Raw genomic sequence first — 57,671 nt, 5'->3', positions numbered from 1 at the left:
GCGCCCGACCGATTGCTCGTTGACCTCGCCGAACGGCTCTATTCGCTGGGGTTGACCGTCGTTCCCAATGTCGGCCCCGAGGGCGGTTTGCGAATTCCACTCGCCATCGGTCACCCCGACCTGCCCGACGAGCTGCTCGTCGCCGTCATGACGGACAACGACGCCTATGTCAGCGAGCGCTCGATGCGTCGACGCGATCGCCACTGGGCTGACCGACTGCGTGAGTACGGCTGGGTCACCCATATGGTCTTTTCGACCGCGGTGTTCATGGACCCCCAGGGCGAGGCCCAGCGCATCCTCGAGAAAGTCCTCGACATCGTCGAGCGTCGTACCCGTCCGGTCACGCCCGTTCCCGAGGTGCCCGAGCACATCAGCGACAGCGAATTCGGTCTCGACCAAACCGTGGCAGATGCCCCGCGCCCGGGTCGCCCGCACATTGCCCGCGGGCTGCCGCTGGCGGCCTATTCGGACGACCAGCTCGACGACCTGTTGGCGTGGATTCGCGGCGACGGTGTTGAGCGTGACGAGAGCGAGGAGGTTGCCGAGCTGGCGGCAGAGCTGGGGCTGACCCGGCGTGGCAGCCAGATCGATGCGATCTTGAGAAACGTCGTGCGTCGTGGCTGAGGATACGCCGGCTCCTCTTCGCCGCCACCGGGCCGCGGTTTATATCTCCGAGCGCGACCGGGCGGCGTTAGCGGCGGGCACATGTCCCTCGTGGGAAGAACCCGCCGACGTGCGCGAACGCCCCGAGGAAGCGTCGGCGTCGGGTCCGAACGACCGACGCCTCCTCGACGACGTGCCGCCCCACTACTGAGCGTTCGCGCGTGGCGGTCTCGCGGGCCTTATACGTTGCGTGAGGCGAGCAGATCGCGGATGTCTTGGAGCAGCGCGGTCTGGGGGTCGACGGTCTTTTCCTCGGCCGCGGCATCTTCGTCAGCCTTGCGCTTGGCGGCGAGAACGCTCAGCGCGTTGAGCTTATTCATCGGCACGACGATGAGGAAGTAGATGGCTGCCGCAACGAGGAGGAAGTTAACAACAGCCGTGATGATCGCGCCCGGCTGGACAGTAGCTGCACCGACGTGGAATTGCAGGACGTGATCGAAATTCGGTTGGCCGACGATACCGGCGATGAGCGGGTTAATGAATTTGTCGACGATGGTTTTGATGACGGTTGTGAAGGCCGCACCGATGACGATGCCGACCGCCATGTCGACGGCGTTGCCTCGGGTGATGAATTCACGGAATCCACCGATGATGCCGGTTTTCTTCTCAGCCATTGTTCTCCTTAGGTGTCGTGGTCGCCAGCGTCGATTCCTCCGCGTGCAGCGCGGGTGCGCTAGCAATGAGCAGAGGTGAGGCGCTGGCATGAGCGAGGACCACCGTAGCAACCTCCGGGGCAACGGCAATATCCGCCTGGGCCTCGGCGTCGCGCAGCATCGAGGATTCCCCCTCACGAACAGCCAGAATTCGTACGTCGGCGGCGAGGAGACGGGCCTGCGCGTGCTCGTCATCGGGTGGAGCGTAGAGGGATACGCGCGCGCCCGGGCGTGCCAGCGGCACCGACAGTTCGTTGAGCCCAATCGTGAGCGCGACGCGGCCGTGCGGGTCGGCATCGAGGGCATCTGGGCCGCGGGTGAGTCCGGCGCTGAGCACCGTTCCCTTCGGCAGCGACGCCAACGCGACGCGCCCACGTGCACGCTGTGCGGTGAGGGCGCGATCGGGAACGGCGGCGCGGGGCACACGCGTTGTTTCGATCATCGACGCCTCGATGACATCCCCGACGCCAATATCGCGACTCGTGCGGGCAACCTCAACGGTGATGTAGTGGGGAGCGGCGGCGTGGACAAGGGCGCTCACCGCCGCGGCGATACACACTCCGGCAATGACGAAGCGGACCCGCCACAACAGATAACGCACATCCATGCCGTCAGGATCGCCGCCGCGGCCGGAGGGGGAGGTGTGTCGGTGCGAGCATGCCGACCATCTACGGGGTTATCGCGGCGTGGGGACAGCCAAACCTTCCGGCGTGATCCACGCGTCGACGCGACGATCGAAGGCCTCACAGGGGAGCGCATCGACGACGTCATTGCCCCACACGAGTGCGACGACGAACGCCTGGGGCATGGCCATCAGCGCGCGGTCGTACCAGCCGCCTCCCTGACCGAGCCGGACCCCGCGTCGATCGACGGCCAGCGCCGGCAGGATGCACAGGTCAATTGCGGCGACCTCAGCCTCGCTTGCCCGCGGCAGCTCCGGGCCCACACGCGCCACAGCGCGCTCATCGCACCCCACGGGAGCGGACCACCAGGGCAGTGGAGGCCGACACCAGGCGATAGCGCCCGAGCAACCCGGGCGCGGAACCCACGGCCGTAGCGGGGCGAGGGCACGGTTGAGCGCGCCCGTGGGCATCTCGGTCCCGTACGACAGGTAGGTCGCGATCCTTCTCGCCGCCAGCTGGTCTGCGAGGGAGCACACGTGGGAGGCAACAGCGGTGTCGGAGTGCGCATATTCAGCAGGCGTCAGATCGGCCGCTGCCCTGCGCGCGCGCACCGCGCGACGACGCGCGGCCTTCGCTGCCGCAACATCGGAAGGTGACGACGACATGGGGCCAGTGTCCCACGCGCTCGCTGGCGCCGATGTGTCGGGTATCCTGAGGCCGGTTGACGTGGGTGCCAGGCTGCGGAAGGAGACCATATGCGCACGGTTGCCGAACATCTCAATCTCTGTCTGGAACAGGTCGCGCCGCTCGCGCCCCTCGACGTGCTTCTGCCCGACACCGTCGGCTGCGTGCTGGCCGAAGATGTCGTCGCCCCCTTCGATCGCCCTGTCGTCGACCAGGCGACGTGCGACGGCTACGCGGTGCGCTCCCACGACATCGTTGGCGCCCGTCCCACGGAGGCCGCCACTCTCGAGGTACTCGGCGAGCTGCGCGCAGGCGACACCTCCCCGGCCTCCCTGATCCCCGGAGCCGCAATGCGGATCGCCTCGGGCGCACCCATCCCGGCCGGAGCCGACACCGTCGTCGCCCTGGAAACGACCGACCAGGACATGCGCCGCGTCTCCATTCACGGCGAGGTCCCCGTCGGCTCGAACATCCTGCGCCGCGGCCAAGACGTCAGCCAGGGCACGGAAATTCTCACCTCGGGCATGCGCATCGATGCGCGCCAGGTCGCCCTCCTCGCCGGAGTCGGTCGCCTGCGCGTGCGCGTGCACCCCAAGCCCCGCGTCGTCGTCGTCTCCATCGGCGACGAACTCGTCGAACCCGGCCAAGCCGGCGGGATCGGCACCGTCTTCGACGCCAACGGCCACGCGCTCGCCTGCGCCGTCGCCGACGCCGGCGCCCAGACGTTCCGCGTCGCGGCTGTCCCCGACGAACACGACACGCTGCGCCGCGTCCTCCACGATCAGCTCGTGCGCGCCGACGTTCTCGTCACCACCGGTGGGCTGTCCTACGGGGCGGGGGACACCGTCAAGGAGGTCCTCTCGCCGCTGGGCACCGTTCGCTTCGACAACGTCGCCATGACCCCGGGCAAGCAATTCGGCATCGGCACCGTCGAGGGCGTGCCCATCTTCTGCCTCCCCGGCGATCCCGTCGCGGCTCAGATCGGCTACGAGATCTTCGTTCGACCCGCCCTGCGCAAGATGGCGGGCTGGACCGACTACTACCGCCCCGCCATCATGGCGAAGGTCGACCGCGGATGGGAATCGCCGGCCGGGCGACGCGAATTCGTTCGCGTCCGCGTCACGGGAACCCCCGACGCCGGCTACGACGCCGTTCTCACCGGCGACCACGATCGACTCCTCCTGTCCGCGCTCGCGCGCGCGAACGCGCTCGCGGTGGTCCCCGAAGACGTCACTCACGTCAACGCCGGCGACGAGTTCTACTGCATGGTCCTCGATTGAGCACGCGCATCGGCGACTGGTGGTGGCAGACCACCCATCCTCCCCTCGAGGCGCGTGAAGAGAACGTCGTTGGGCGCGGCCTCATCCGCTCTGGCGCGGACACGATCAGCACCGTCAGCATTCGTGAGATGCGCGGCGAGGACTTCGCCACCGTCGAGCGGGTGCGTCTCGATAACCGCCGCTGGCTGGCGCCGTGGGATGCGACCGTCGCGCCCGGCTATCCCACGACGGTGCCGAGCATGAGCGAATACGCGCGCTATGCGCGCGGCCTCGTGCGGCGGCAGTTGTTGCTGCCGCTTGCCGTGTGCGTCGATGATGAACAGATCGGCCAGATCACAATTTTCGATATCGTTCGCGGCGCGTGCCACTCGGGGGCGATTGGGTATTGGGTGAGTGAGTCTGTTGCCCGTCGTGGCATCATGACGCTCGCCTTATCGATGGCGTTGGACGTCGCATTTGTCGATCTCGGTTTGCATCGTGTCGAAATCAATATCTGTCCGTCGAATGCCCCCTCGTTGGGGCTGGCGCGCAAGCTGGGAATGCGCCACGAGGGCGTGCGTCGACGCTACATTCACATCGGGTCGCACTGGGCAGACCACGTCTCTTTTGCCCTCACGGCCGAAGATATTCCCGAGGGCGGTTTTGTGCACGCACTGACGCGTGGGCGATAAGCATGAGGAATGCGGGGCGTATGTGGCTTCTGTGACTTTCTCATGCGGTGAGTAAGTGTGGTAAAAGACAACACACCGATTCTCCTCGCGCGTACGTGTTCTTGCGTCGCTTAGCCTGGGTGACGTGAACTTTCTGGGCCTCGTTGTTGCTGCATGTGGCCTGTTGGGCGCTGTCGTGGTTTTTCCCTGTTTTCTCATCGAGAAACTTCGGCAAAGCGAGGTTCGGGCGGCGAGCCGGGTTCCCGGTCGCGAGCACGTGCTGGATACATCCGGCCTGATGCACCGAGGAGTTCACGCGACGGGCGGTGGGGTGATCCACCAGGGGCGAAAAGGACGAACGATGGGTCAAGGAACACAGCAGGGACGCCTGGCGGCGTTGGCTGACGAGCGCGCTCGTTACGCCGCCTCGATTACTCGGCGAGCGGCAGCCGCGAAGCGGCGCCTCGCGCTGGCGGTGGCGCTGACGGTCGCCGCCGCGGTGCTGGCCGTGTTGGCCGCGACGAGCGTCCTCGCGTGGGGCTGGGTCGCAGTCCCGCTCGCCGCGCTCGTCGCCACCCTCGTGCTCGGCGCGCGAGCGACAAAGGTCGGCCGAGATAACGACGCCATCATGGAGGCGCGCATTGAGCGCCTGCGTCACGAGGCGCGCACGGGTGAGCGTGCCCAGCGTGACTCGCGGGCCTCGCGCGACCTTGGCCACGCGGCTCTGGACTCCGCCAGGGGAGCGTTGAAGGGCCGCCGCGCCGATGACGCTGAGGCGGTATCAGCGGCTGGCGAGGGTCAGGTCATCCAGCTGACGCCGATGAACCAGGACGCTCCGAGCCGCGACGCCGAGGACAACCGCGAGGTCGCCGCGACGGCTGGGCCGGCGCCGCGGGCGAAGGTTGCTCACGTCGACGCCGCGAGCGACGACGAGTCCGTCGCTGTTTCTGTGCCGCGCGCGAAGGCGAGCGAGTCAGTCACCGATCCCTTCTCGAAGCCGCTGACTCCCATGCCTCTGCCACGCGTGATGACCCCGATGCGCCCGATGATCCAGTCCTCTGACATCGACACGAAGGAACTGCTGCGCCAGCAGCGCAGCGAGGTCGCCGCCCGGATCCCGTTTAGGCCCACGCGTCCGGTCACGCCCGAGGGCGTGCCGATGACGTCCGCTGAAGTCGCGGCTGGTGGGCGAGTCCAGTTCAGCGTCGACGACATCATCACGCGTCGCTGCGTCGGGGACTGAGAATCCACATAGGAACGTCATGCGGGCGACCCCGGCCGGGGTCGCCCGCGTCGTATGTGTGCGCGCAGCGAAGATGGATAGAAAAACCGCCCCTCACACGGAGGGGCGGTACCTGTACGCCACCGGGGACTCGAACCCCGAACCCACTGATTAAGAGTCAGTTGCTCTGCCAGTTGAGCTAGTGGCGCAAACAAGCAACGATCGAAGATCGTCGTACGCCACCGGGGACTCGAACCCCGAACCCACTGATTAAGAGTCAGTTGCTCTGCCAGTTGAGCTAGTGGCGCCTTGCGAACGCACACTCACTGTAGTGGCATCGCCCGCGGTGCGGCAAATCGCTCGGCCCTAGTGCGCTGGAAGTCACAGGCGGGGCCGTGGCGGGCGCGTGCTCGCGACGGCCGCTAAAGTGAGGATCGATCTGTCACATCAGCGCGCGGAGGAGCCGTATGACGACCCACGTTGACCCCCTAGCACCGAGCGAGCGGGAGCTAGCTGGCGGGATTCGCCGCGCTAGTGCGCTCGGCCTCGTCGCCTTGTCCCTCATCGGGACGATCGCCTCGGCGCTGCTGCTGCGCACCGGCGTCTTTTATGCCTCCCACCCGGACGCGAGCCTCGCGTGTGACGTCAATCCGCTGATCGGATGCTCGTCCTCGTTGCAGGCTCCGGAGGGGCACCTCTTCGGGGTGCCCAACGCGCTGGTGGGGACGATCGGATTCGCCCTGTTCCTCGGCATCGCCATCGTGCTCGCCTGCGGGCGGCGCGTTCCGCGGCTGCTGTGGGGGCTCATCGGGCTTGGATGCCTGGCCGGGTGCGTGTGGATCGTGTGGTTCCTCTACCTGTCAGTGACCACCTTCCGCTCGCTGTGCCCGTATTGCCTCGTCGTGTGGGTGGTGACGATCCCCCTGACCTGCATCGTGTGGTCGCATCTGGCGCGCACCCGCCGAGCCGGTTCGCCCGAGGGAATGCGGCGGATTCTGTTGCAGGCGCGGTGGCTCATCGTCATCGTCGTCTACGCGGCGATCATCGCGACGGTCGCCGTCGGTCTGGCCGACAAGGTGGCGTTGGTGCTGTGAGCGCGTCGGCGCGCGCGTGGGACTCGGCCGTCACCCAGGACTACGTCAAGCACATCTATTCGGCGACGGAGTGGGGCGGCAAGCCGATATCGGTGACGGGGTTGGCTGCCCGCGTGGGGGTGACGGCGTCGACGGCGTCGGAGACCGTGCGGCGCCTCGCCGACGCCGGCCTGGTCGAGCACACCCCCTACCGTGGTGTCGAGTTGACCGCGGCTGGGCAGGAACGCGCACTCGTCATGATTCGCCGCCACCGTGTCGTCGAAACCTACCTGCATGCGCGGTTGGGCTACGACTGGGACGAGGTGCATGAGGAGGCTGAAGCGCTCGAGCATGCGGTGAGTGATCGCCTCATCGAGCGCATGGATGCCGAACTCGGCCATCCGGCCACCGATCCCCACGGCGATCCCATTCCCTCGGCTGGTGGTGCGGTTGATTACCCGGCGTATGTCGACCTGACCAAGCTGGGGCAGGGGCGCTCGTCCGTCGTATTGCGGATCTCCGATCACGAGCCCGCGCTGTTGAGGTTCTTCGAGGAGCACGGCGTCCGCCCGGGCATCACTGTGTGCATCGCCGAGGAGCGCGAGTATGCCGGGACCATCGTCGTCGAGGTGGGCGACGGGGGTGTGGACAGTCTCGAGCTGGCACCGCAGGCCGCCCAGGCGGTGTGGGTGCGCGCCTAGGCACCGGGTGCCGCCTCGCAGACGTGGTCGGTCTCGCCGGCGGCGCGCAGCGCGGCGCGGATCCGCTCGCACGCCTCGGCGATGTCCTCCGGATCGCCGGGCGTAGCGCCGTCGAGGCGCAGCTGCGACTGGTCGCGCAACGGGATGAGGTGGATGTGCAGGTGGGGGACGTCGAAGCCGGCGACGATCTGGCCGACGCGAGCACCGCCGCACGCCTCCAGCTGCGCGCGCGAAATGATCTGGGCAACGCGGGCCATGTGGGCGACCGTCTCGGGCGGAGCCTGCCAGTAGGATTCCACCGGCTCGCGCGGAACGAGGAGGAGGTGGCCTGGCTGCACGGGTTCGATGGTCGCGAATGCCACGCAGGTCTCGTCAGCCCACACGAAGGTGCCAGGAATGCTGCCGTTGATGATCTGGGTAAAAACCGTCTCCATGGCTCCACTCTAAGGTGCCGGCCCCGTCGGGGAGGCGTCGTAGGTGTGCCTGGGTAAACGAAGGGTGAGAACCGATGGGCGAGGGCGACCTCAATAATCTGGAGTCACTCAGAAAACTTGATTTATTCCAGAAAAGGAGTAGTGTTGAGGGCATCAGTCGGGAAACCGAGACGCGTGAGAAAGGAATAGACATGGCTAAGGTCACCGTGGAACAGGCTCTGCAGCAGGCGGTCGTCGACCTCATCGAGCTGTCCCTGCGCGGCAAGCAGATGCACTGGAACATTCAGGGCGATAACTTCCGTTCGCTCCACCTCCACCTCGACGAGATCATTGACCAGGTCCGCCTCGACGGTGACGAGGCCGCTGAGCGCCTCATCACGATCGGCACGGCCCCCGACGGGCGCGCCGAGACGGTCGCGAAGACGACGACGCTTCAGCCCGTGGCCGAAGGCATCCTGTCGACCGACAAGGTCTACCAGCAGATGGAGGCCGACCTCCTGAGCGTCTCCGAGACGATCAAGGCCACCCTTGACGCCGTTGACGAGGCCGATCCGTTGACCGGCGACCTCCTCATCGGCATCTGCCGCAACCTCGAGAAGCAGGCGTGGATGCTGCGCGCTCAGGGCAAGTAAGCCACACGCACGATCGGGGCAGGGCCGGGCGGACCGGTTCCTGCCCCGAGGTGTATGTGCGCTAATGTGAGGCTGGCCGACAGGAGCATCACACACGAGGGGAATGTCGCATGACCGAGGGCGCAATCGACCAGACGGCGCATCGCTACACGGCCGAACTGGCCGGGCGCATCGAGCAGGCGTGGCAGGCTCGATGGAGCGATGAGGGGTCCTTCCATGCGGACAATCCAACCGGCACCCTTGCCGGCCCCCTGGCCGAGCACCCGCCGTTCTTCCTCCTTGACATGTTCCCCTATCCCTCGGGCAAGGGACTGCACGTCGGCCACCCGCTCGGCTACATCGCGACCGACGTCGTCGCCCGCTACAACCGCATGCAGGGTAAGAACGTCCTGTACACGATGGGGTTCGACGCGTTTGGCCTGCCGGCCGAGCAGTACGCCGTTCAAACCGGCCAGCATCCGGCCATCACGACGCGCGACAACATCGCGAACATCAAGTCTCAGCTGGCTCGCCTGGGTCTCTCTCACGACCTGCGTCGCTCGTTCGCGACGACCGATCCCGACTACGTCAAGTGGACGCAGTGGATCTTCCTACAGATTTTCAACTCGTGGTACGACCCCGAGGCTCCACACGCCGACGGTTCGACCGGGACGGCTCGTCCCATCAGTGAGCTCGTCGAGGAGTTCGCCCGGGGCACGCGCCCCACGCCCGACGGCCGCGCCTGGGCCGATCTCGACGAGCGCGAGCGCGCCCGCATCCTCGACGGGTACCGTCTGGCCTACGTCAGCGAGGCACCCGTCAACTGGTGCCCGGGTCTGGGCACGGTCCTCGCTGACGAAGAGGTGACCAACGAGGGGCGTTCCGAACGCGGAAACTACCCCGTGTTCAAGACCAAGCTGCGCCAGTGGATGATGCGGATGACGGCCTATGCCGACCGCCTGGCCGAAGACCTCGACCTCGTCGATTGGCCCGACAAGGTCCGCACGATGCAACGCAACTGGATCGGCAAGTCCCACGGCGCGACCGTGCGTTTCGGCGTTCCCGCCGGCGATGGTCGCGAGGCGAGCGACCTTGAGGTCTACACGACCCGACCCGACACCCTGTTCGGCGCGACGTTCATGGTCATTGCGCCCGAACACCCGCTGGTGGGTGCCCCCGACGCGGCCGGTACCGACCTGCGTGTGCCCGCGGCGTGGCCGGAGGGAACGCGTGAGGCGTGGACCGGCGGATACGCGTCCCCGGCCGAGGCCGTCGATGCCTACCGCGCCCAGGCGCGAGCGAAGACCGAGAAGGAACGCAGCGAGGACAGCACCGAGAAGACCGGCGTCTTCACCGGCATCTACGCGACGAATCCGGTCAACGGCCGTCCGACGCCGATTTTCGTCGCCGACTACGTCCTCATGGGATACGGCACCGGCGCGATCATGGCGGTGCCCGCTCATGACGACCGCGACTGGGCATTTGCCAAGCGCTTTGACCTCGACATCATCACGACGATCTCGCCCGGTGACGAGTGGGACGGCGAGACCGCGTGGACCGGCGATGGCGTCATCGAGAACTCGGCGAACGACGAGATTTCGCTGAACGGCCTGGGCAAGACCGACGCGATCGCCGCGATGACAACGTGGCTCGAACAGCGCGGGCTGGGCGAGGCGACGACGACCTATCGTCTGCGCGATTGGCTGTTCTCGCGCCAGCGCTTCTGGGGCGAGCCGTTCCCCGTCGTCCACGGCGAAGACGGGCGCGTTCACGCGCTGCCCGAGTCGATGCTGCCCATTGAGCTGCCCGAGCTCGACGATTTCACGCCGCGCACGTTCGATCCCGATGATGCGCACTCGCAGCCGGCCTCGCCGCTCACGCGCGCCGAGGACTGGGTGAGGGTCGAGCTCGACCTGGGCGAGGGCCTGCAAACCTATTATCGCGACACGAACACCATGCCGAACTGGGCGGGTTCGTGCTACTACGAGATCCGCTACCTCGATCCCGCCGACGATGCCCGGCTGGTCGCCGACGAGACCGAGCGCTACTGGATGGGGCCGCGCGAGGGCAAGCCCGGCGGCGGCGCCGACCTGTACGTCGGTGGCGTCGAGCACGCGGTCCTCCACCTGCTCTATGCCCGGTTCTGGCAGAAGGTCCTCTACGACCTCGGTATCGTCTCGGCGAAGGAACCGTTCCACCACCTGTTTAACCAGGGAATGATCGAGGCCTACGCCTACGTCGATTCGCGCGGCCAGTACGTTCCCGCCGACGAGGTCGAGGGCGACGAGACCGACGGGTTCACGTGGCAGGGCCAACCCGTCGAGCGTCAGTACGGCAAGATGGGCAAGTCGCTGAAGAACATCGTCACCCCCGACGACATGTGCGCGACCTACGGGGCCGACACGTTCCGCCTCTACGAGATGTCGATGGGTCCCCTCGACATGTCGCGGCCGTGGGAGACGCGCGCCGTCGTCGGCTCGTATCGCTTCTGCCAGCGGCTGTGGCGCAACGTCATCGACGAGGCGACGGGCGAGGTCACGGTCGTCGATGACGCGCCCTCGCGCGAGACGGCGAAGCTCGTTGCCCGCACGATTGCCGACGTCACCGAGGAATACAACAACCTGCGCATCAACACGGCCATCGCGAAGATGATTGTCTTGAACAATCACCTCGTGTCGCTGCCGAAGGTGCCGCGCGCGGCGATCGAGCCGCTCATCCTCATGGTCGCCCCCATCGCCCCTCACATCGCCGAGGAGCTGTGGGCGCGCCTGGGACACGAGGGCACGCTCGTGCACACCCCGTTCCCCGAGGTCGTCGACCCGACCCTGTTGGAGGACGACACCGTCACGTGTGTCGTCCAGATCAACGGCAAGGTCAAGTACCGCATCGAGGTTTCGCCCTCGATCGACGCCGAGGAGCTGCAGGCCCAGGCCCTGGCTGCCCCGCCGGTTGTGCGCGCGCTGGACGGTCGCGATCCGCTGAAGACCATCGTGCGGGCGCCTAAGCTGGTGAACGTCGTGGTGCCGAAGGAGAAGTAAGCGGACGAGGAGGTCCTCATGGCGGCGAAAACATGGGAGCTGCGATCCGGAGACGATCGCGCGGTCATATCGGCATCCGGTGCCGTCGCGCTGTCGTGGGTTGTCGCGCGCGACGACGGCGAGTGCGAACTCCTTGACGGATATCGCGACTCGACCGAGCACGCGGAGCTGCACGGATATCGCAACGCCGTGCTCGCCCCGTGGTCGAACCGAATCCGCGATGCGCGATTCGGCTTCGGGGGCCGCGACGTCGATCTCGGGCCCGACGAGGCCGGTGTGCGCGAAGCCCTCCACGGTCTCGTGTGCGGCAACGACTTTGTCGAACTCGTTGCCGAGGAGGACCGGGTCGTTCTGGCTAGCCAGATTGCGGCGGGGGAGTACCCGTGGAGCCTCCAGGTCCACGTTGAGTACCGGCTTGTCGGTGTCGGTGCCCACCGCCTCGATATGGAGATGCGCGTGGCCAATACCGGCCACGAGGAGGCACCCGTGACGCTGGGATGGCACCCCTACCTGCGTCATCTCGGCCCCAAGGAGCTCGGCAGCATCCGCGTGCCCGCGGCGACGATCGTGCGCAACGACGCCGCCAACGTCCCCCTGCCCGCCGATGCGGCGTTCGTCTCTGCCCGCGACGCGATTGGAGCGGACGGGCGCGTGTGCGACACAGAGACCAGGGCCTCGATCATCGGCGGCGATATCATCCTGGCGGCTCCTGCCGGACTCGATCACGCGTTCACCGACCTGCATCGCGACGGCGACGGGTGGGCGCGCGCCGAGGTCACCCACGGCGACGGCTCACGAGTCCTCGTCGAGTTCGCGCCCGAGCAGCTCGGGCGCGGGGTCGGTGTGTTTCACGTCTTCACCGGCGAGGTTGTCCCCGAGCGCGCCGGCGAATCCGTGGCCGTCGAGCCGTGCCTGATGATGACCGACGCGTTCAATCGTGACGAATGCGCCGACGTCATCGGCCTGGCACCCGGAGCCGTTCGGACGCTGCGGGCCGGACTCGTCTTCAGCGAGACGGCGAGCTAGCCCCACCGCGGGAGGCGGGCGAGCGCTGTCCCCATCACCCAAGAATTTCCCCGCCAGCCGGGACGAACCGGAGCGCTGATCGGTCCGGGGGCGCGGGTCCCTATTGTCGGGCGCATGAGTGCGCATCGATCGCGAGCGGCCCGGCTGGGTCGATTCATTCGGCAGGGGTGGGAGGACCGGCGAGCGAGTACGCCCGGCGGCGACGCTGAGTCGCAGCGGTGGCGCTGGACGCCTGCGCCGTGGTCGGTCGCCGTCCTCCTCGCGGCCCTCGTCGTCGTTGCCATCGCCGCGGGACTGGCCCATTCGACAACCCCGGTCTCCTCGCCGAGGACTGCCCCGACAGTGGCACGCTCCCCAAGCCCTGCCAGCGTATCCACGCCTGCTGGCACTCCGGGGGCTGCCACGGACGTCCTCGTCGTTCACGTCGTCGGGCACGTACGCACGCCCGGCCTCGTCAAGCTGCCCGACGGGGCGCGTGTCGCCGACGCTGTGGCGAGCGCGGGCGGGCCGACCGAGAGCGCGGATCTGTCCCAGATCAACCTCGCGCGCCCGCTCACCGACGGCGAGCAGCTGCGGGTCGCTGGGATCGGGGAGGAACCACTGGCGCCCGATCAACCAGGCGCCCCGGCGGGAGCGGCCAGCGCGGGCGAGGGCGGGGCGGTCAATCTCAACACGGCCGATCTCGCCGCCTTGGAGACGCTACCGGGGATCGGCCCCGCCCTGGCGCAGCGCATCATCGACCATCGCGAGGAAAACGGCAGATTCACCAGCGTTGATGACCTGACCCAGGTCAGCGGCATCGGGACGAAGACTCTCGACCGGTTGCGCGACAAGGTGTGCGTGTGAGCCGCATCGTCGACGCCCGGCTCGTGCCCGCCGCCGCGGCGATGTGGCTGGGCACGCTTGCCGGCCTAGCCAGAGCACCTGCATGGCTCGCCCTCGCCGGCGTCGTCACCGCGGGCGGCATCGGTGCCATCCGCCGCGCGGGAAGCAGTCGGTGGCTCGTGGTCCTCGCCCTCGGCGCATTCGCCGTGGGCATCTGCATCGGCAGCGCACAGCTTCACAGGGAACATGTCGATCCGCTGGCCCGGGCGCTGGCACGTGAGACCTCGTCCGTGACGGCGACGCTGACGGGCACGGTGGTCCAGCCCTGGCGCGAGGTCTCCGGCGGCTCCTACATGGTGACTCTCGACGCTGACACTGCCACCGTTACCGACTGGGGCACCCACCCGACTCGGGTTCGCGTGCGCCTGTTCACCCGCACTCCCGCCGGCACCCTGACGATGGGGCAGCGCATCCGCGTCGCAGCGCGGCTCACTGAGGTACGTCGCGGGCAGGCGACTGGGCGAGCGCTCTCGGCCCCACGGGTCCTCGCCACTCCCACGGGTGCGAGATGGCGAGGTGATATCCACGCGGCCGCAATCGAGGCGTGGGGCGCGACTCGCCAACCCGAACGCGGTCTCGGACTGGGGATGACCCTGGGAATGACCGATCGCATCGACGCCGGCCTCAACGCGGCGATGGCGCGGGCCAGTCTGTCCCACCTGACTGCCGTCTCCGGTCTCCACCTCGCCCACGTCGCCGGCCTCGCGCTTGCCCTCACCGCGCCGCTACCTCGACGTTCGCGCGCCCTCGCGGCTGCCCTCCTCATCGGCGGTTATATCGGACTCGTCGCCCCCACCGGCTCGGTGATTCGCGCGACCGCCATGACAGTGCTGTCACTGGGCGGCCTAGTCCTCAAACGGCCCCACGCGGGTGTGCCCGCGCTCGCGGCCGCGACCCTCGTCATCCTCGGCTGTTGCCCGCGTCTGGCCACCGACATCGGCTTCGCCCTCTCGGTCGTCGCGACGGCATCGATTCTGCTCGCATCGCGAGCGGTGAGCTCCTGGCTCGTCGATCACGGCCTGGGCCCGGCTCTCGCGCAGGCGCTCGCCGTGCCCGCGTGCGCGCAACTCGCGTGCACACCGTTGCTCGTGCTGTTGCGTCCGCAGCTGCCGCTGCTGGCGGTCGTGGCCAACGTCGTCGCCGCGCCGTTCGTTGCCCCGGTGATGCTCGCCGGCCTCGGCGTCGTCGCGTTCGCACCGTGGTGGCCGCAGGCGGGGCGCTGCCTGGCGTGGTGCGCCCAGTGGCCGCTGCGTCCGATCGCGTGGGTCGCCACGCACGTGAGCATCGACCTGCCGTGGGCGAGCGGCGCAGCCGGGGCGTTGCTCGCGCTCGGGGCGTGCGTGTGCGGCGGTTACCTGTGGTGGCAGACCGACCCCGTGGCGCAGGTGCGCCTCACCGTGCGGCGCTGGCGTTTGCTTCGCGGGCAGTGGCGCGCAGGTGAAAAGTGAGGGCGGTTAGTGGCAGTCTTGAGCCATGGCGAGAAAGACCGCGCTCCCCGGCGTCCCGTGGGACCAGGCACGCCTGGCGCCTATCGTCCTCATTCGCAGCAGCGAGGACCTGCTGGCGGATCGGGCCGTGGCGGCGTTGCGTGCCCAGGCGCGCGAAGAGGATCCGGCGGTCGAGATCACCCGGATCGATGCCGCATCGTATGCGGCCGGGCAGCTGTCGGTGTACGCATCTCCGTCGCTGTTCGGCGAGCGGCGTCTCATCGAGATTGCCCAGCTGGAGAGCATGAACGATCATTTGCTCGCCGACCTCCTCGACTACATTCCTGACCCGGTCCCCGACGTGTGGGTGGTTCTTCGCCACAATGGCGGGCAGCGGGGCAAGCGCGTGCTCGACGCGTTGTCCGCCGCGCGCGTCGCCCAGGTTGCGTGCCCGGAAGTGAAGTGGCCGCGCGACAAGATCGCCCTGCTCATGGCCGATGCCAAACGCGCGCGGCGCCGGCTCGCCCCCGAGGCAGCGAGCGCGCTCGTCGATGCCCTGGGATCGGACGTGTCGTCGATGGCGGCGGCGCTCAACCAGCTGCTCGCCGATACTGAGGGCACGATCGGCATCGAGGATGTTCGCCGCTACCACGGGGGACGCGTCGAGGCGACGGGGTTTGAGGTCGCCGACGCGGCGGTGACCGGGCGCGCAGCGGAGGCGCTGACGTTGACGCGTCACGCCGTGCAAACGGGCGCGGCGCCTCAGCTCATCATCGCCGCCCTCGCTATCCGGCTACGCACGCTGGCGAAAGTCGCCGGGGCCGCGCCCGCCAGCGATGCACGTGCGCTGGGGATGTCGCCGACTCAGCTGCGCAAGGCACGCGAACAGGTTCGCGGCTGGAGCGAAGAGGGACTCGCCCGGGCGATCACCGCGGTCGCGGCGGGTGACGAAGATACCAAAGGGGCGTCGCGCGATCCTGCGTTCGCGCTCGAACGGACGGTGCGCCGCGTCGTCCAGGCCCACGGACGGAGAGGACCCGCATGGCGCTAGATCCCACTGTCAAAAGAATCGGCACGCGATTGCTGCGGGCGCTGTCGTCACAGGCGCAGCGTGCTCTGCGCGACGCGACGCGCGAGCAGCGGAAGCGACCGGCATCGCGGCCGGCTTCGTCGCAGCCGCGAACGCGCGTGCTCGATACCTCCCGCGGGCTGCCGCCCTTCACCTACGCGCCTGAGCGCGACGGTGACGCCGATCCCGGCGAGGTGTGTTGGGCGTGGGTTCCCTACGAGGAGGACCCCTCGCAGGGCAAGGATCGTCCGGTCCTGGTGCTTGCTCGCTACAACCGGCAGCTCATCGTCGCCCAGATGACGTCGAAGGATCACGTTCACCGCGGTGCGCCCGAGCGTGACCGCGCGGGGCGCGTGTGGATGGATATCGGCACGGGGGAATGGGACCGCCAGCGCCGCCCCTCCGAGGTCCGGCTCGACCGCCTGCTCATCGTCGATCCCTCCGCCATTCGTCGCGAGGGGGCGAGCCTGGATCGCACCATGTTCGACTCCGTCGTGCGGCGCCTGCACGAGATCCACGACGCGTAAGCAGTCTCACGGTAGCCGCCTCGATGAGGCCGTGCCTCACCTGCTAGTGTGGTCGCGGGTGTGTTGGCCGGTCGGGTCTGGCGCACCCAGTTACGGCCTACCACGGGGTGCCCCACGCCCTAGTCCCGGTTGTAGCGATCCCCTCTACCGACCAAGTTAGTTACGCACAGAGAGTTGACTAGTGGCAAACATTAAGTCTCAGAAGAAGCGCATCAAGACCAACGAGAAGCGCCGTCAGCGCAACCGTTCGGTCAAGTCCGAGCTGCGCACGTTCGTCCGCAAGACGCGTGAAGCCATTGAGGGTGGCGACAAGCAGCTGGCTGAAGATGCTCTGCGCGTTGTCAGCCGCAAGCTCGACAAGGCGGTGTCGAAGGGCATCATTCACCGCAACCAGGCGGCCAATCGCAAGTCGAAGCTGGCCCACCAGGTGAACAAGATGGACTAGGCGTTTCCGCGTCACTCACAACCGCCTCGGGTTTCCGGGGCGGTTGTGTTCATTCGGGAACGCGTGCGCAGGGAGACATATGAGCGAGTCAGAGCGCGCATCGGTGCGCATCGACCGGTGGGTGTGGGCTGTTCGCTGCTACAAGACGCGATCGGCAGCGACGAGCGCGTGTCGCGCCGGTCACGTCGCGATCAATTCCCAGGTCGTCAAAGCCGCGGCGCCGGTGCGGGTGGGCGACCGAGTGCGGGTGCGCATCGGCGGGTTCGACCGTGACCTCGAGGTGACGAAGCTCCTCGACAAGCGCGTCAGCGCTCCGCTCGCCCGCGAGGCCTACGTTGACCACACGCCGCCGAGGCTTCCGCGCATCGCCGTGCCGGCACCGATCGTGCGCGACAAGGGCGCGGGACGTCCGACGAAGAAGGAACGCAGGGAACTCGACCGCCTCATGGGACGCAACCCCAATTCTGGGCGCCGCGATTCCTAGCGCGGCCGTTGCCTGACACCGCCGCGACGCTGAGGGTGGCGGGGCATGTGAGACACTGAGGGCGCGTGTAATGAAAGGGACATACTCAGTGAGTGAGCAGACTCCAGGACTTACGATCCCGGCGGCGACCGACCCCGCGGTGATCCGTAACTTTTGCATCATCGCCCACATCGATCACGGCAAGTCGACGTTGGCCGACCGCATGCTTCAACGCACGGGCATCGTCTCGGAACGGCAGATGCGCGCCCAGTACCTGGACCGCCTCGACATTGAGCGCGAACGCGGTATCACGATCAAGTCCCAGGCCGTGCGCATGCCGTGGACCGTTGACGGGCGCGCTTACGCCCTCAACATGATCGACACCCCCGGCCACGTCGACTTTTCCTACGAGGTCTCTCGTTCTCTCGCCGCGTGCGAGGGTGCGCTGCTGCTCGTCGATTCCTCGCAGGGGATCGAGGCCCAGACGTTGGCGAACCTGTACATGGCGATGGAAAACGACCTCGCCATCATCCCCGTGCTCAACAAGATCGACCTGCCCGCGGCCCAACCCGAGCGCTGCGCCGATGAACTCGCCGGCCTGCTCGGCATTGACCCGTCCGAGTGCCTGCTGACCTCGGCAAAGACCGGCGAGGGGGTTGAGGAGCTGCTCGACCGCATCGTCGCCGAGGTCCCGGCTCCCGCCGGTGATCCGAATGCCCCGGCGCGCGCGATGATCTTCGACTCGGTCTACGACACCTATCGCGGCGTCGTCACCTACGTTCGCGTCGTCGACGGCAAGCTGGAGCCGCGCCGCGACATCGAGATGATGTCGACGAAGGCGCGTCACGAGTTGCAAGAGATTGGTGTCATCAGCCCCGAACCGACACCCTCGCAGGGCCTGGGAGTCGGCGAGGTCGGCTACCTCATCACCGGGGTGAAGGACGTGCGGGCCTCGCGCGTCGGCGACACGGTCACGCGCGCGGACGCGCCGGCCGAGGAGGAGGTCGCGGGATACGAGGACCCGCAGCCGATGGTGTTCTCGGGCATCTATCCCATCGACGGTGCCGACTTCCCCGATCTGCGCGAGGCGCTGGACAAGCTGCGCCTCAACGACGCGGCGATCACGTACGAACCCGAGACCTCGGTCGCCCTGGGATTTGGTTTCCGCTGCGGCTTCCTCGGCCTGTTGCACCTGGAGATCACGAAGGAGCGTCTCGACCGCGAATTCGGGCTCTCGATCATCGCGACGGCTCCGTCGGTCGTCTACGAGGTGCGTCGCGAGGACGGCGAGATCGTCTCGGTGACGAACCCCTCGGAATTCCCCGACGGCAAGATCGCCGAGATCCGCGAACCCGTCGTGGCGGCGACGGTACTGACTCCCTCCGATTACGTCGGTGCGGTCATGGAGCTGTGTCAGTCGCGGCGTGGCCGCATGAACGGCATGGACTACCTCTCGCCCGAACGCGTCGAGATGCGCTACACCCTGCCCCTGGCCGAGATCGTCTTCGACTTCTTCGATCACTTGAAGTCGCGCACGCGCGGGTACGCCTCGCTCGACTACCACGAGTCCGGGGACCAGGCCGCCGACCTGGTCAAGGTCGACATTCTGCTCAACGGCGACCAAATCGACGCGTTCTCGGCGATCGTCCACAAGGACGCCGCCTACGCCTACGGGGTGCGCATGTGCAAGCGCCTGAAGGAGCTCATTCCCCGCCAGCAGTTCGAGATTCCCGTGCAGGCGGCCATCGGCTCGCGCGTCATCGCCCGCCAGACGATTAAGGCGCTGCGCAAGGACATGCTCGCCAAGTGCTACGGCGGCGACATCACGCGCAAGCGCAAGCTGCTGGAGAAGCAGAAAGAGGGCAAGAAGCGGATGAAGGCCATCGGCTCGGTCGAGGTGCCGCAGGAAGCCTTCGTCGCGGCGCTGACGTCGGATACGCCGGAGGGGAAGAAGAAGTGAACGAGGCCCAGCCGTTCATGGCGCGCACGAAGTCGTTCGTCTCCCGGGCGCGCCATCTCTCGCCGTCCCTGCAGCAGACGTGGGATGCCCACGCGGGTGACTACGTCATCGACATCCCCCGCGGTAGTGGCGAGACGATGGTGGCCGAGGACGCCCCGAGGCTGAACTGGCGCCAGGTGTTCGGGCGCGAGTCGGTGGTGCGCTGCGAGATCGGTTCGGGAAACGGCGACCAGATCGTCGGGGCCGCCGCGGCCCACCCCGAACGCGATTACGTGGCGTTCGAGGTCTACCACCCAGGCGTCGCGAAGACGGTGGCCAAGGCGCACAAGGCCGGCCTCACCAATCTGCGCATCATCGAGGCCGACGCCCAACACGCCATTCCGATCATTTTCGATGACCACTGCCTTGACGAGCTGTGGGTGTTTTTCCCTGACCCGTGGCGCAAGTCCCGTCACCATAAGCGTCGCCTCGTCCAACCCGCCTTCGCCGCCGAGGTCGGGCGGATCCTGCGCCCGGGCGGACTGTGGCGGCTGGCGACCGACTGGGCCGACTACGCCTTTCAGATGCGCACGGTCGTCGAGGACTCGCCGTTTTTCACCAATCCCTATGCGGGGATGAACCCGGATCCGGCCGATCCCGAGGGCGAGCGCGGGGGATTCGCGCCGCGCTGGGACGGGCGCGTGCTGACGAATTTTGAACGCCGCGGCGTCGAGGCGGGGCGCGTCGTGCGCGACGTGTGCGGTCAGCGGGTGCCGTGAGCACGTTCGGCGTTTACGTGCACGTGCCGTTTTGCACGGTGCGGTGCGGCTACTGCGACTTCAATACGTACACGGTGGGATTTGGCGAGGGCGCCGAGCCGGACACGTACGCGGCGAGCATCGAGCGCGAGCTCGCCCAGGCGACAGCGAGCGGCCTCACCCGCGTCGCCGACACCGTCTACCTCGGCGGGGGCACGCCCTCGCTGCTGCCGGCGGACGAGCTCGAGCGCATCCTCGACAGCGTGCGTCGCCGCGTCGGCGTGCGGGCGGGCGCGGAAGTGTCGATGGAAGCCAACCCCGACACCGTCACGCCCGAGGCGGCGCGGCGGTGGGCGCGCGCCGGGGTGACCCGGGTGTCGATGGGCATGCAGTCGGCGGTCTCCCACGTATTGCGCACGCTGGAGCGCACGCACCGACCCGAGTCGATTCCCGCCGCCGTGGCCGCCGTGCGCGAGGCGGGTATGGACGTCTCGCTCGACCTCATCTACGGCACGCCGGGGGAATCGCTGGCCGATTGGGAGGCGTCGCTGCGCGCCGTCATCGGGTTGGTGCCCGACCACATTTCGGCCTACGGCCTCGTCGTCGAAGAGGGGACGAAGATGGGGCGCCTCGTGCGCACCGGCGTCCTGCCCGCGCCCGACGATGACGACGAGGCGATGAAGTATCGCCTGGCCGACGGGCTGCTGGGCGAGGCCGGGTATCGATGGTACGAGATCTCGAACTGGGCGCGCCCCGATGAGGACGAGGCCGATCTCACGGATGCGTGCGACCTCAGGCACGTTTCGCGCCACAACCTCGCCTATTGGCGCGAGGGCGAGTGGTGGGGATGCGGACCCGGCGCGCATTCCTTCGTGGGCGGGCGGCGCTGGTGGAACGTCAAGCACCCGCGCGCGTATGCAGCGCGCCTGCGTGCGGGGGAGAGTCCCCGGGCCGGGGAGGAAACCCCCGATGCCGAGGCCCGTCGCCTCGAACACCTCATGCTGGGCATCCGCTTGAGCTCGGGACTGGCGTGGGCTGATGCGGGCGCCAGCAGCGGCGGGGACCACCTCAGAGACCTTGTCAGCGCGGGATACGTGAGCCTGCGGCGCGGGGGAGTGGCCGTGTCGATGAGCGAGGTGTGCGACGACGACCGCGTCGTTCTCACCCTGAAGGGGCGCCTCCTCGCCGACGAGGTGACGCGTCGGCTGGCTTTCGGCTGACGGTGCCGCGTAGCGATTTTGTGTCAACGGGTTCACACGAGCGCGGCTCTCGCGTTATCCTTAACTGGAAAAGTTCAAGACTTTTGGGAGGATCCATATGATCGATCGTCACCCCGACAACTCGGGTCGCACGGACGCGGCCGCCTCGACCCTCATGAACGGTGCGCCGGCGACGTCCGAGCGCCACTCGCTCACCGCCGGCGCGAACGGCCCGACGATGCTGCACGACGTCACCTTCGTCGAGACCATGGCGCACTTCGACCGCGAGCGCGTGCCCGAGCGCGTCGTCCACGCCAAGGGCGCGGGCGCGTTTGGTGAGTTCGAGTGCACGGCGGACGTCTCGGCCTACACGAAGGCGGCGCTGTTCCGCAAGGGTGTGACGACGCCGATGTTTGCCCGCTTCTCGACGGTCGCCGGTGAGCAGGGCTCGCCCGACACGTGGCGCGATCCGCGCGGGTTTGCGCTGAAGTTCTACACCAGTGAGGGCAACTACGACCTCGTCGGCAACAACACGCCGATCTTCTTCATCCGCGACGCCATGCGGTTCCCGCACTTCATCCACTCGCAGAAGCGTCGCGGTGCCACGGGCCTGCGCGACCACCACATGCAGTGGGATTTCTGGACGTCCTCGCCCGAGTCGGCCCACCAGGTTACCTACCTCATGGGCATGCGCGGGATTCCCAAGACCTACCGTCATATGAACGGTTACGGCTCGCACACGTACATGTGGGTCAATGAGGCCGGGGAGCGTTTCTGGGTCAAGTACGCGTTCATTTCGGATCAGGGCGTTGAGGGCCTGACGGACGCCGAGGCCGAGAAGCTGGCGGGCAGCCAGCCCGACGCCCACCGCGCGGACCTCTATGAGGCGATCGAGCGCGGCGAGTTCCCGTCGTGGACGCTCTACGTCCAGGTGATCCCGTACGAGGATGCGAAGAACTACAAGATCAACATCTTCGATGTGACGAAGACGGTGCCGCTGGCCGATTACCCGCGCATCGAGGTCGGCCGGATGACGCTGAACCGCATTCCCGATAACTTCTTTGCCGAGGTCGAGCAGGCGGCGTTCGCCCCGTCGAACCTCGTTCCCGGCATCGGGCTGAGCCCGGACAAGATGCTGCTGGGGCGCGTGTTCTCCTACGCCGACACCCAGCGCCACCGCATCGGTGCGAACTACCAGCAGCTGCCGGTCAACGCCGCGCGGGTGCCGGTGAATACGTACCAGCAGGATGGGCCGATGGCCTACACCCACAACGACGATCAGTGCGTCCACGCGCCGAACACGACGGGTCGCGGCTACGCCGATGCCCCGGCTTCCGCCGAGGAGACGTGGGGCCTGGATGATCCCGAGTTGGTCCGCGACTGGCAGCCGATTCAGTCCGACATGGATGACGACTTCACCCAGGCGGGCATCCTGGTTCGCGACGTCATGAGTGATGCCGAGCGCGACGAATTCGTGGCGACGGTTGCGCGCCACCTGCTCGCCGGAGTTCACGGCGACGTGCTCGAGCGCGCCTTCGAGTACTGGAAGAACGTCGACGCCGAGACGGGCCAGCGCATCGAAGATGCCGTGCGCGCCGGTGGTGACGCCTAAGCGCTAGCGCGCATCCGCGGGCGATATCGCGGCGGGATGGGGAGCGGCTCCGCACGGGGTCGCTCCCCATCGTCGTCAGCGGGTGCCCGGTGCCGTGACGAAGTCGATGAGTTCTTCCACGCGGCCAAGCAGCGCGGGGGAGAGATCGCGCCAGTCGCGCACGCGCGCCGCAGGATTCGCTGCCACCCGGCTGCGACGTCCGCGTGGTCGGCGTGGGGCCACCCGAGGTGGCATAGGGTGCCAATCTTGATGTCGGTGCCGCGGGGAATGTCGGGCCAGGCCGCCAGCCCGACGCGCTCGGGGGCGATGGCCTGCCAGATGTCGACGAAGGGGTGGCCCGAGATCAGCAGGGCGTCCTCGCCCCAGCGCCGCCGCAGGGCCTCGGCCAGTCGCGTCTCTTTCGATCCCGTGACGAGGTGGTCGAGGAGGATGCCGGCGCGCCGATCGGGAGTCGGGGAGAAGTCGGCGAGGACGGCCTCGAGGTTGTCGGCACCGTGGAGCAGCTCGACGACGACGCCGGCGACGCGCAGGTCGTCGCCCCACACGTGTTCGACGAGTTCGGCGTCGTGGCGTCCCTCGACCCACAGGCGCGAGGCTCGGGCAACTCTGGCGGGGGCGTCGGCGACGCGGCGCGATCCCGAGTTGGTGAGCTCTCGAGACGTCGCGCTCGGCGGCCCCGAACGCGCTTGCACGGCGCGAGGACGCACGAGTTCGACAGGCTTGCCGTCGATCCAGAACCCGGGCCCAAGCGGGAACGCGCGGACCCGGCCCAGGCGATCCTCCAGGTCGACGACGATGGCGCCGCCCGATTTGTAGACCCGCAGCACGGCGCCGACGAAGCCCGTCGTCGGGTCCTCGACGACGACGCCGGGCCGCGCCTCAACCTGCGTAATCGGTTTCAGGTGGGAGCGGCGAAAGTCCGAGGCTAGCACGTCGGGTCCATAACGATCTCTCACGCAGCCATCGTAGAGCCCGCCCGCGGGCGCGTCCCGCAGCGGCGTGGCATACTGGCACCGACACAGTAGTGCTCCGGGGTCGGTGTAAGTCCGAACCGGCGGTAAAAGTCCGCGACCCGCTTCGGCGGCTGATCCGGTGGAAGTCCGGAACCGACGGTGAAAGTCCGGATGGGAGGAGCAGTCAGTGCCGTGCACTGACGACGCGTGGACCCCGGTGTGCGTATCAGAGCGAGGGGGATCATGGCGAGGCCACCGCAGGAGCCGCAGGCGCTCGACGCTGCCCTCGAACGTGCCCTCGATGCGGCGAGGCGCGGTCCGCTCGCCGGGGGAAATCCGCGGGTCGGCTGCACGCTACTCAGCCCGAGCGGCGAGATCCTCGCCGTCGGCTACCACCGCGGCGCGGGCACGGCACACGCTGAGGTCGACGCCCTCTCCCAGCTGCCGCGTGGTGGCGCTCGCGGGTCGTGCGCCGTCGTCACGCTGGAGCCGTGCAACCACACCGGGCGGACGGGGCCGTGTTCGCGCGCCCTCGCCGAGGCCGGCGTCGCCCGCGTCATCTACGCCCTGCCCGATCCCAACGCCGAGGCCGCCGGCGGGGCAGCGTGGCTGCGCGGTCACGGGATCGAGGCGATCGATGCCCGGCAGGCCGGGATCGCCCCGGCGCTCATTGATCGCGCGCGCGATCTCAACGCCGCCTGGTGTCACGCCGTTGCCCGAGGGCGCCCGTGGGTCATCGCCAAGACAGCGATGAGTACCGACGGTATCGTCGCCGCGGCCGACGGCACGTCGCAGTGGATCACGTCCCCCGAGGCGCGCGCGTGCGGCCACGAGATCCGCGCCGGCGTCGACGCGATCGTTGTCGGCACGGGAACGGCACTGGCCGATAACCCTCGCCTGAGCGCGCGTGATCGCTCCGGGACGGCCCTCGCCCACCAGCCGGTGCGCATTGTCGTCGGCAGCCGGGACCTCCCCGAGGACTCTCACCTGCGCGCCGCCGGCGTCGAGCACGTGCGCGATCATGACCTGGCCGGCCTGCTCGAGCGGCTGGGCGAGCGCGGGATCCGTCGCGTCCTCATCGAGGGCGGCCCCACCCTCGTTAGCGCGGCACTGCGTGCGGGCGTCGTTGACGAGTGGCACGTCTACCGTGCCCCGATCCTGTTGGGGCAGGGCCGACGCGCCATCGCGCCCCTGGGCATCGCGACGCTCGCTGACGCGCTACCGATTCGCCTCGTCAACTCCCGGCCCGTCGGGGCCGACCACCTCGACATCTACGCGATTAGTCAGGAGGCACGTGATGTTTACCGGACTCGTTGAAGCCACCGGGCGACTTTGTCGACGCGTCAGCGTCGAGGGGGCAGCCGTCGTGACGATCGAGGCCCCCTTCGCCGCCGACCTCGCCGAGGGCGACTCGGTGTCCACGGCGGGGGTGTGCCTGAGCGTCACCTCGCACACGGCGCAGACCTTCACCGCCGACGTCATGCCCGAGACCCTCGCGGTTACGACGCTGGCGAGCCTGCCCGAGGGCACCCGGGTCAACCTCGAGCGCGCCCTCGCCGCCAACGGGCGTCTGGGCGGCCACCTCGTCCAAGGCCACGTCGACGGCATCGGCGTCGTCACCGCGTGCCGCCCGGGTCCGCGCTGGGACGAGGTCGACATCACCTGCGACGTCGACGTTGCCCGCTACATCGCCTACAAGGGGTCGATCGCGATCGACGGGGTGTCCCTGACGGTCAGCGCGGTCACCGATAACGGATTCACCGTGTCGCTCATTCCGACGACCCTTGAGGCGACGACCCTCGGCGAGATCGGAGTGGGCACCCGCGTCAACCTGGAAACCGATGTCATGGCCCGCTACGCCGAGCGGCTCACCCGAGCACCGAAGGAGACCGAGCAGTGAGCGCACCCGAGAGCCTCACCGAGGCGATGGACGCCGTCATCGCGGATCTGCGCGCGGGCAAGCCCGTCCTCGTCGCCGACTCTCGCGAGCGCGAAAACGAGGTCGACGCCATCATGGCGGCCGAGACGGCGTCGACGCGATGGGTCGCGTGGATGGTGCGCCACACGTCGGGCTATCTGTGCGCGCCGATGCCGCTCGAGCGCGCCGACGCCCTCAAGCTGCCCGAGATGGTCCCCGACACCGAGGACCCCAAGCACACGTGCTACACGATCAGCTGCGACGCCGCGCGCGGCGTGACGACGGGAATCTCGGCCGGGGATCGCGCGCGAACCCTGCGTGTCCTCGCCGACCCGCACTCGGCGCCGGGCGACCTCATCCGCCCCGGTCACATCCTGCCGCTGCGGGCGCGACCGGGCGGAGTGCGCGAGCGCGGCGGGCACACCGAGGCGACGGTCGACCTGTTGCGGTTGGCCGGCATGGAACCCGTCGGGGTCATTGGAGAGCTCGTCCACGACGACGGCGACATGGTGCGCTACGACGACGCCCAGGACATGGCACGAAAGTGCGGCCTGTACCTGCTCACCGTCAAGGAGCTGCGCTCGTGGCTCGAGGCCGAGGACGCCGGCGAGGCACAACCGAGCGCGACGCCCGCGCCGAGCAAGGACGGTGAGCGCGTGGCTCTCATCGCCACCGCCAAGCTGCCGACGCGTCACGGTGACTTCATCATCCACTCGTTCCGCGACTTGCGCACGGGTGCCGAACACATCGCGCTGACCCCTGACACGCCGAGCGCGCCCGCCGAGGTGGCGCTCGCGCGCATTCACTCCGAGTGCCTGACGGGGGAGGCCTTCGGGTCGCTGCGCTGCGACTGCGGCCCGCAGCTCGATGCCGCCCTCGAGCAGATCGCTGTCGAGGGCGGGGCGCTCGTCTACCTGCGCGGTCACGAGGGCCGTGGGATCGGGCTGGGCGAGAAGATCCGCGCCTACCACCTCCAAGATTCCGGCCTCGACACGGCCCAGGCCAATCTCGAACTCGGCTGGGCCGTCGACCTGCGCGAATACGGCGCGGGCGCGGCGATTCTCGCGCATTTGGGCATCACGCGCGTGCGCCTGCTGACGAACAACCCCGACAAGGTTCGGCTAGATCCGAGCCTCGTCGACGTCGTCGAGGCCGTGCCCCTCGAGGTCGGCCTCGACCCCCACAACATCGATTACCTGCGCACGAAGGCGGCCCTGGGACACACGTTCCATCACCTCGACGCCTGCGAGACCCACTAGGAGACACCATGTCCGGAACCGGCGCACCCGCACCCGCCATCCCCACCGACCTTGGCAAGGACACGACCGTGACCATCGTCGCGGCAACGTGGCACGACCAGGTCATGTCCGGCCTCATCGCCGGCGCCCGCCGAGCCCTTGAGGCCGCCGGCGTCACCGTGCGCACCGTGCGCGTACCCGGCACCTTCGAGCTGGCCCTGGGGGCGACGTACGCGATCGACGCGGGCGCGGACGCCGTCGTCGCCCTCGGCGTCGTCATCCGCGGGGGTACACCTCACTTCGATTACGTCTGCGAGGCGGCCACGCGCGGCCTCACCGACGTCTCGCTCGCGCACTCGACGCCGGTCGGCTTCGGCGTCCTCACCTGTGACGACGACGCCCAGGCGCTCGATCGCGCCGGACTCGAGGACTCGAACGAAGACAAGGGGTTCGAGGCCGCCTGCGCCGCGCTCGACATGCTCGCGCTGCGCGCCGGCCTGGCTGCGCGGTAGTGGCCCGCCTCACCCATTTTGGCGTCATCTCGCCAGTAGCGGCCGGGACGGCTAGACTTAGCAGTCGCGGAAGGCGAGTGCTATCGACTCGGCGACTAGGTGACCGAGAGGGGGTGGAGCGTGGCGCGCTCAACGCAAGAACGCCGCGACATCGTGCTGCGCGCGATCGTCGCCGACTACGTCCACTCGGGTGAACCCGTCGGGTCGAAGGCCCTGGTGGATAAGCACCACCTCGATGTCTCCCCGGCGACGGTGCGCAACGACATGTCGGCGCTGGAGGACGAGGGCTACATTTACCAGCCCCACACCTCGGCCGGGCGGGTGCCCACCGAGAAGGGGTATCGCGCCTTCGTCGACCAGATCGCCCGGCTCAAGCCCCTGTCGGCGCCCGAGCGCGCGGCGATCGAGTCCTTTCTCGCCAACGCCGTCGACATCGACGACCTCATCGACCGCACGGTGCGCCTGCTCGCCCAGCTGACCCACCAGGTCGCCCTCGTCCAATACCCGACCTATCAGCGCTCCGGGGTGCGCCACCTCGAGCTCGTCCCGCTCAACCCGACCCGACTGCTCGTCGTCATCATCACGAACTCCGGCAAGGTCGAACAGCGCACGCTCGAGGTGTCCGAGCCGCTCACCGACGCCGACGTGACGAACCTCAGCGTCGCCATCAACTCGGCGGTGACGGGGGTCGCGCCCGCACACCTCGCGGGGCTGAGCTTTGCTCACCTCACGATGGGGCAGGCCCAGCGCCGCGTCGCCGACGACGTCGTTCGCCTCGTCACCGAGGTCCTCACCGACGACGCCGATACCCGCATCGTCATGGCGGGCACGGCGAATCTCGTGCGCGCCGGACACTACTTTTCCACCCCGATCGGCCCCGTCCTCGACGCGCTGGAAGAGCAGGTCGCCCTCCTGCGACTGTTCGCCGAGGCGACCGAGGGGGCCACCGAGGGCGTCTCGGTGACGATCGGCACCGAGACCCAGCACACGGCGCTCACCGAGACGGCGCTCGTCGCGGGCACTTACGGCAGCGACGGCGAGGGCCAGTCGCACCTGGGCGTCATCGGGCCGACGCGCATGGACTATCCGACCGCAATGACCACGGTGGGGGCAGTGGCCCGGTATCTGTCCCACTTCCTGTCCCGCTGATCGAATGAGAGTGGAGTCGACATTTCGTGAGTGACTACTACGAGGTTTTGGGCGTTAGCCGCGATGCCTCCGACGACGAGATCAAGAAGGCCTATCGCAAGCTCGCCCGCAAGCTGCACCCCGACGTCGCCGGGGCCGATTCCGAGGATGCGTTTAAGGAGGTCACGGCCGCCTATCAGACGCTGTCGGATCCTGAGAAGCGCCGCCGCTACGACATGGGCGGCGACACCGCGGGGTTCGGCGGCGCGGGAATGGGAGACTTCGGGGGCTTCTCCGACATCTTCGAGACGTTCTTCGGCGGTGCCACCCAGACCGGCCCGGTGCCGCGCGGGCGGCCCGGCCCCGACACGCTGACGTCACTGACGGTGAGCCTCGACGAGGTCGTCGCCGGGTGCACGAAGACCCTGTCGATCGCGACCGCCGTCACCTGCCCGACGTGTCACGGCAGCTGCTGCACCCCGGGAACCTCGCCGCGCACGTGCGACGCGTGCGGCGGGCGCGGCTCGGTTCAGCGCATGGCGCGCTCGTTCTTTGGCCAGACCATCACGACGGTGCCGTGCACGGCGTGCGCCGGACACGGCACGATCATCCCCGACCCGTGCGCCGAGTGTGGCGGCGAGGGGCGCGTGCGTACCCACGTGAAGAAGGACATTCGCGTGCCCGCCGGCATCAAGGAGGGCGTGCGCCTGCGCATGAGCGGCGAGGGCGAAGCCGGTCCCGGCGGTGGCCCCGCGGGTGACCTCTACATCGAGGTTCACGTCAAGGCGCATCCGGTCTTCCAGCGTTCGGGCGATGACCTTGTGACGACGGTGCGCGTGCCGATGACGGCCGCGGTGCTCGGCGAGACGTTCACCCTCGACACGTTCGACGGTGTGCGCGAGGTGAGCATTCCTGCCGGCACCCAGCCCGGCGACGTCATCACCCTGCGCGGCCTCGGCGTCGGCGTGCTCCACCGCGACAGCCGTGGCGACCTGCGCATTCGCGTCGAGGTCGTCGTCCCGCGCAACCTCGACGCGAACCAGCGCGGCCTCATCGAGGAATTTGCTCGCTCGCGCGGCGATGAACGCGTCGAACCCAAGCGCTCCGACGAGGGCGACGGCGTCTTTAGCCGGTTGCGCAACAAGTTCGCGGGGCGCGCATGACCCGACCCGTCTATACCGTCGGACTCGCCGATCCGCCCCTGAGCGCGTTGGCTCCCGGCGACGTCTGCCGCGTTTCGGGCAACGTCGCCCGCCACGCCGTCGTCTCGCGCCGGCTGCGCGTGGGCGAGCAGCTCGACCTCGTCGACGGCGCGGGGCTGCGCGTGAGCGTCGACGTCATCGAGATCGACGGGCCGACGTACCGGGCACGCGCGACCGCCGTGGTGCGCGAGCCCGCGCCCAGCCCGCGCCTCGTCCTCGTCCAGGCGCTGGCGAAGAACAAGCGCGACCAGCAGGCCGTCGAATCCGCGTGCGAGATCGGCGTCGATGCCATCTATCCGTGGACGGCACGGCGCTGCATCGTCACGTGGAAGAAGGCCGACGCCGTCAAATCGCAGCGGTGGTTCTCGACCGTGCTCAGCGCCTGCGAGCAATCCCGGCGTGCGCGTCGCCCCGACCTCGAGGCGCTGGTGAGCACGGGAGATCTCGTCGCGGCCGTCCGCGCGGCGCGCGAGCGCGGCGAGGTCGTGTTCGTCGCCCACGAGGTCGCCACCCAGTCGCTGCCGAGCATCCTCGCCGAGGCCGAGGCAGCCCCCGGCTACTGGGTCATCGTCGGCCCCGAGGGCGGCATCACCGAGGACGAAATCACCACGCTGTGCGAGGCGGGAGCCCAGCCGATCCGGATGGGGCCGACGGTCATGCGCACGTCAACGGCCGGCGTCGCCGCCCTGTCCGTCATCGCCGCCCACGTGGGACGCTGGGACACGGCGGAAGGGACACATGAGTAATTCGAGCGCGATCACGACGATCCCCATTCCCGAGGGCGTCGACCCGGTGGGGGTGTGCGGGATCGGGGACGCGAGCCTGCGTGCCCTCGAGGACAACCTGCCGGGCATCGAGGTGTGGGCGCGGTCGAACCAGATCATGCTGGCCGGCCCGCCCCTATTGCAGGCGGTGGCAAGCGATCTCGTCGCCGAGATGATCGCCGAGGCCGGACGCGGCGACCCGCTGACGCCCGAAACTGTCGCCCACGCGGCCTCGCTGGTCAATTCCGCGGCGAGCGGGCGCGAGGGGCCCGTGGCGGGGCTGAGCGAATGGGAGGTCTTGCGCGCACGCGACGGCATCATTCGAGCCAAGACCCAGGGCCAGAAGGACTACGTCGACGCGATCGCCTCTTACGACGTCATCTTCGGCATCGGCCCGGCGGGCACCGGCAAGACCTATCTGGCGATGGCCAAGGCCGTTGGCGCCCTCATGTCGGGCGAGGTCAAGCGAATCATCCTCACCCGGCCCGCGGTCGAGGCCGGCGAAAACCTTGGCTTTTTGCCCGGGTCGCTGACCGACAAGATCGATCCCTACCTGCGGCCCCTCTACGACGCTCTGCGCGACATGATCGATCCGGCCGAGCTCACCCAGCTCATCGACGCCGGCGCGATCGAGGTCGCCCCGCTGGCCTACATGCGCGGGCGCACCCTCAACGATGCCTTCATCGTCCTCGACGAGGCCCAAAACACGACGAGCCAACAGATGAAGATGTTCCTCACCCGGTTGGGCTTCCGCTCGACGATGGTCGTCACGGGCGACATCTCCCAGATCGACCTGCCGGCAGGGCGCACGTCGGGCCTCACCCACGTGCGTCGGATTCTCGACGGCGTGGAGGGCATCGCCTTCGTCTACTTGACCTCGGCCGACGTCGTGAGGAACGAACTCGTCGGACGCATTATCGATGCCTACGACGCCGCCGACGCGCGCCAGGCGCGGCTGCAAGCTCACCGCCGGGTCACGCGCGGGCGAGCCAGGTAAGGAGAACGCATGTCCACGGAAGTGTGTAACGAAACCGATGTCGAGGTCGACGAGACCGAGTTCGTCGACCTGGCGGCCTGGGTGCTGCGCGCCATGCACGTCTCGCCCGGTGCCGAGCTCTCCCTCGTCTTCGTCGACCCGGACGCGATGGAGACCCTGCACGTTCAGTGGCTCGACCTGCCGGGGCCGACCGACGTCATGAGCTTCCCCATGGATCAACTGCGCCCGGGAACCCCCGACAAGCCGACGCCTCCCGGCATGCTCGGCGACATCGTCATTTGCCCGCAGGTTGCCGCCGAACAAGCGGCTAAGCAGGGGCACTCGGCCGTCGAGGAGATGCTCCTCCTCTTCGTCCACGGGATCCTGCACCTGCTGGGATACGACCACGCCGAGCGGGCGGAAGAACGCGAGATGTTCGACCTGCAACGTCGCCTGCTGCTGACGTTCCTGTCGTCGAGGTAGCGGTGAGCGGGGTGGTCTCGGCGCCGGCATTCAGCCTCATCGCCTGCGCGGTCGTCCTCATCATCGGCGCCGGCGTCTTCATCTGCGCGCAGGTCGCCCTGTCCGAGCTGTCCCACGCGCGCGCCGAGGACCTCGTCGAGGACGGACGGCGCAACGCCGATTCCGTCGCCTACCTGCTGCGTCACCCGCGGCGCAGCCTGCTGACGACGCGCGCCGTCCAGCTCGGCTGCCAGATCCTCGCCGTCGCGTGCCTGACGATCGCGTTCGCCTCGTGGTGGCCGCTATGGTGGACGGTGCTCCTCGCCGTCGTCGCCGTCGCGGGCGTCCTCATGCTGTTTGTCGACGCCATGGTCGCCCCCCAGATCGGGCGCACCCGCCCCGAGACGTGCGCGCTGTGGTTGAGCCCGCTCGTCCTCATTCCCCTGCGCATCGCCATCCTCGGGCGCCCGCTCAATCGGGCGCTGGCGGCGCTCGTGCCCCCGCCCGCCGTCACCGATGCCGAGGCGCGCCACGAGATGGTCGCGGATTTCCGCGAGATGGTTGACGACCTGGGGGAGAGCGACCAGCTGGAGATCGAGGAAGAGGACCGCGAGATGCTGCGGTCGGTCTTCGAAATGGGTATCACCCTCGTGCGCGAGGTCATCGTCCCGCGTACGGACATGGTCACCCTCGACAAGGACACGACGGGCCGGCGAGCGCTCGAGCTGCTATCGCAATCGGGGTTCTCCCGCATTCCCGTGACCGGCGAAGACACCGACGACGTGCGCGGCGTCGTCTACCTCAAGGACCTTGTCCACCGCCTCATCAATCGCCCGGATGTCCTCGATCGCCCGGTTCATGAGCTCATGCGCGAGGCCCACTTCGTTCCCGAGACGATGCGCGTCGACGACCTGCTCCGCCAGATGCGCTCGGGCGAGACACACCTGGCGATTGTCTTCGACGAGTGGGGCGGCACCGTCGGGCTGGTGACGATCGAAGACCTCATCGAGGAACTCGTTGGCGAGGTCACCGACGAACACGACAAACCCGAGGTCACCATCGAGCAGCTCGGACCCGATTGCTGGTCGCTGCCGGCGCGCATGAGCATCGACGACCTGGGTGAACTCTTCGACATCGAGATCGCCGAGGACGATGTCGACACCGTCGGCGGGCTGTTGCAGAAGGCCCTGGGAAGCGTTCCGCTCGAGGGCGACGAGGCCGAGACCTGGGGACTGATCCTGCGGGCAGGGCCGCAGGAGGGCCGCCGGCGCCAGGTGTCGGCTATCGTTGCTTCGCGAGCGGGTGAGAGTGAAGGAGATGCGCGTGAGTGATTTTCCCTCGGACGAGGACTTGATGTCGGGTGCCGCCGCGCCCATCGACCCCGTGGCCGTGCCCGAGGGGTACCGCGCGGGCTTCGTCGCCATCGTCGGACGCCCCAACGTCGGCAAGTCGACGCTGACGAACGTCCTCGTCGGCCGCAAGATCGCCATCACGTCGATGCGTCCCGAGACGACGCGCCACAACGCGCGCGGGGTCATCAGCCGGGACGAGGGCCAGCTCGTCATCGTCGACACCCCGGGGCTGCACCGCCCACGCACCCTGCTGGGCAAGCGGCTCAACGACATGGCGCGCGAGGTGCTCGTCGACGTCGACGCCGTCGTCTTTTGCCTGCCTGCCGACCAGAAGATCGGCCCCGGTGACCGCTACATTGCCCAGGAACTGAAGGGCCTGTCGGCCCCGGTCTTCGCCGTCGTCACCAAGGCCGATCTCGTCGGCCAGCAGCAGTTGGCCGAGGCTCTGCTTGGGGCCTCCCAGCTCGCCGATTTCGCCGCGATCATTCCCGTCTCGGCGCGCGCCAACGACACGAACGACCTCGTCGACGTCCTCTTCGACGCCATGCCGCCCTCGCCGCCGCTGTATCCGCCCGAGATGCTCTCGGATCAGTCCGACGAGACGATGATCGCCGAATACGTGCGCGAGGCCGCGCTGCATGGCGCGCGCGAGGAGCTGCCTCACTCGATCGCCGTTCAGGTGGAGGAGATACTCGAGCTGCCCCCGCGCACGCCCGCCCAGCGCGAGGGCACCGCACCCGTTCCCCTGCGCGTCATCGTCAACATCTTCGTCGAACGCGACTCGCAAAAGGGCATCGTCATCGGCAAGGGCGGGCGCCAGATCGCCCAGATTCGCGAGCGCGCCACGAAGGCAGCCAAGCGCCTCCTCGAGCGCCCGGTCGTCCTCGACCTGCACGTGCGCACGGCGAAGAACTGGCAGCGCGACCCGAAGCTGCTGGGCAAGCTCGGCTTCTGACCCGCAGGACGAGCACTCGCCGATGCGCCCGTCCACGTGGTGAAGCACCTCACGCAGGGGCGTGCCCGAGTGCTAGCGTGAGCACCATGCCAGTCGTTCGGGTGGAGCTAACACGCCGCGGCGGGGTCCTGCGTTAGGTCGAGCCTCGTCGCGGAGTTTGTCGTCCCCGACCGCTCCACACGTTCTCTCGACAAAAGGACACCCCATGCGAACCACCGGGAAAGCTCCCGTACAGCAGCCCTCGGCGATGCCGGTTAAGAAATACCGTCCCTACTGGGAAACCATGACGTTCGACTATCCCGAGCGCACGTGGCCCAGTGTCAACGTCACGCGCGCGCCGCGATGGCTGTCGACCGATCTGCGCGACGGCAACCAGGCCCTCATCGAGCCGATGGATCCCGTGCGCAAGCGCAAGATGTTCGACCTCCTCGTCGCCATCGGCATCAAGGAAATTGAGATCGGCTTTCCCGCCGCCTCGCAGACCGACTTCGACTTCGTGCGCTCCCTCGTCGAGGACGACGCCGTGCCCGACGACGTGTGCGTCTCGGTGCTCACCCAGGCCCGCCCCGACCTCATCGCCCGCACCGTCGAGGCCATCAAGGGCTTCCCCTGGGCGAACGTCCACATCTACAACGCCACCTCGCCGGTGTTCCGCGAGGTCGTCTTCCACAACGACAAGGCGGCGACGGTCGAGCTGGCCCGCGCCGGCGTTACCGAGGTGATGGTGCAGGCCGAGAAGATCCTCGGCGACGATCAGGTTTTTGGGTTGCAGTATTCGCCCGAGATCTTCACCGACACCGAGCGCGACTTCGCCCTCGAGGTGTGCGAGAACGTCATGGAGCTGTGGCAGCCCGACGACGATCGCGAGATCATCCTCAACCTGCCGGCGACGGTGGAGCGCTACACGCCGAACTCCTATGCCGACTTGATCGAGTGGATGAGCGACCACCTCTCGCACCGCGACCACGTCGTTCTTTCGGCGCACCCGCACAACGACCGCGGAACCGGCATCGCCGCCGCCGAGCTGGCGATGAAGGCCGGCGTCGACCGGGTCGAGGGGTGCCTGCTCGGGCAGGGGGAGCGCACGGGCAACGTCGACCTGCTCGTGCTCGCGATGAACCTGTATTCGCAAGGCATCGACCCCATGCTCGACCTCTCCGACGTCGACGGGATCCGCGACGTCGTCGAGTACTGCACCCAGATGGACACCCCCGTGCGCCACCCCTACGTGGGCGACCTCGTCTACACGTCGTTCTCGGGTTCGCACCAAGACGCGATCAAGAAGGGGTTCCAGGCGCGCGCGGCCAAGGTGGCCGCGGCCGGCGGCGACGAGACGACCGTCGTGTGGGACCTGCCCTACCTGGCGATCGATCCCCACGATATTGGCCGCACGTACGAGGCCGTCGTGCGCGTGAACTCGCAATCGGGCAAGGGCGGGATCGCCTACCTCATGAGCCGCGACCACTCCTTCGAGTTGCCGCGCCGCCTCCAGGCCGAATTCTCGCGCCTCATCCAGCGCCACACGGACGGCACGGGTGGCGAGGTCGCCTCCGATCGCCTGCTCGAGATCTTCACCGACGAGTACCTGCCTGCCCCGCCCGCCTCGGGCCTCGCCCCGTGGGGACGTTTCACCCTGCTGGACTCGCGGGCGGAATCCCTGAGCGAGGACGGCACCGTGACGGTGACGATCGACCTCATGGACAACGGCGCGAAGACGACGCTGAGCGGCGTGGGCAACGGCCCCATCGACGCGTTCATCTCGGCGCTGGGCACCATCGGTATCGACGCTCACGTCCTCGACTACGCCGAGCACGCGATGGAGGCCGGCCGCGACGCGCGCGCCGCCGCCTACGTCGAGGTCGAGGTCGCCGATCAGGTGCTGTGGGGCGTCGGCGTCGACCCGTCGATCACTCGCGCGACCTATCGGGCCGTCATCTCGGCCGTCAACAGGGCGCTGCGCTAGACCTGGCGAGATACAGCGGTGGCCCCCAGCACCAGGTGCTGGGGGCCACCGCTCTATGCGCGTCGACTACGCCTCGGCGGCGAAGCCCTCGGCAATCCTGCGGTTGATCCACGGGATCAGGCAGACGAGGATGAGCGTGAACGCACCGGCAATCGCGGCGAACAGCAAGAACTCGTTGGCCTGCGACAGGTGCTGCATGTTGGCGAAGATGAGCGAGGCGATCGACTGGCCGAACGCCGACGCCAGCAGCCACAGCGCCATGCCCTGCGACTTGAACGCCTGCGGGGCCAGCAGCGAGGCTGCGGCGAGACCGACGGGGGACAGGCACAGCTCGCCGACCGTTTGGATGACGTAGGTGAGCGTGAGGATCCACACGGGGGCCAGCCCCCCCTCGTAGGCCTTCGCCATGAGGCCGAGGAAGATGAACGAGGCCGAGGCCAACCCGAGCCCGATCGCAAACTTCGTCGGCGTGCTCGGACGCGAGCCGAGCTTTTGCCACATCGCGGCGAATACGCCCGACAGGATGATGATGCCCAGCGGGTTGACCGACTGGAACCACTCGGGGTTGATCGTCAGCGAGCCGACGTGCAGATCGGTCGAGTTCTCGGCGAAGGCCGACATCGACGAGGCGGCCTGCTCAAACACCATCCAGAACAGCGCCGCTGCGATGAAGAGGGGGATGAAGGCGAGCAGGCGCGAGCGCTCCGGCTTGGTGACCTTCGGCGAGCGGAGCATGACGGCGAAGTAGACGACCGGCATCGCCAGGGCAAGGAAGTTCAGCGTCGTCACCGTCGTCAGCAGCACCGAGTCGTGCATGAGGACCTTGACGAGGACCCACAAGATGACGAGGAGGCCGATGACGATGCCGAGCTTGGACAGCAGCGCCGTGCGTTCCTGCGGCGAAATGGGGTCGGGCACCTCGTCCGCGGTCTCGTCGAGGTGCTTGCGACCGTGGACGTAGAACGCCAGTGCGACGGCCATGCCGACCGCGGCGACGGCGAAACCGGCGTGGTAGCCGCCCCACGACCGCGCGAGACCGACGACGAGCGGGGAGAAGAACGACCCCAGGTTGATGCCGAGGTAGAAGATCGAGAAGCCCGAGTCGCGGCGGGAGTCCGTGCGCGAATATAGCTCACCGAGCATCACCGTCGGGTTCGGCTTGAACACGCCCGAGCCCACGGCGACGAAGATGATGCCGAGGTAGGCGGTGGCGCCGAGTGGCAGCGCCAGGCACAGGTGACCGAGGATGATGATGATCCCGCCATACAGAGCCGCCTTGCGGGGCCCAAACAGGCGGTCGGAGATCCATCCGCCAATCACCGAGGTCAGGAACACCGACGACGAATAGGTGGCGACGACAGCCTTACCCGTCGGCTCGTCAATGGCGAGACCACCGTTGAGGTAGGTGTCGGTAAGGAAGTACAGGAGGATGGCGCGCATGCCGTAATAGCTGAAGCGCTCCCACAGCTCCGTCGTAAAGAGCGTCATGAGGCCAATCGGGTGACCAAAGAACGCGGTATCCGTATTTCTTGTCTGTGAGGACATGGATGATCCCATCAGTTGAGGCGCGCGGATCGCGCCGAGCGGTAGGGGCGCGGTGACGCCCGGGCCGGTAAAACGTTCTCACAGGCTACACCCATATATGTCGGTATCGAGAAATAGACTGCATCGTGACACGCGTCGGCCAGCCCTGCCGGTGTGAGTGGGGCGGGACATAATGGGGGCGTGGTGCGAACCTACCGAGACCGCGGCGTCGTCTTGCGGACCTATCCGATCGGCGAAGCCGACCGGGTCGTCGTCGTGCTCAGCCTCGAGCACGGCCAGGTCCACGCCGTCGCCAAGGGCGTGCGACGCACGACGTCGCGGTTCGGCTCGCGCCTGGAGGCCCTGTCGGTCATCGACTTTCAGGCCCATCGCGGCCGCAGCCTCGACACGTTGACCCAGGTTGAGACCGTCGCACCCCTGGGGATGCGCCTGGCCGCCGACTACGAGTCCTACACGGCCGGGACGGTCATGGCCGAGACCGCGCAGCGGCTGACGGGGGAGGATCCCGACACGGCGGCTCACTATCGCCTGCTGTATGGAGCCCTGGGCGCGCTCGATCGCCGCGTCAGCGATCCGCGGATCCTCCTGTCGTCTTACCTGCTGCGCGTGCTGGCGATCGCCGGGTGGGCACCGGCCCTCGATCACTGCGCGACGTGCGGGCGCGGCGAGGGCCTCGTCGCGTTTTCGCTCTCGGGCGGCGGCGCGCTGTGCGAGTCGTGTCAGGGGTTGGGGGCCCAGCGCATCCGCGCGGACGTCCTGGCCCTCCTGGTTCTGCTCGCCCGCGGGGATTGGGCCGGGATCGGCACTCCCTCCGAGGCGCTCATCGCCCGATGTGCCCGGCTCGCCTCGACGTGGACGCAGTGGCAGTTGGAGCGACGACTGAAGTCCGTCGCCGTGTGGGAGCGCGGCGCGTAGCGAGGAGGCAGCATGGATCAGCACCGACACGTCCCCGGCCCCGGCGCCGGCACCTCGACGTGCCCGCCGTTGGGAAAGGTGCCCGCCCACGTCGCCCTCATCATGGACGGCAACGGTCGCTGGGCGAACGCCCGGGGTCTGCCACGCACCGAGGGGCATCTCGCCGGCGAGGTCGCCCTCATGGACACGATCGCCGGGGCCATCGAGGCCGGTGTGACGGCGCTGAGCGTGTACGCGTTTTCGACCGAGAACTGGCGTCGCTCACCCGCCGAGGTCCGCTTCCTCATGGGGTATTCGCGCGATGTGTTGCGCCGGCGCCGCGACGAGTTGGATGCCTGGGGCGTGCGCGTGCGCTGGTCGGGACGTCCCCAGCGGCTGTGGCGCTCGGTGATCGCCGAACTACGCGAGGCGGAAGAACGCACCCGCGCAAACACGACCCTCGACCTGGTCATGTGCGTCAACTACGGCGGGCGGGCCGAACTCGTCGACGCGGCGCGCGCACTCGCTCGCGAGGCGGCAGACGGTGCCATCAAACCCGAGCGGATCGGGGAGAAGAGCCTACAGCGCCACCTCTACGTTCCCGACCTGCCCGACGTCGACCTCATGGTGCGCACGTCGGGCGAGCAGCGGACCTCGAATTATCTGCCCTGGCAGGCGGCCTACGCCGAACTCATCTTCGCTCCCGAGCCGTGGCCCGACTACAACCGCGCCTGTCTGTGGCGCGACATCGCCGCCTACGGGTCACGCCAGCGCCGGTTCGGCGGGGCCGTCGACGCAGTGGAGGGACAGCAGGGCGCCTAGCTGTCGTCGGAGTCGGCGCAGGAGGTGCACAGGCCGAACAGGTCGGCTGAGTGCTCGGCCTCGGCGAATCCGTGTTCGGCAAACAGCCGCTCCAGCTGAGTCTCGACCGCCTCATCGGCGACGTCACGCGTCATTCCGCACGAGCGGCAGATGAGGTGGTAGTGCGGGGACTCCTGGTGCTGGCAGCGGCGGTAGAGGGCCTCGCCGTCCTGATTGTGGATGACGTCGACGAGGTGGGCATCGGCCAGCGCCGTGAGGTTGCGGTACACCGTGGCCAGCCCGATCGACGTGCCCTCGTGAATGAGGCGGTGATGGATGTGCTGGGCCGAGAGGAACTCCGTCGAATCGTTGAGAAGGCGCTCAACTGCCGAGCGTTGCCGGGTCTTCCGGCTGGCTGCCATGGGGGTCCTCTCTGCTCAGGGATCGCGGCAATTATCGCACGCGAGTGCGCCCGTGTCGCTTCCTGTCTGCGTGTGCGCGCAGATTAGCGGCGACGAAGACGCGCGAAAGAGGGCTGAATCCCGGCGGCCACGAAGTAGATGACGATGAGGATGACGACGATCGTTGCGCCCGAGGACAGGGGGTAGATGTAGGACAGGACGAGGCCGAGGACGCACACGACGAGCCCGAGGCCCTGGGCCAGGCGCATCGTCGAGCGGAACGACGGCATGAACAGCTGCGCGACGGCGACGGGGACGATCATCAGCGCCGAGACGAGGAGGACCCCGACAACGCGCATCGCGGTGGCCACCGTCAGCGCCGACGTGATGGCGACGAGCATCGTCAATGCCACGACGGGCAGCCCCTGGGCGGTGGCGAATTCCTCGTCATGGGTGAGCGAAAACAGTGCCGGTCGCAGGCCGATGCCGACCCCCAACAAGACGACGGCCAGCGCGATCGTCCACCACACGTCCGTCCACGACACCGAGGCGATGGAGCCGAACAGATAGGAATTGAGGTTCCCCGTCGACCCGCCGGCGAGCCCCATGAGGAGGACACCGCCGGCGATCCCGCCGTAAAACAGCAGCGCGAGCGCGAGGTCACCCGTCGCCGAGCCGCGCCGGCGCACGACCTCGATGATGATGGACCCGGCCACCGCGGTCACCATGGCTCCAGGGATGGCCAGCGCCCCGGGATCGGCGGTGCCCAGCCAGCTGCCGATGAGCCACCCCAGGGCGACGCCGGTCAGCGACACGTGCCCGATCCCGTCGCCGAGCAGCGACAGGCGGCGTTGCACGAGGTAGGTGCCGATGATCGGGGCGCTCACCCCGACGAGGACGGCGACGATGACCGAGCGCGCCATGAACGGCGAGGTGAGCATGCGCTCCCACAGCTGGGGGTCGAACAGGGGGGAAAGGGCGGTCACACTAGTCCTTGAGGTCGGGGGTGCGCGGGTGTGCGGTCGCGCTCGCGTGCGGGTGCACGTGGTCGTGATCGGGATGGTCGTGGCCGGGCTCGGGCGGGTGCGGCGGCCCGACCGAGACGACGCGGCCTCCGTCGAGGGTGATCGCGTAGTCGAGCAGATCGTCCAGGGCACCGGTCTCGTGGAGGACGATGAGGCTCGTCACCCCCTCGGCCTTCATCTGCGCGATCGTGTGGGCGAGGGAATCTTTCGAGGACGAATCGATGCCCGCCAGCGGCTCGTCGAGAATGAGCATCTCGGGCTCGCGCACGAGCGCGCGGGCGATGAGGAGGCGTTGGGCCTGGCCGCCGGAAAACGTGTGAACGGTATCGTTTTCGCGCTTCTCCAGGCCGACGCGGGCCAGCGCCCGGCGCGCCTTCGCGGTGTCGCTGGTGCGCGCGAACAGGCGGCCGGGGCCGAGCAGGCCCGCGCGCACGACCTCGATCGCCGTCGACGGCACGCCCCCGCCCGCGTGAATGCGTTGGGGGACGTAGCCGATGCGGCGCAGGACCCGGCGCGCGCCGCGAGCAGACGTATCCGTGCCGAAGAAGGATACCCGCCCCGACTCGATCGGGTTGATGCCGACGAGCGCCTTGACGAGCGTCGACTTCCCCGATCCGTTGGCGCCCATGAGCGCGACGGTGTCGCCGTGGTCAACGCACAGGCTCACGCCGTGCAAGATGGCGGTCGAGCCGAGGGTGACGTGGAGGTCGTCGACCTCCAGGGCAGGCGTCACTTCGCCGGCTGGCACTGCATGGCCTCAGACAGGCTCGCGAGGTTGGATTCCATAACGGCAATGTAGTCCTTCGACGAATCCGTCTGCGTCTCGAGCGGATCGAGAACCTTCGTCGTGATCCCCAGCTGCTTCGCCAGCGTCTGCGAGTCCTTGGCGTTGAGGGCCGATTCCGAGAACAGGACCGAGACGTGGTTGTCCTGAGCGACCTTTGCCACGGCCTCGAGGCGCTTCGCCGAGGTCTCCTGCTCGGGGTTGATCCCCGAGACGCCGACCTGGGTGAAGTGATACTGATCGGCCATGTAGCCGTAGGCCTCGTGGGCGACGACGATCGTCGGGGTCTGGCAGTTGGTCAGGGTCTTCGCGTACTTGTCGTCGAGCTTCGTCAGCGATTCGCGCAGCTTCTCGCCGTTGGCCTTGTAGTCGGCGGCGTGAGCCTTGTCGGCCTGCGAGAGCGACTCGACGATGGGGTCGATCGCGTCGGCGTAGAGGTGGGGATCCAGCCAGAAGTGGGGATCCTTCGACCCGTGGTGGTGATGTCCCGCGTGATCGTGGTCACCGTGATCGTGATCGGCGTGGTCGTGGTCCGCCTCGTCGTGCTCATCGGCGTCGCCGTCGGCCTCATCGACACCGGACTCGTGCTGCTCGATGGGAACGAGGTCGACGTGGTCGGCGACGTCGACGACGCGCGCGGGTTTCGCCTGCTCAATGGCCTCGTCCACGCTGGGTTGGAACTCCTTCTCGTAGATGACGACGTCAGCGTTGGCGACGTCGTCGACCTGGGAGGCCGACAGCTCGGCGTCGTGAGCCTCGCCCGAGGGGGTGAGGTTGGTGATCGACACGTGGTCGCCGCCGATCTGCTCGGCCAGATAGGCGAGAGGGTAGAAGGAGGCGACGACGGAGACCTCGCCGGACGACGCCGACGAGGTCGACTTCGCGGTGGAGTCGGCGCCCTGCGAGCAGCCGACGAGAGCGAGCGCCGCCGTGGCGAGCGCGGCGGGAAAAGCGCAATAACGGAACTTCATAAGGCGTACTATAACCATTCCTAATAAGGCCGCCAAGGCAAGCGAGGCACTCGTGTGCGGGCCCCGCTCAGTGCCCGGGGCTTGAGCCGCTACACTGAGGGCGACCCGCCAGCCAGGCGTGGCCAGCTTTTCTCAAGGAGATCGATCGACAGTGGCACCTGCACCTTCCCGCCTCGATGCCGTCATCAACCTCGCGAAGCGGCGCGGTTTCGTCTACCCGTGCGGCGAGATCTACGGCGGCACCCGTTCCGCGTGGGACTACGGCCCCCTGGGCGTGGAGCTGAAGGAGAACATCAAGCGCCAGTGGTGGAACCGCGTCGTGCGCCAGCGCGCCGACGTCGTCGGCCTCGACTCCTCGGTCATCCTGCCGCCGAAGGTGTGGGAAGCCTCCGGCCACGTCAAGGCCTTCACCGATCCGCTGGTGGAGTCCCTGCACACGCACAAGCGCTACCGCGCCGACGAGCTCATGGAGGCCTACGAGGCCAAGCACGGCCACCCGCCCGTCAACGGCATGGCCGACATCAACGATCCCGACACCGGCCAGCCGGGGGCGTGGACCGAGCCGAAGGCGTTCTCGGGCCTGCTCAAGACGTTCCTCGGGCCGGTCGACGACGAATCGGGACTGCACTATCTGCGCCCCGAGACCGCGCAGGGAATCTTCGTCAACTTCGCCAACGTCATGACGAGCGCGCGCATGAAGCCGCCGTTCGGCATCGGCCAGATCGGCAAGTCGTTCCGCAACGAGATCACCCCGGGCAACTTCATCTTCCGCACCCGCGAGTTCGAGCAGATGGAGCTGGAGTTCTTCGTCGCCCCCGGCACCGACGAGGAGTGGCACCAGTACTGGATCGACGAGCGCCTGGCCTGGTACACCGACCTCGGCATCGAGCGCGATCACCTGCGCCTGTACGAGCACCCGCAGGAGAAGCTCTCGCACTACTCCAAGCGCACGGTCGATATCGAGTACACGTTCGGCTTCGCCGGCTCCCAGTGGGGCGAGCTCGAAGGCATCGCCAACCGCACCGACTACGACCTCGGCGTGCACATGGAGGCCTCGGGCCAGCACCTCGACTACTTCGATCAGGCTAGCGGCGAGCGCTGGGTGCCCTACGTCATCGAGCCGTCCGCGGGCCTCACGCGTTCCCTCATGGCCTTTCTCGTCGACGCCTACTGCGAGGACGAGGCCCCGAACACCAAGGGCGGGGTCGACAAGCGCACCGTCCTCAAGCTCGATCCGCGTCTGTCGCCCGTCAAGGTCGCCGTGTTGCCGCTGTCGCGCAAGGACGAGCTCACGGGCCCGGCCTCTGAGCTGGCCGCGAGCCTGCGCAAGCACTGGAACGTCGACTACGACCAGGCCGGTGCCGTCGGACGCCGCTACCGCCGCCAGGACGAGATTGGTACCCCGCTGTGCGTGACCTACGACTTCGATTCGGTGAACGATGACGCGGTGACGGTGCGCGATCGCGACACGATGGCCCAGGAGCGCGTCAAGCTCGCCGAGCTCGAGTCCTACCTGGCCGCCAAGCTCATCGGCGCGTAATCGATGCACGTTCACGCCGGCGAGACGAGGAGCGATCTCGCGCCCCGCGCACGACGCCGGGCGCGGATCGTCCTCGCCGCGATCGTCGCGCCGCTGCTCATCGCGACGATTGTTGGCCTCGTCATCCTCCATCCCGGCCACGCGACGCGGATCGGCTCGCTGCCCGAGATCGCCCAGGGGATGGAATCCGCGAGCGTGCGCGTCGTCGACAAGCCGCTCTCGCAGTGCCAGCTTGAGGGCGTCGAGACGGACGAGAGCGGCAGCCTGTTGCAGTCGGCGGTGTGCGCGACCGTGCTCAACGGCCAGGGCGCGGGAATGACGGTGCCCGTCCACGTGCCGCCGGAATACACCAACGACATCCACGTCGGCACGGTCATCAAGGTGCTCTACAACCCCAACCAGGTCATGCAGGGCACGCCCTACCTGTTCTGGGACATCGAACGCAGCCTGCCGATGTGGCTGCTGGCGGCCGTCTACGTCGTCCTCGTCGTCGCCGTCGCGGGCAAGCGCGGCTTCGCCGCCCTGGTCGGCCTGCTGGCGTCGAGCCTCGTCCTCATCGGCTTCGTTGTTCCCGCGCTCATGGCGGGTTCCTCGCCGCTGGCCGTGACGATCGTCGGGGCCGCGGCGATGCTGTTCGTCTCCGTCTACCTCGCCCACGGGGTGACGATCCGCACGACGATGGCCCTGCTGGGCACATTCGTCGGCCTCGGCGTGACGATTCTGCTGGCCCTGTGGGGCGTGCGCGCGGCCACCCTGTAGGGGGCCACCAGCGAGGACGCCCTGACGCTGTTCACATACTTCCCCAAGATGTCGCTGTCGTCCCTGCTCACGTGCGGAATCGTCATCGCCGCGCTGGGCGCTCTCAACGACGTGACGATCACCCAGGTCTCGGCCGTGTGGGAGCTCCAGGCCGCCAATCCCCACATGGGGCGGTGGCGGCTGTTCTCGCGGGCGATGCGGATCGGGTCGGACCACATCGCCTCGACCGTGTACACGCTGGCCTTTGCCTACGCCGGCACGGCGTTGCCGACCCTCATCCTCGCGATGATGGTCGACCGCCCCATCGGCTCTTTGCTGGTCGCCGGCGACATCGCCGAGGAGGTCGTGCGCACCCTCGTCGCTTCGATCGGCCTCATCCTTGCCATCCCGTTGACAACGGGACTGGGCACTCTACTGGCCAGCGCTGTCGGCGGCGACGCCGGTAAGCGCGCGCACGCGCCCTCGGCGCCGCTGGAGTCGCGCGAGAACATGTGGGAGGTCGAGCTTGGCGAGCGCCGCTGAGCCAGCCATGCGCCTGGGGCCGATCGGCCTGGGCACGCCGATGGTGCTCGCCCCCATGGCGGCGGTCACCAACGCGCCGTTTCGCCGTGCCTGCCGCAGCCACGCCCTGCGTGCGCTCGCCGAACTTGGCCGCGACACTCACGCCAGCCCGACGTGGGCGCCGGCCGGGCTGTACGTGTGCGAGATGATCACCGCCCGCGCCCTCGTCGAGGACCGGGAATCGACGTGGCGTCTCGTCGCCGCCGACCCCGATGAGACGCCGCGATCGGTTCAGCTCCACGGCGTCGACCCGGCGACGATGGGGGAAGCCGCGCGGCTGCTCGTGTCGCGGGGGCTGGCCCACCACGTCGATATCAACTTCGGCTGCCCGGTCCCCAAGATCACCCGCAAGGGCGGGGGATCGGCCCTGCCGTGGAAGACGAGCCGCTTTGTCGCCATCATCGAGGCCGTCATCGCCGGCGCTCGTGCGGGCTCCGAACAGGCCGGCCTCGGCTTCATCGCGCCGGTGAGCGTGAAAATCCGCTCGGGCATTGACGACGACCACCGCGTCGACATCGACGCGGGCCTGGCCGCCCAAGACGCCGGAGCCGCCGCCGTGTGCCTGCACGCGCGCACGACCGCCGAGTACTACTCGGGATCCGCGCACTGGGACCACATCGGCGCCCTCGTCGAGGTCCTCGACATCCCCGTCCTTGGCAACGGCGACATCGGGTCGGCCGAGGACGCCCTGGCGATGCGCGACGAGACGGGGTGTGCCGGCGTCGAGGTCGGGCGCGGAGCACAGGGCCGGCCATGGATCTTCGCCGACATCGCCCACGCGCTCGCGGGGTCCCCTCGCCGGTCTCGTCCCAGCTCGGACGAGGTCATCGACATGATCCGCACCCATGCCCGCGACCTTGCGCAGTGGGGTGGCGACGAGGGCCACGCCATGCGCGACCTGCGCAAGCACCTGGGCTGGTACCTGCGCGGCTTCCGGGTCGGCGGCGACGTTAAGCGACGACTCGCCCGGGTGGGATCGCTGGCCGAACTCGACGACATCCTCGGCGAGATCGAGCCGGCTCAGCCCTACCCGGCCGCGGCCGAGGGACTGCACGGGCGCACGGGACACTCCAGGCGACCCAAGCTCCCCGAGGGCTGGCTGGACACCCGCGAGGTCGACGCGCAGGCGATGGCCGTCCTCGAGCGCGCCGCCCTCGAGGGCGAGTTCTCCTACTAGGCCCCGGCAAGGGTGAAGCTGCGTCGGTAGGTCCGCGGCGTGACCCCGGCGTATTCGCGGAAGCGGCGGTTGAAGTTCGACAGGGACGTAAATCCGCTGGCGTAGCAGATCTCGCTCACGGGGCTATCGGTCGTGCGCAGCAGGCGGCAGGCCTCAATGAGTCGTAAACGGTTGAGCGTGTGAGTGAATCCGCACGTCGTTGCGCGGGTGAGGAGGCGAGAGACCGACGATTCCGACAGGGCGAGGTGGGCGGCGAGATCACTCAGCCGCAGGGGCTCGCGCAGGTGCGTGAGCATGTAGTCGAGCGCAGCCGTATAGAGCATGTCGTCGTCGTCGGACAGGGCCGCGCCACCTTCGGGGTCGATAAGGGTGCACTCGCCGTCGGGAGCATGCGCAAGGATGCTCACGAGCTCGAGAAGGGTGAGGAAGCGCTCGGTACCGCGCGTCGCGGGCATTGTCCTCAAGAGGTCGGCCCCGGCGTGTGCGGTGGCCCCGGAGAAGACGAACCCTTGGCGCCCGCGGTCGATGAATTCGGCCAGCTCAGTGAGATCGGGAGCCAGCGTCGCGAGGTCGCGGAAGAAATTCTGCGCAATATGAACGGCGATGTCGCGGCGAGGCACCGTCTGTCCCTCGCTGAGGACAGAGACCCAATTGTGAGGCAGGTTCGCGCCGACGAGGAAGAGACTTCCCGGGGTGAAGACCGTGGCCGTCGAGCCGATGAGAGCCGTCCCCGACGACGCCGTGAGGAGGTGGATTTCGATTTCGGGATGGTGGTGCCAGCGCGCCAGGGGGGGGGGAAATCGTGTGTGAACCAGTGGAAGCCCCCGTCGAGGAGGATGAGTTCGCGTACGGCGGACGGTTCGGGATGCTCAGACATGGCAGGGTCTTTCCGGTGGCGTGCGGGCAGTGTATCCGTGCCCGCACGCCACCGCGTGCGATACGCCGCAGAGAATTACTCGAAACAGATCTGGAGTTTCGTGTCTGTCGGGCGCGCTTGTGCGCCACGGTCGAAGGCGTCGACGACGTCGTCGAAGCAGAAGGTGGTGGTGACGAGGCGGGAAAGGTCGAGTGAGGGCGATGCCGCCATGTCGATGGCCTTGGGATAGACGTTTGCGTAGCGGAAGACGTTTTCGATTCGCAGCTCTCTGGCCTGCGCGGCGGTGATGTTGTAGGGGACGTCATCGTCGGTGGGAATGCCAACGATGACCACCGTCCCCCCGGGGGCCGGCAACTCCCAGAGGTTGCTGAACGGTGCGCTGGCTCCCGAGCATTCACAGACAACCTGCGGACCCCACCCGCCTGTGTGGGCGTCAAGGACCTCGCTCAGTGAGGTCGTCGCGGCGTTGCAGGTGATGATTCCCGGCACTTCCGCGATGAGTGCGAGTTTCTCGTCGGCAATGTCGGTGACGATGACTCGCGAGGCGCCGCCGGCGAGCGCGGCGAGCGCTGTGAGGATCCCGATCGTGCCGCAACCGATGACGGCGGCGACGTCTCCGGGCCGGATCTGCGCTTTCGTCGCCGAGTGGACCGCGACGGCGAACGGCTCGATGAGGGCGCCTTCGGCGTACGACAGAGCGTCCGGTAGCGCGAAGGTGAACGCGGCGGGATGAATGACTTCCTCGGCAAGGCAGCCATCGACCGGAGGGGTAGCCCAGAAGCGAACGTCGGGATCAATGTTGTACCGGCCCTCAAGGGTGGCCCTCGAGCGCGGATTGGGGATACCGGGCTCCATGCAGACGCGCTGGCCGGGGGAGAGGTGCGTCACCCCCTCGCCGACGGCGAGGACGGTTCCGGAGCCTTCGTGGCCGAGAACCATCGGTTCTTCCACGACGTAGGGGCCGATGCGCCCGTGCGTGTAGTAGTGGACGTCCGACCCGCAGATCCCCACGGTGTGCATCTTGATGAGGACCTCTCCCGGACCGGGCTGACCGGGATGGGGGATCGTGTCAATGCGGAGATCACCTTTGCTGTGCAGGACGGCGGCTTTGATGGTGTGAGACATGAGTGTCCTTTCTGGGGTGGGGGTTAGGCGCGAGCGTTCGCACGCTCGGCGCGCGGCAGACTGCGGCCGGTCTCGTCGGTGATACCGGGCTGGTACGGGCGGATGATGAAGGTCAGGGCAAAGCCGAGGAGGAACAGGCCGCAGTAGGTCCAGAGAACTCCCTGGGGGCCGATAAGGGGCAAAAGAACGGTGGCGATGCCCGGGCCGATAAACGTTGTCAGGCCGGAGGCCAGGTTATGGGCCGAAATCGCGGCGCCGGGATGATTCGGGGCAAGCGCGGGAAAGATCGCGCCCATGGGGACGAAGGCCGTGACAGAGCAGCCGAAGAGGACGGCAGCACCCAGGAGGGCAAGATCGGAACCCTCGCTGAGGCGCGGGCCATAACCGAACGCAAGCGTGGCGAGGATCATTCCGCCGAAGCCAAACCAGCGCATTTGGCGCATCCATCCGAATTTGTCGCCGAGTCTGCCCCACACGACGTTGGCGACGAGGCAGATGGCGCTCATCAGGGCCCACGCCCGCATCCACTCTTCCTGGGTGTACCACTCACGCGAGTCGGCGATTTTGCCGGTGAGATACAGGGGCATGAGCATGGGGAATCCGTACATGGTGATGTTGCACAGCACGCGGATGACGACGGCACGGGCGATCTGGGGGTTCTCCACGAGGATGGTCACCCCACGAAGGAGCTCGCGTATGTTGTCCTCGCCCTCATCGGCGCTCGGCCTCGTATGGGAAGGCACGCCGATCGCACACAGGATCGTGCCGGCGGCAACGAAGACCGGGGACAGCCACAGGGTTCCCAATTCACCGATCTGAGGGACGGTGAGTGAGGGGAGGTAGGCGCCCAGCGTTCCCAATCCGAAGGAGAACGCGGTCCAAAACCACCCCATCGCGGAAGCCAGCCGGGCGGGCGGAACGGACGTCGCGATGAGAACGACGAAGGAATACATGAGAGCGGGTAGGACAGTCCCCGCAGGCCGTAGGTGAGGATCGCCGCGAGCGGTGAGCCCAAGCCAATGGTGAGGAAGATGATGTGAAGGATGATCCAGCTCACCCCGCCGATGAGCATGAGTCGCTTGGCGCCGTACCTTTCCGCGAGGACACCTGTGGTCCATGCGGAGAACCCGGCGAGCAGCCCGTAGACGGTGAAGACTGCTCCTGCTGATGTCGGGGCAAAGCCCTGTTCGACGACGAGAAAATGCGACAGGAAAGTCAGATCGAAGCCGTCGCCCGCCATGAAGATTGCGAGCGCGACGTATCCAAGAAGTAGCTTTTTGGGGATTCCGAACAACACGGCCCTCTCCTTTGTGAGCTGTTTGAGAATCAACCTGCCTTCAGTGTCGGCGGGAGTAGCCGCTGCAAAATAGCGGGTGTGCGCGCAAGTTTCTGGTACTTTCATGCACGCGCTTGTCGAGGTGGAGCGCGACCTCGGATGCTGGGTCACGGCAGGGGTTTCCGCGCTCGTGGCGGCGCCGATAGTGTTAAACCATGAGCGTTCTGCCCCTGCCCGCGAGCTACGACGCCGCCGACCGCGAGCGCTACGTCGCCGAGGACCGCAAGTCGGCGGCGCGCACGGACTTCGAGCGCGATCGCGCTCGCATCATGTATTCCTCGGCGATGCGCCGGCTGGGCGCGAAGACGCAGGTGCTCGGGCCGTCCTCGGACGATTTTGTCCGCACCCGGCTCACCCACTCGATCGAGGTCTCGCAGGTGGGCCGTGCGCTCGGGCGCGAGGTGGGGGCCGACCCCGACGTCGTCGACGCCGCATGCCTGGCGCACGACCTGGGCCACCCGCCCTTCGGGCACAACGGGGAGCGGGCGCTCAACCACGTGGCCGCGTCGTGCGGGGGATTCGAGGGCAACGCCCAGACGTTTCGCCTGCTCACCCGGTTGGAGCCGAAGAAGATGGACGGGGCGGGGCGCCCGGTCGGCCTCAACCTGACCCGGGCGAGCCTGGACGCCGTCGCGAAGTATCCGTGGGTCGCCGGCGAGGGGCCGGATCCCGAGTATTCGGCGCGGAAGTATTCCGTGTACGCCGATGACGTGCGCATCTTCGAATGGGTGCGCGAGGGGGCGCCGCGCGGGCGGCGCACGCTCGAGGCGCAGATCATGGATATCTCGGACGACATCGCCTATTCCGTCCACGACGTCGAGGACGCGATCCGGGCGCGCAAGCTCGACCCCAGCGTCATCCGCGACGACGCCCAGCGCGAGGCCGTGTGGCGCTCGACGCAAAAATGGTACGGCCCCCAGATCACGATGGACGAACTCGACGCCGCCCTCGATCGGCTCGTACGTTCGGGGTTCCTGCTGAGCAGTTTCGGTGAGTCCTACCGCGATCTTGCCGCGCTCAAAGACATGACGTCGGCGATGATCGGGCGCCTGTGCGACGCCGTCGTCGAGGCGACGCGCCCCGAGGGGCACGAGGGCGGGCTGCACCGCTACGACTGCGACCTCGTCGTCCCGCGTCAGACCCGAGCCGAGATCCAGGCGCTCAAGGGCTTGGCGGTCCACTTCGTCATGGCCCCGCGCGAGCTCGAGCCCGTCTATTTGCGCCAGCGCACCCTCATCTTCGACCTCGTCGATGCCCTCGTGGAGGCGCGCGGACGCCACCTCGAGGCGCCCTATCGCGAGCAGTGGGAGGTCGCCGAGGACGACGCGGCGCGGCTGCGCGCGGTCATCGACCAGGTGGCCGCGTTCACCGATCACGCCGCCCACCAGTGGCACGCGCGCTACTGCGGAATGTTCTCGGCGGTGTAGGCCCGAGGCTTCGTCCTATCATGGAGGCGTGGCTGGCCTGATTGATCGCGACGACATCGATGCGGTGCGCGAGAGGTGCCGCATCGACGAGATCGTCGGCGAGCACGTCACCTTGAAACGCGCGGGCATCAATTCCCTGAAGGGACTGTGCCCCTTCCACGACGAGCGCACCCCGTCGTTCCACATCGACCCCGTCAAGGGGCGCTGGCACTGCTTTGGCTGCAACGAGGGCGGGGACACGATCGAATTCGCCATGCGCTTCTTCTCGCTGAGCTTCGTCGAGGCCGTCGAGATGCTGGCCGAGCGCTACGGCATCGAACTGCACCGCAGCGAGGACGGCGGCAAGGGCCGGGAGCGCATGTCGACTCGGCGCGCCATCGCGGCGGCCAACGACGCGGCGCAGAAGTTCTTCGCCGAGGCGCTCAACAGCCCCGAGGCCGGCACCGCGCGCGTGTTCCTCGCCGAGCGCGGTTTCGGCGCGGACGTCGCCGCGGCTTACGGGCTGGGCTACGCCCCGAACAGCTGGGACCGCCTACTCACCCACCTGCGCAAACAGGGCTTCATCGAGGCCGAACTCGAGGCCTCGGGGCTGTTCAGCCGCGGCCAGCGCGGCCTCTACGACCGCTTCCGCGACCGCCTGATCTTTCCCATCACATCGGTGACCGGCCAGGTCGTCGGCTTCGGCGCGCGCAAGCTCGGCGACGACGAGGGGCCCAAATACCTGAACACGCCCGAGACCGAGCTGTACCAAAAATCGCAGGTCCTCTACGGCCTCGACCGTGCGCGCAAGGCCATCAGCCGCTCGCGTCAGGTCGTCGTCGTCGAGGGCTACACCGACGTCATGGCCGCCCACCTCGCCGGGATCCCCACCGCGGTCGCCACGTGCGGCACGGCGTTCGGCGAGGGCCACGTCAAGACCGTGCGCCGCCTGCTCAGCGATTCGGCGGACCGGGCGGCGGGCGTCGTCCTCAGCAGTGGCCGGGCGCGCGGGGGCGAAATCATCTTCACCTTCGACGGCGACGAGGCCGGCCAAAAGGCCGCCCTGCGGGCCTTCCGCGAGGACCAGAGCTTCGCCGCCCAGACCTTCGTCGCCGTGGACCCCCAGGGCATGGACCCGTGCGAGGTCCGCCTCAACCGCGGCAACGACGACCTCAAACGCCTCATCTCCTCGCGCGAACCCCTGTTCGCCTTCGTCATCCGCACGACCCTGGCCTCGTGCGACCTCGACACCGCCGAGGGCCGCATCGCCGGCCTGCGCGCGTGTGCCCCCATCGTCGCCGGCATCCGTGACGACGCGCTCAGCCGCGAATACGCCCGCCAACTTGCCGGCTGGCTCGGCATGCCCGAAAACGAAGTGCGCTACGCCGTGCGCGCGGCCCGCCGCGGCGGGGGACACCCCGGCGCCGCGACGCCACCGCCACCGCAGGCGCGCCCCACCGCGCCCGACGACCCCATGACCCAGCTCGAGCGGCGCTGCCTCGCCGTCGTGTTGCAGTGCCCCGGTGAGATCGAGGGCCACGGCTTCGACCAGCTGCCGGCCGACGCCTTCCTCTCGCCGCTTTATCGCACCGTCCACGACACCATCCGCGCCATCGGCGGCATCGCCCGCTTCGCCGAGGTTCGCCAGGAGGCCGAGCAGCGCCTCGGCGTCGGGCGTGCCTCGCGCGAGGCCGCCGTGCGCCGGTGGTTCGGCGAAATCTGCGAAGCCGGCCAGGGTCTCGTTGACGACACGCTCTCGGCGCTCGCGGTCGAGCCGCTGCCGCTGGACCAGCCCGACAAGCTCGGCGACTACGCGCGCGGCATCGTCCAGGCCTTCCAGCGCAAGGCTCTCGTCCACGAGATGGGGGAGCTGCGCTCGCGGCTGTCCCGGCTGCGCGAGGACGATCCCGAGCGCCGCGCGATCGCCGAGCGCCTCGTCGAGCTCGAGCGGCGTCGGCGCGCCTACATGGCCCAGAGCTAGCCCGCGTGCGCAAGGTCACGACGCCGAATCGGGGCCGTTGCGGCGAAGATGCTAGGGTGGACCGTGCCGTCAAAGCCGGCCACGGATGCGTCATGCTCGGGAGAACCGGCCCCAAGCTCCGTGCAACAAGTTGTGTCAATTGAGGAGAAGCCTGTGTCGCTGCCCAAGGATGTCAAGGAACAGATCATTGCCGAGTACGCCACCCACCCCGGTGACACCGGCTCGCCCGAGGTTCAGGTCGCCCTGCTCAGCCGTCGGATCGCCGATCTGACCGAGCACTTCAAGACCCACCAGCACGACCACCACTCGCGTCGTGGCCTCATGCTCCTCGTCGGTCGCCGTCGCCGCCTGCTTGGCTACCTGCGCGAGATCGACATCGAACGTTACCGCTCGCTGATTCAGCGTTTGGGGCTGCGTCGGTAAGCGTGTCCGGCCCGGAATGACCTCGGTTGTTCCGGGCCGCTTTTCCATCCCCGCATTCGCTGCCGGTCCTCGGTAGTGGCCTACGGAGCCCCGTTCCGTGCGCCTCGATCGATGACCGTTAGGGATGCGGACCACCTGTCATCGTGAGAAAGAGAGTTCACCACCCATGATGGATGATCCTCAGGTCATCGCCGCCGAAGCCGTTATCGACAACGGCTCGTTTGGCACCCGCACCATTCGTTTCGAGACCGGCCTCGTCGCCCTCCAGGCCGCTGGGTCGGCGTTCGCTTACCTGGATGACCAGACCACCGTGCTGTCGGCTACGACCGTCGGCAAGCACCCGCGCGACCAGTTCGACTTCTTCCCGCTGACGGTTGACGTCGAGGAGCGCCAGTACGCCGCCGGGCGCATTCCCGGTAACTTCTTCCGCCGCGAAGGCCGCCCCACCACCGAGGCCATCCTCGCGTGCCGCCAGATCGACCGCCCGCTGCGCCCGGCCTTCGTCAAGGGCCTGCGCAACGAGGTCCAGGTCGTCGAGACCGTCATGAGCGTCCACCCTGACGACGCCTACGACGTGTTGGCCATCAACGCTGCCTCGATGTCGACCCAGATCTCGGGCCTGCCGTTCTCGGGCCCCATCGGCGGTCTGCGCCTGGCCCTTATCGACGGCCAGTGGGTCGCCTTCCCGCGCTTTAGCGAGATGGAGCGCGCGACGTTCCTCATGGTCGTCGCCGGGCGCATCGTCGGCGACGACGTCGCCATCATGATGGTCGAGGCCGGTGGCGGCGATAACGCGTGGGACCTCATCGCCGGTGGCGCTCAGGCCCCGACCGAAGAGGTCGTCGCCGACGGCCTCGAGGCCGCCAAGCCGTTCATCCGCGAGCTGTGCCGCGCCCAGAGTGAGGTCGCCGCGAAGGCCGCGAAGGAGACCCGCGACTTCCCGCTGTTCCTCGACTACGAGGATCGCCACATGGAGGCCGTGCGCGGGGTCGTCGAGGCCGATCTGCGCCAGGCGGTGACGATCGCCGATAAACTCCAGCGCCAGGACCGCGTCGACGAGATCAAGGAGGCGATGCTGGCCAAGCTCGCCGACGACTTCGCCGACGAGGAGAAGGACCTCAAGGCCGCGTTCACGGCCCTCGAGAAGGACTTCATCCGCACCCGTACCCTCGACGAGGAGATCCGCGTCGACGGGCGCCGCCCGGGCGACCTGCGCTCGCTCTACGCCAAGGCTGAGGTGCTCCCGCGCGTTCACGGCTCGGCCCTGTTCCGCCGCGGCGAGACCCAGGTGCTCGGGGTGACGACGCTGAACATGCTGCGCATGGAACAGCAGTTGGACAACCTGTCCCCGGTTACCCACAAGCGCTACATGCACCACTACAACTTCCCGCCCTACTGCACGGGTGAGACGGGCCGCGTCGGCAGCCCGAAGCGCCGCGAGATCGGCCACGGCGACCTCGCTGAGCGCGCCCTCGTGCCCGTGCTGCCCTCGCGCGAGGACTTTCCCTACGCGATCCGCCAGGTCTCCGAGATCATGGGGTCCAACGGCTCGTCGTCCATGGGCTCGGTGTGCGCCTCGACGCTGTCGCTGCTCCAGGCCGGCGTTCCGCTGAAGGCCCCCGTGGCCGGCATCGCCATGGGCCTCATGTCGCAGCAGCTCGAGGACGGCAAGACGAAGTTCCTTACGCTCACCGACATCCTCGGCGTCGAAGACGGCTTCGGCGACATGGACTTCAAGGTCGCCGGCACGCGCGAGTTCATCACGGCGCTTCAGCTCGACACCAAGCTTGACGGCATCCCGTCCGAGGTCCTGCGCCACGCGCTCGGCCAGGCCCGCGAGGCCCGCCTGACGATCCTCGATCTCATCGACGAGGCCATGCCGGGCGTCGATGAGATGAGCCCGTACGCCCCGCGCATCATCACCGTTCAGGTTCCCGTCGACAAGATCGGCGAGGTCATCGGCCCCAAGGGCAAGATGATTAACCAGATCCAGGAGGACACGGGCGCCGATCTGACGATCGAGGACGACGGCACGGTGTACATCGCCGCCAGCGAGTCCGAGGCCGCCGAGGCCGCTCGCGCCGCCGTCAACGCCATCGCGAATCCGCAGATGCCCGAGGTTGGCGAGCGCTTCGTCGGCACCGTCGTCAAGACGACGTCGTTCGGCGCCTTCATCTCGCTGACGCCGGGCAAGGACGGCCTGCTCCACATCACGCAGATCCGTCGCCTCGTCGGCGGCAAGCGCGTCGAGGCGGTCGAGGACGTCCTCAACGTCGGCGACCAGGTCCAGGTCGAGATCGCCGAGATCGACCAGCGCGGCAAGCTCAGCCTGCACGCGGTCGTCGAGGGCGAGGAGAACGAGGCCGAGGCCGCCGATGATGCCGAGGAGCCGCGCCGCACCGAGGAGGACACCGAGCGCCCCCGCCGCGGCCGCAACCGCCGTCGGCGCACCCGCTCGCGCGAGGACAACTCCCAGGAGTAAGCACGCGTCCTCGTGAGTGAGGAAGCGTGAGGTGGTGCCCCGGCCGGTGATGGCCGGGGCACCACTGTGTGAGGCGTCCCACCGCGGGACCTTGGCCGGGTTCGACCCCGATGCGAAGCCGCCTAGAATATCGGCGTGAGCGAGCATAAAAAACGATTGAGGCGCGGCGTGTTTGGCCGTCTATCGACCGATACCGCCCGCACGTTGCGCAAGGTTCCCCAGCCCGTTGAGAAGGTTCGCCGCAGCGTGCGCGAACATAACCTGTTGTCGGAGTCGGCGACGTCGGAGGTCCTCGAGATCGACCGGCTGCGTCCCGAAAGCCACGACCACCTAAACCCCCACGGTGCGGAGCACGAGGAGCTGCGCCAGGTGCGCGACCGCCTGGCCGCCCAGTCCCAGGTGACGATGCGGCTGGGCCACATGCTGCTGGAATCCGGCGCGTCCTCCTACCGCGTCAAGCTGTCGATGGCGCGGCTGGGTCGCGCCGTCGGCGTCGAGCAGCAGCATTCCCAGGTGACGTTCGGCGAGATCTCCTCGACCGTGTACGCCCACGGGACGTTCCGCACCGAGGTCTCCGAGCAGCGCGTCTTCGGCACGAACGCCGCCAAGCTCGACCGGCTGCGCCACTTCGTCCAGCACCTGAAGCCCCACGTGACCGTCGAGGACGTCAATTCCGTGCTCGACCGCATCCAGGCGTTCCGCCCCGAATACGGTACGACGGCGAACATGCTCGCCTCGGGGATCGCGTGTATGTGTTTCTGCTTCCTCAACCGCGGTGGCTTCATCGAATGCCTGCTGGCGGGGATCGCCGCGACGGTGGGGCAGGCGCTGCGCAAGCAGATGCTCGTGCGCCACATGAACCACTTCGGTGTGTGGATGATGTGCGGGCTCGTCGCCGCGACGTGCTACATCGGCTTGGCGACGGGATTCCAGGCGGTGCTGGACGCGACGCCGGCGATAGACCAGGCGGGCCTGCCCCAGTGGTTCACCGGCACGGCCCAGGGCTATCACGCCGGCATCATCTCGGCCGTCCTCTTCCTCGTTCCGGGCTTCCCGCTGCTGACGGGGATGCTCGATCTCGTGCGCACCGACATCTCCGCCGGCATCTCGCGCCTGACCTACGTCCTCATGCTCGTCATCTCGGCGGGCACGGCCGTGTGGCTGGTGTCGCTGAGCTT

General features: G+C 68.1%; 53 protein-coding genes, 2 tRNA genes, 3 pseudogenes and 1 riboswitch (2 of these 59 only partly in view). Of the genes and pseudogenes, 42 read left to right on the top strand and 16 right to left on the bottom strand.

Annotation, left to right across the window (positions count from 1 at the left end):
• Nucleotides 1–624: the 3' portion of a hypothetical protein gene (locus H8R18_RS09790; protein ID WP_338089215.1), read on the top strand. It extends 1,950 nt beyond the left edge of the window; the window shows 624 of its 2,574 coding nt (coding positions 1,951–2,574); the start codon falls outside the window, past its left edge; its stop codon occupies nt 622–624.
• Nucleotides 617–814, top strand: a complete 198-nt coding sequence (locus tag H8R18_RS06175; RefSeq protein WP_191071192.1) for a toxin — start codon at nt 617–619, stop codon at nt 812–814. The genes H8R18_RS09790 and H8R18_RS06175 overlap by 8 nt, the downstream gene beginning before the upstream one ends.
• A 28-nt stretch (nt 815–842) precedes the next feature.
• Here the strand turns inward: H8R18_RS06175 and mscL are convergent, their stop codons facing one another.
• The 3 genes from mscL to H8R18_RS06160 all read right to left on the bottom strand — a co-directional run bounded on the left by mscL (nt 843) and on the right by H8R18_RS06160 (nt 2,604).
• The gene (mscL, locus tag H8R18_RS06170) at nt 843–1,277 is read right to left on the bottom strand and encodes a large conductance mechanosensitive channel protein MscL (RefSeq protein WP_223875097.1); all 435 of its coding nucleotides are present in this window, start codon (nt 1,275–1,277) and stop codon (nt 843–845) included.
• Nucleotides 1,270–1,923 (bottom strand): SAF domain-containing protein, encoded by a 654-nt coding sequence (locus tag H8R18_RS06165; RefSeq protein ID WP_191071191.1) that lies wholly within the window; start codon nt 1,921–1,923, stop codon nt 1,270–1,272. The genes mscL and H8R18_RS06165 overlap by 8 nt, the downstream gene beginning before the upstream one ends.
• Before the next feature lie 69 nt (nt 1,924–1,992).
• Nucleotides 1,993–2,604 (bottom strand): 5-formyltetrahydrofolate cyclo-ligase, encoded by a 612-nt coding sequence (locus tag H8R18_RS06160; protein ID WP_191071190.1) that lies wholly within the window; start codon nt 2,602–2,604, stop codon nt 1,993–1,995.
• 90 nt (nt 2,605–2,694) lie between these two features.
• Between H8R18_RS06160 and H8R18_RS06155 the strand changes: the two genes are divergently transcribed.
• From H8R18_RS06155 to H8R18_RS06145, 3 genes are all read left to right on the top strand, one after another.
• Nucleotides 2,695–3,903 (top strand): molybdopterin molybdotransferase MoeA, encoded by a 1,209-nt coding sequence (locus H8R18_RS06155; protein WP_191071189.1) that lies wholly within the window; start codon nt 2,695–2,697, stop codon nt 3,901–3,903.
• Nucleotides 3,900–4,574 (top strand): GNAT family N-acetyltransferase, encoded by a 675-nt coding sequence (locus tag H8R18_RS06150; protein ID WP_191071188.1) that lies wholly within the window; start codon nt 3,900–3,902, stop codon nt 4,572–4,574. The genes H8R18_RS06155 and H8R18_RS06150 overlap by 4 nt, the downstream gene beginning before the upstream one ends.
• 340 nt (nt 4,575–4,914) lie before the next feature.
• Nucleotides 4,915–5,796 carry a hypothetical protein gene (locus H8R18_RS06145; RefSeq protein WP_191071187.1) on the top strand — a complete coding sequence of 294 codons (882 nt, stop codon included), beginning with the start codon at nt 4,915–4,917 and terminating at the stop codon, nt 5,794–5,796.
• A 115-nt stretch (nt 5,797–5,911) separates the two neighbouring features.
• On the opposite strand, the gene H8R18_RS06140 is transcribed toward H8R18_RS06145, so the two are convergent.
• Nucleotides 5,912–5,984: transfer RNA gene (locus H8R18_RS06140), tRNA-Lys, on the bottom strand.
• A 26-nt stretch (nt 5,985–6,010) separates the two neighbouring features.
• Nucleotides 6,011–6,083 (bottom strand) — tRNA-Lys (locus H8R18_RS06135).
• Between the two features lie 159 nt (nt 6,084–6,242).
• Between H8R18_RS06135 and H8R18_RS06130 the strand changes: the two genes are divergently transcribed.
• Together H8R18_RS06130 and H8R18_RS06125 are read left to right on the top strand one after the other, a co-directional pair.
• Nucleotides 6,243–6,869, top strand: a complete 627-nt coding sequence (locus H8R18_RS06130) for a vitamin K epoxide reductase family protein (protein ID WP_191071186.1) — start codon at nt 6,243–6,245, stop codon at nt 6,867–6,869.
• Nucleotides 6,866–7,549, top strand: a complete 684-nt coding sequence (locus H8R18_RS06125; RefSeq protein WP_191071185.1) for a metal-dependent transcriptional regulator — start codon at nt 6,866–6,868, stop codon at nt 7,547–7,549. Before H8R18_RS06130 ends, H8R18_RS06125 begins: the two co-directional genes overlap by 4 nt.
• Here the strand turns inward: H8R18_RS06125 and H8R18_RS06120 are convergent.
• Complete coding sequence (locus tag H8R18_RS06120) at nt 7,546–7,983, bottom strand: HIT family protein (RefSeq protein WP_191071184.1); 438 nt, start codon at nt 7,981–7,983, stop codon at nt 7,546–7,548. The genes H8R18_RS06125 and H8R18_RS06120 overlap by 4 nt on opposite strands.
• Nucleotides 7,984–8,174: 191 nt before the next feature.
• Here H8R18_RS06120 and H8R18_RS06115 point away from each other — a divergent pair, with 191 nt between their 5' ends.
• The 13 genes from H8R18_RS06115 to H8R18_RS06055 all read left to right on the top strand — a co-directional run bounded on the left by H8R18_RS06115 (nt 8,175) and on the right by H8R18_RS06055 (nt 22,982).
• Nucleotides 8,175–8,615: a Dps family protein gene (locus H8R18_RS06115; protein WP_191071183.1), complete on the top strand. Its 441-nt coding sequence runs from the start codon at nt 8,175–8,177 to the stop codon at nt 8,613–8,615.
• A 110-nt stretch (nt 8,616–8,725) separates the two neighbouring features.
• On the top strand, nt 8,726–11,632 hold the full coding sequence (locus tag H8R18_RS06110; RefSeq protein WP_191071182.1) for a leucine--tRNA ligase: 2,907 nt from the start codon (nt 8,726–8,728) through the stop codon (nt 11,630–11,632).
• An 18-nt stretch (nt 11,633–11,650) separates the two neighbouring features.
• Entirely contained in the window at nt 11,651–12,658 is a 1,008-nt protein-coding gene (locus H8R18_RS06105; RefSeq protein ID WP_191071181.1) for an aldose 1-epimerase, read from the top strand.
• A 114-nt stretch (nt 12,659–12,772) separates the two neighbouring features.
• Entirely contained in the window at nt 12,773–13,504 is a 732-nt protein-coding gene (locus H8R18_RS06100) for a ComEA family DNA-binding protein (protein ID WP_191071180.1), read from the top strand.
• Complete coding sequence (locus tag H8R18_RS06095; protein ID WP_191071179.1) at nt 13,501–14,991, top strand: ComEC/Rec2 family competence protein; 1,491 nt, start codon at nt 13,501–13,503, stop codon at nt 14,989–14,991. Before H8R18_RS06100 ends, H8R18_RS06095 begins: the two co-directional genes overlap by 4 nt.
• A 25-nt stretch (nt 14,992–15,016) precedes the next feature.
• On the top strand, nt 15,017–16,021 hold the full coding sequence (gene holA, locus H8R18_RS06090; protein ID WP_191071178.1) for a DNA polymerase III subunit delta: 1,005 nt from the start codon (nt 15,017–15,019) through the stop codon (nt 16,019–16,021).
• Entirely contained in the window at nt 16,012–16,566 is a 555-nt protein-coding gene (locus H8R18_RS06085) for a type II toxin-antitoxin system PemK/MazF family toxin (protein ID WP_191071177.1), read from the top strand. The genes holA and H8R18_RS06085 overlap by 10 nt, the downstream gene beginning before the upstream one ends.
• A gap of 181 nt (nt 16,567–16,747) precedes the next feature.
• On the top strand, nt 16,748–17,011 hold the full coding sequence (rpsT, locus tag H8R18_RS06080; protein WP_191071176.1) for a 30S ribosomal protein S20: 264 nt from the start codon (nt 16,748–16,750) through the stop codon (nt 17,009–17,011).
• Between the two features lie 79 nt (nt 17,012–17,090).
• Nucleotides 17,091–17,495: an RNA-binding S4 domain-containing protein gene (locus H8R18_RS06075; RefSeq protein WP_191071175.1), complete on the top strand. Its 405-nt coding sequence runs from the start codon at nt 17,091–17,093 to the stop codon at nt 17,493–17,495.
• A gap of 88 nt (nt 17,496–17,583) precedes the next feature.
• Nucleotides 17,584–19,434: a translation elongation factor 4 gene (lepA, locus tag H8R18_RS06070; protein WP_227712774.1), complete on the top strand. Its 1,851-nt coding sequence runs from the start codon at nt 17,584–17,586 to the stop codon at nt 19,432–19,434.
• Nucleotides 19,431–20,192 (top strand): tRNA (guanosine(46)-N7)-methyltransferase TrmB, encoded by a 762-nt coding sequence (gene trmB, locus H8R18_RS06065; RefSeq protein WP_420826891.1) that lies wholly within the window; start codon nt 19,431–19,433, stop codon nt 20,190–20,192. Before lepA ends, trmB begins: the two co-directional genes overlap by 4 nt.
• Nucleotides 20,189–21,391 (top strand): radical SAM family heme chaperone HemW, encoded by a 1,203-nt coding sequence (hemW, locus tag H8R18_RS06060; RefSeq protein ID WP_227712773.1) that lies wholly within the window; start codon nt 20,189–20,191, stop codon nt 21,389–21,391. Before trmB ends, hemW begins: the two co-directional genes overlap by 4 nt.
• A 97-nt stretch (nt 21,392–21,488) precedes the next feature.
• On the top strand, nt 21,489–22,982 hold the full coding sequence (locus H8R18_RS06055; protein WP_191071172.1) for a catalase: 1,494 nt from the start codon (nt 21,489–21,491) through the stop codon (nt 22,980–22,982).
• 75 nt (nt 22,983–23,057) lie between these two features.
• On the opposite strand, the pseudogene H8R18_RS06050 reads toward H8R18_RS06055, so the two are convergent.
• Nucleotides 23,058–23,914: pseudogene (locus H8R18_RS06050) on the bottom strand (DUF3097 family protein).
• Nucleotides 23,915–24,003: 89 nt separating this feature from the next.
• Nucleotides 24,004–24,122, top strand: a riboswitch (FMN riboswitch).
• A gap of 56 nt (nt 24,123–24,178) precedes the next feature.
• On the opposite strand from H8R18_RS06050, the gene ribD reads away from it, so the two are divergent.
• From ribD to leuA, 12 genes are all read left to right on the top strand, one after another.
• A complete protein-coding gene (gene ribD / locus H8R18_RS06045; protein ID WP_191071170.1) occupies nt 24,179–25,252 on the top strand; it encodes a bifunctional diaminohydroxyphosphoribosylaminopyrimidine deaminase/5-amino-6-(5-phosphoribosylamino)uracil reductase RibD in 1,074 nt (357 codons plus the stop codon).
• Nucleotides 25,233–25,835 carry a riboflavin synthase gene (locus tag H8R18_RS06040; protein WP_191071169.1) on the top strand — a complete coding sequence of 201 codons (603 nt, stop codon included), beginning with the start codon at nt 25,233–25,235 and terminating at the stop codon, nt 25,833–25,835. The genes ribD and H8R18_RS06040 overlap by 20 nt, the downstream gene beginning before the upstream one ends.
• Nucleotides 25,832–27,112, top strand: a complete 1,281-nt coding sequence (ribA, locus tag H8R18_RS06035) for a GTP cyclohydrolase II (protein ID WP_227712772.1) — start codon at nt 25,832–25,834, stop codon at nt 27,110–27,112. Before H8R18_RS06040 ends, ribA begins: the two co-directional genes overlap by 4 nt.
• 8 nt (nt 27,113–27,120) lie before the next feature.
• The gene (gene ribH, locus H8R18_RS06030) at nt 27,121–27,603 is read left to right on the top strand and encodes a 6,7-dimethyl-8-ribityllumazine synthase (RefSeq protein WP_191071168.1); all 483 of its coding nucleotides are present in this window, start codon (nt 27,121–27,123) and stop codon (nt 27,601–27,603) included.
• Nucleotides 27,604–27,723: 120 nt separating this feature from the next.
• Nucleotides 27,724–28,752 (top strand): heat-inducible transcriptional repressor HrcA, encoded by a 1,029-nt coding sequence (hrcA, locus tag H8R18_RS06025; protein ID WP_191071167.1) that lies wholly within the window; start codon nt 27,724–27,726, stop codon nt 28,750–28,752.
• 26 nt (nt 28,753–28,778) lie between these two features.
• A complete protein-coding gene (gene dnaJ / locus H8R18_RS06020) occupies nt 28,779–29,894 on the top strand; it encodes a molecular chaperone DnaJ (protein ID WP_191071166.1) in 1,116 nt (371 codons plus the stop codon).
• A complete protein-coding gene (locus H8R18_RS06015; protein ID WP_191071165.1) occupies nt 29,891–30,679 on the top strand; it encodes a 16S rRNA (uracil(1498)-N(3))-methyltransferase in 789 nt (262 codons plus the stop codon). Before dnaJ ends, H8R18_RS06015 begins: the two co-directional genes overlap by 4 nt.
• Nucleotides 30,672–31,694: a PhoH family protein gene (locus H8R18_RS06010; protein WP_191071164.1), complete on the top strand. Its 1,023-nt coding sequence runs from the start codon at nt 30,672–30,674 to the stop codon at nt 31,692–31,694. Before H8R18_RS06015 ends, H8R18_RS06010 begins: the two co-directional genes overlap by 8 nt.
• A 9-nt stretch (nt 31,695–31,703) precedes the next feature.
• Nucleotides 31,704–32,156, top strand: a complete 453-nt coding sequence (ybeY, locus tag H8R18_RS06005) for an rRNA maturation RNase YbeY (RefSeq protein ID WP_191071163.1) — start codon at nt 31,704–31,706, stop codon at nt 32,154–32,156.
• A 2-nt stretch (nt 32,157–32,158) separates the two neighbouring features.
• Complete coding sequence (locus tag H8R18_RS06000) at nt 32,159–33,466, top strand: hemolysin family protein (RefSeq protein WP_191071162.1); 1,308 nt, start codon at nt 32,159–32,161, stop codon at nt 33,464–33,466.
• Nucleotides 33,459–34,442, top strand: a complete 984-nt coding sequence (era, locus tag H8R18_RS05995) for a GTPase Era (RefSeq protein WP_227712771.1) — start codon at nt 33,459–33,461, stop codon at nt 34,440–34,442. The genes H8R18_RS06000 and era overlap by 8 nt, the downstream gene beginning before the upstream one ends.
• 205 nt (nt 34,443–34,647) lie before the next feature.
• Nucleotides 34,648–36,405 carry a 2-isopropylmalate synthase gene (gene leuA, locus H8R18_RS05990; RefSeq protein ID WP_191071160.1) on the top strand — a complete coding sequence of 586 codons (1,758 nt, stop codon included), beginning with the start codon at nt 34,648–34,650 and terminating at the stop codon, nt 36,403–36,405.
• A gap of 66 nt (nt 36,406–36,471) precedes the next feature.
• Here the strand turns inward: leuA and H8R18_RS05985 are convergent, their stop codons facing one another.
• Nucleotides 36,472–37,950, bottom strand: coding sequence for a peptide MFS transporter (locus H8R18_RS05985; RefSeq protein WP_223875096.1), 1,479 nt, complete (start codon nt 37,948–37,950; stop codon nt 36,472–36,474).
• 180 nt (nt 37,951–38,130) lie between these two features.
• Here H8R18_RS05985 and recO point away from each other — a divergent pair, with 180 nt between their 5' ends.
• Entirely contained in the window at nt 38,131–38,865 is a 735-nt protein-coding gene (gene recO, locus H8R18_RS05980) for a DNA repair protein RecO (protein WP_191071158.1), read from the top strand.
• Between the two features lie 12 nt (nt 38,866–38,877).
• A complete protein-coding gene (locus H8R18_RS05975) occupies nt 38,878–39,666 on the top strand; it encodes an isoprenyl transferase (RefSeq protein ID WP_191071157.1) in 789 nt (262 codons plus the stop codon).
• Here H8R18_RS05975 and H8R18_RS05970 read toward each other — a convergent pair.
• The 4 genes from H8R18_RS05970 to H8R18_RS05955 all read right to left on the bottom strand — a co-directional run bounded on the left by H8R18_RS05970 (nt 39,663) and on the right by H8R18_RS05955 (nt 42,826).
• On the bottom strand, nt 39,663–40,067 hold the full coding sequence (locus H8R18_RS05970; protein WP_194189196.1) for a Fur family transcriptional regulator: 405 nt from the start codon (nt 40,065–40,067) through the stop codon (nt 39,663–39,665). The two genes, H8R18_RS05975 and H8R18_RS05970, sit on opposite strands and share 4 nt — an antisense overlap.
• A gap of 83 nt (nt 40,068–40,150) precedes the next feature.
• On the bottom strand, nt 40,151–41,032 hold the full coding sequence (locus H8R18_RS05965) for a metal ABC transporter permease (RefSeq protein ID WP_420826890.1): 882 nt from the start codon (nt 41,030–41,032) through the stop codon (nt 40,151–40,153).
• Between the two features lies 1 nt (nt 41,033).
• A complete protein-coding gene (locus H8R18_RS05960) occupies nt 41,034–41,819 on the bottom strand; it encodes a metal ABC transporter ATP-binding protein (RefSeq protein ID WP_191071155.1) in 786 nt (261 codons plus the stop codon).
• Nucleotides 41,801–42,826, bottom strand: a complete 1,026-nt coding sequence (locus H8R18_RS05955; RefSeq protein ID WP_191071154.1) for a metal ABC transporter substrate-binding protein — start codon at nt 42,824–42,826, stop codon at nt 41,801–41,803. Before H8R18_RS05955 ends, H8R18_RS05960 begins: the two co-directional genes overlap by 19 nt.
• A 151-nt stretch (nt 42,827–42,977) precedes the next feature.
• Here H8R18_RS05955 and H8R18_RS05950 point away from each other — a divergent pair, with 151 nt between their 5' ends.
• From H8R18_RS05950 to dusB, 3 genes and pseudogenes are all read left to right on the top strand, one after another.
• Nucleotides 42,978–44,366, top strand: a complete 1,389-nt coding sequence (locus H8R18_RS05950) for a glycine--tRNA ligase (protein ID WP_191071153.1) — start codon at nt 42,978–42,980, stop codon at nt 44,364–44,366.
• A gap of 3 nt (nt 44,367–44,369) precedes the next feature.
• Nucleotides 44,370–45,647: pseudogene (locus tag H8R18_RS09785) on the top strand (YibE/F family protein).
• Complete coding sequence (gene dusB, locus H8R18_RS05935) at nt 45,631–46,863, top strand: tRNA dihydrouridine synthase DusB (RefSeq protein ID WP_223875095.1); 1,233 nt, start codon at nt 45,631–45,633, stop codon at nt 46,861–46,863. Before H8R18_RS09785 ends, dusB begins: the two are co-directional and overlap by 17 nt.
• Here dusB and H8R18_RS05930 read toward each other — a convergent pair.
• From H8R18_RS05930 to H8R18_RS09990, 4 genes and pseudogenes are all read right to left on the bottom strand, one after another.
• The gene (locus H8R18_RS05930) at nt 46,860–47,483 is read right to left on the bottom strand and encodes an AraC family transcriptional regulator (protein WP_194189193.1); all 624 of its coding nucleotides are present in this window, start codon (nt 47,481–47,483) and stop codon (nt 46,860–46,862) included. The two genes, dusB and H8R18_RS05930, sit on opposite strands and share 4 nt — an antisense overlap.
• Before the next feature lie 332 nt (nt 47,484–47,815).
• On the bottom strand, nt 47,816–48,865 hold the full coding sequence (locus H8R18_RS05925; protein WP_191071150.1) for an NAD(P)-dependent alcohol dehydrogenase: 1,050 nt from the start codon (nt 48,863–48,865) through the stop codon (nt 47,816–47,818).
• 23 nt (nt 48,866–48,888) lie between these two features.
• A complete protein-coding gene (locus H8R18_RS05920; RefSeq protein WP_227712770.1) occupies nt 48,889–49,818 on the bottom strand; it encodes an MFS transporter in 930 nt (309 codons plus the stop codon).
• Between the two features lie 23 nt (nt 49,819–49,841).
• Nucleotides 49,842–50,267: pseudogene (locus H8R18_RS09990) on the bottom strand (MFS transporter); the annotation flags it as partial.
• An 89-nt stretch (nt 50,268–50,356) separates the two neighbouring features.
• On the opposite strand from H8R18_RS09990, the gene H8R18_RS05915 reads away from it, so the two are divergent.
• The 5 genes from H8R18_RS05915 to H8R18_RS05895 form a co-directional block, all read left to right on the top strand.
• Nucleotides 50,357–51,628, top strand: coding sequence for a deoxyguanosinetriphosphate triphosphohydrolase (locus H8R18_RS05915; protein WP_191071149.1), 1,272 nt, complete (start codon nt 50,357–50,359; stop codon nt 51,626–51,628).
• A 28-nt stretch (nt 51,629–51,656) separates the two neighbouring features.
• Nucleotides 51,657–53,588 (top strand): DNA primase, encoded by a 1,932-nt coding sequence (dnaG, locus tag H8R18_RS05910; RefSeq protein ID WP_191071148.1) that lies wholly within the window; start codon nt 51,657–51,659, stop codon nt 53,586–53,588.
• 153 nt (nt 53,589–53,741) lie between these two features.
• Nucleotides 53,742–54,011, top strand: coding sequence for a 30S ribosomal protein S15 (gene rpsO, locus H8R18_RS05905; protein WP_191071147.1), 270 nt, complete (start codon nt 53,742–53,744; stop codon nt 54,009–54,011).
• 166 nt (nt 54,012–54,177) lie between these two features.
• Nucleotides 54,178–56,493 (top strand): polyribonucleotide nucleotidyltransferase, encoded by a 2,316-nt coding sequence (locus H8R18_RS05900; RefSeq protein ID WP_191071146.1) that lies wholly within the window; start codon nt 54,178–54,180, stop codon nt 56,491–56,493.
• A gap of 135 nt (nt 56,494–56,628) precedes the next feature.
• Nucleotides 56,629–57,671, top strand: the 5' portion of a protein-coding gene (locus tag H8R18_RS05895; RefSeq protein WP_227712769.1) for a threonine/serine exporter family protein. The gene runs 544 nt beyond the window's last position; 1,043 of the gene's 1,587 nt are visible here — the first part of the coding sequence; the start codon lies at nt 56,629–56,631; its stop codon lies off the right edge, out of view.

The sequence above is a fragment of the Nanchangia anserum genome (assembly GCF_015240065.1).
In the GTDB taxonomy this organism is placed as follows: domain Bacteria; phylum Actinomycetota; class Actinomycetes; order Actinomycetales; family Actinomycetaceae; genus Nanchangia; species Nanchangia anserum.
This window is presented reverse-complemented; position numbering and strand designations above follow the sequence as displayed.

Coding starts and splice junctions, on each gene's coding strand:
- H8R18_RS06075 (WP_191071175.1), top strand. CDS start 17,091: ATGAGCGAGTCAGAGCGCGCATCGGTGCGCATCGACCGGTGGGTGTGG.
- ribD (WP_191071170.1), top strand. CDS start 24,179: ATGGCGAGGCCACCGCAGGAGCCGCAGGCGCTCGACGCTGCCCTCGAA.
- H8R18_RS06120 (WP_191071184.1), bottom strand. CDS start 7,983: ATGGAGACGGTTTTTACCCAGATCATCAACGGCAGCATTCCTGGCACC.
- H8R18_RS06130 (WP_191071186.1), top strand. CDS start 6,243: ATGACGACCCACGTTGACCCCCTAGCACCGAGCGAGCGGGAGCTAGCT.
- H8R18_RS06160 (WP_191071190.1), bottom strand. CDS start 2,604: ATGTCGTCGTCACCTTCCGATGTTGCGGCAGCGAAGGCCGCGCGTCGT.
- mscL (WP_223875097.1), bottom strand. CDS start 1,277: ATGGCTGAGAAGAAAACCGGCATCATCGGTGGATTCCGTGAATTCATC.
- H8R18_RS05925 (WP_191071150.1), bottom strand. CDS start 48,865: ATGTCTCACACCATCAAAGCCGCCGTCCTGCACAGCAAAGGTGATCTC.
- ribH (WP_191071168.1), top strand. CDS start 27,121: ATGTCCGGAACCGGCGCACCCGCACCCGCCATCCCCACCGACCTTGGC.
- ybeY (WP_191071163.1), top strand. CDS start 31,704: ATGTCCACGGAAGTGTGTAACGAAACCGATGTCGAGGTCGACGAGACC.
- H8R18_RS05975 (WP_191071157.1), top strand. CDS start 38,878: ATGGATCAGCACCGACACGTCCCCGGCCCCGGCGCCGGCACCTCGACG.
- holA (WP_191071178.1), top strand. CDS start 15,017: ATGGCGAGAAAGACCGCGCTCCCCGGCGTCCCGTGGGACCAGGCACGC.
- H8R18_RS06085 (WP_191071177.1), top strand. CDS start 16,012: ATGGCGCTAGATCCCACTGTCAAAAGAATCGGCACGCGATTGCTGCGG.
- H8R18_RS06165 (WP_191071191.1), bottom strand. CDS start 1,923: ATGGATGTGCGTTATCTGTTGTGGCGGGTCCGCTTCGTCATTGCCGGA.
- H8R18_RS06055 (WP_191071172.1), top strand. CDS start 21,489: ATGATCGATCGTCACCCCGACAACTCGGGTCGCACGGACGCGGCCGCC.
- H8R18_RS06115 (WP_191071183.1), top strand. CDS start 8,175: ATGGCTAAGGTCACCGTGGAACAGGCTCTGCAGCAGGCGGTCGTCGAC.
- H8R18_RS06100 (WP_191071180.1), top strand. CDS start 12,773: ATGAGTGCGCATCGATCGCGAGCGGCCCGGCTGGGTCGATTCATTCGG.
- H8R18_RS05970 (WP_194189196.1), bottom strand. CDS start 40,067: ATGGCAGCCAGCCGGAAGACCCGGCAACGCTCGGCAGTTGAGCGCCTT.
- H8R18_RS06010 (WP_191071164.1), top strand. CDS start 30,672: ATGAGTAATTCGAGCGCGATCACGACGATCCCCATTCCCGAGGGCGTC.
- H8R18_RS05955 (WP_191071154.1), bottom strand. CDS start 42,826: ATGAAGTTCCGTTATTGCGCTTTTCCCGCCGCGCTCGCCACGGCGGCG.
- H8R18_RS06105 (WP_191071181.1), top strand. CDS start 11,651: ATGGCGGCGAAAACATGGGAGCTGCGATCCGGAGACGATCGCGCGGTC.
- H8R18_RS06155 (WP_191071189.1), top strand. CDS start 2,695: ATGCGCACGGTTGCCGAACATCTCAATCTCTGTCTGGAACAGGTCGCG.
- H8R18_RS06145 (WP_191071187.1), top strand. CDS start 4,915: ATGGGTCAAGGAACACAGCAGGGACGCCTGGCGGCGTTGGCTGACGAG.
- H8R18_RS05900 (WP_191071146.1), top strand. CDS start 54,178: ATGATGGATGATCCTCAGGTCATCGCCGCCGAAGCCGTTATCGACAAC.
- H8R18_RS06040 (WP_191071169.1), top strand. CDS start 25,233: ATGTTTACCGGACTCGTTGAAGCCACCGGGCGACTTTGTCGACGCGTC.
- H8R18_RS05915 (WP_191071149.1), top strand. CDS start 50,357: ATGAGCGTTCTGCCCCTGCCCGCGAGCTACGACGCCGCCGACCGCGAG.
- H8R18_RS06110 (WP_191071182.1), top strand. CDS start 8,726: ATGACCGAGGGCGCAATCGACCAGACGGCGCATCGCTACACGGCCGAA.
- H8R18_RS05920 (WP_227712770.1), bottom strand. CDS start 49,818: ATGTATTCCTTCGTCGTTCTCATCGCGACGTCCGTTCCGCCCGCCCGG.
- H8R18_RS05985 (WP_223875096.1), bottom strand. CDS start 37,950: ATGTCCTCACAGACAAGAAATACGGATACCGCGTTCTTTGGTCACCCG.
- leuA (WP_191071160.1), top strand. CDS start 34,648: ATGCGAACCACCGGGAAAGCTCCCGTACAGCAGCCCTCGGCGATGCCG.
- H8R18_RS06015 (WP_191071165.1), top strand. CDS start 29,891: ATGACCCGACCCGTCTATACCGTCGGACTCGCCGATCCGCCCCTGAGC.